This is a genomic window from Terrabacter tumescens (assembly GCF_014646815.1).
In the GTDB taxonomy this organism is placed as follows: Bacteria; Actinomycetota; Actinomycetes; order Actinomycetales; family Dermatophilaceae; genus Terrabacter; species Terrabacter tumescens.
This window is the reverse complement of record NZ_BMNZ01000006.1, coordinates 115,344-171,594: the sequence shown is the minus strand read 5'-3', so window position 1 is coordinate 171,594 and position 56,251 is coordinate 115,344. Positions and strand designations below refer to the sequence as shown.

Genomic DNA, 56,251 nt, shown 5'->3' with positions numbered 1-56,251 from the left:
CCCTCGACGTCGAGCTCGCCGGTCACGTAGGCCTGGGCGAGGCCGAGCTCGCCCGGGTGGCGCACGAGGCGGCGCAGGGCGGCGGGGTCGCGCAGGACGACGGTCGGTGCGTCGGCCGGACCCGCGACGGTGCCGTCCCAGGCCTTGAGGCGCACGGGCAGCTGCCCACCGAGCAGGGGAGTGACGACGGCCGCCAGCCGAGCGGCGATGCCGTTCGGACGGGAGGACGCCGCGGAGGGGGCGGGAGCGTCGGGGCGGTCGTCGGTCATGGTCATCGGGGTGGCCTCTCGTTGGGGGTCGACTCGAGATGATTCGGTGCCGTCCGGCGCGCGGATGGGACTGTTCTCGGCGTGTTCATGGAGATACCCCGACGGCCGCCTCGCGTCTCGCGTCCCCCGCGGCCACGAGCCCGTCGGGGCCGAGCACGGCCGCGCCGACCCCACCGAAGTACATGTGCGGTCCGGGATAGCGGTGCGACGGCAGGCCACTGGCCTCGACCGCGGCCGCGATGTCGTCGGACGGCTCGTGCTCGACGCGCGGCGACCCGTCGTCCATGAAGCGCACGTGCAGCCGCGGGGCGTCGATGGAGTGCTGGAGGTCGTCGCCGCGCAGCAAGCCACGGCCGAGCACCTGCATGAGCGCCGTCGTGATGCGGTCGGCGCCGGGGGAGCCGACCGCCAGCGCCGCCCCCGAGGCGCCGCGTCCGGTCGTCGGTGCCATGTTGGACGCGAGCCGCGTGCCGGGTGCGACGGCGTGCAGCCCGAGCCGGTTCAGCTCCGGCTCGCCGAGGGCGTTGTTGAGCAGGATGCCGGTGCCCGGGATGACCATGCCGGCGCCGTAGCCGGCGGACATCGTGATGGCACAAGCGTTCCCGTGCTCGTCGACGGCGGAGACGTGTGCCGTGGACGCCGAGGTCGGCAGGCCCGCGAGCCCATGGCGCTCAACCGCTTCGAGGAGGGCGTGGCCGTCGGCCTCGAGGTCGCGGGAGCGGTCGTGGACGGACAGCCGGTAGGCGAGGACTCGTCGTTGGATCTCGATGACCTCGGCCCACGTCCAGTGCTCGTGACGCGCGAGCTGGCCGAGCATGGCTGCGAGCATGGGGCCGCCGACCGACGGGGGTGGGTTGAGGGCGATGTCCCAGGACCCGACGGTCCGCATCGTCGGGCTGCGCACGACGGCTTCGTATGCCGTGAGGTCGGCGGTCGTGACGAGGCCACCGTTCGCGGCCATGTCCGTCACGAGCACTCGAGCCACCGCACCGGTGGTGAAGAGTGAGACCCCTTGTGCCGCAAGCAGGTCGAGGATGTCGGCGAGGTCGAGGTTGAGAGAGGTCTCGCCGGGCTCGAGCGGGCCGCCGTCGGCCCCCGTGACCAGCGCGTGGGCCTCGGGGTCCTCGCCGAAGAGCGTGTCGCGGACGAGACCGAGGTAGAGGGCCGCGGCGGCGCCCACGCGGTAGCCCTCACGGCAGGCGCGCGCCGAGGGCTCGACGAGACGCCGCCACGGCGCCGATCCGTAGCGGTCCCTGGCGAGTGAGAGTGCTTGCAGCGCACCGGAGTTCGCGACCGCGCCGTGCCCCGCGCCGATGGTCACCCCACCGCCGTAGTCGGTGGGCACCTGTCGCACGCCGCGCCCGAAGGCGGACGGATCTAGTCCGCGTCCTGGCATCTCGACGTTGCCGTCGACGACGACCGGATCGGCGTCCGCCATCCAGACGTTGACGAAGGCCCCGCCCATCAGGCTGACGACGCCGGGCTCCGTGCTCATGGCGGCGAGGGAGGCAGCGATCGCCGCATCGACGGCGTTGCCGCCCTCGTCGGCCACCTCGAGCCCGGCCTGCAGGGCGGCCGGGCCGGGGGCGGCCAGCGCGACCCGGGTCATGAGGTCGCTCGGCCGAGCGAGTGGTACTCCGGGTTGGGCACGAAGCCGAGCGCGGTCGACACGCGGTTGGTGAGGTTGAACATCCCGACCACCTGGACGAGCTCGACGATCTCGTGGTCGTCCAGGCCGACCGCGCGCAGCGGCTCGAGGTCGGACTCGGTGACCTCGGCGGGGCGCAGCGTCAGTTTCTCGGCGTAGGAGGCCATCGCGTACTCACTCTCGGAGAGCCCCGCCTGGCGCCAGTTGGAGGCCACGAGGTCGGACGTGACCTCGTCGCCGGAGTGCTCCCGGAGGGCTGCCCCGTGGCTCACCTCGCAGTACGTGCACCGGTTGACGCTGCTGACCACGACGGCCAGCAGCTCGCGGTCGGCGTTGCTCAGGTGCCCGTCCTTGTTGACGAGGAGGTTGAAGTAGCCCCACCAGGCGAGGAACTGCTCGCCGTTGACCGCCTGGGCGCGGAACACGTTGGGCACGAAGCCGAACGCCTCCTGCGCCTTGTCCCAGAGGCGACTCACGCCTTCCGGGACGTCGTCGCGCCCGGGCACGGGCAGGTAGGAGATGCGCTCGCGGTCACCCATGAGGCCACCGTATGCCGGGTGCGGGCTCCGCGCCCGTGGCGCGCCCTGCGACGGGCTTCGGTCAGCCCTTGGCGCCGACGAGCTGCGCGGGGGAGACCTTGGGGTCGGCGCCGGCGGCCTCGCACAGCGCGTCGAGCGCCGCGGCGACGGCGGGGACCCGCAGGAGGTCGGGCGTCGTCACGGCGAGGATCTGGCGGCGCGACGCGGGGGCGAGCGGCAGGGTGGCCACCTCGTCGTGCTTGGCGGCGTTGAGGATGAGGTCGGGCACGAGCGCGACGCCGAGGCCGGCGGTCACGAGCCCGAGCTGGGCGACGTAGTCCTCGGTCTCGAAGGCGACGTTGGGGCGGAAGCCCGCGGTGTCGGCGAGGGAGAGCAGGTGCCCGCGGCAGCGCGGACAGCCGGCGATCCACTCCTCGCCCGAGAAGTCGGAGAGCGTGGCGGCCTCATCGCCGGCGTGAGCGTGGGAACGGGGGACGACGAGTCGCACCTCGTCGTCCATGAGGCGACGCGTGACGAGCAGGGAGAGGTCCTCCTCGAGCTCGCCGAGGTCACCCCCCTCGTAGGCGAAGGCCACGGCGACGTCGCAGTCGCCCCTTCGCAGGGCGGCGAGCGACTCGGGCGGCTCGGCCTCGGTGAAGGTGACGGTGATGTCGGGGTGGCGGGCCTTGAGGATGGCGAGCGTGCGGGGCACGAGCGTGGCTGACGAGCTGGGGAAGGCCTGGAGGCGCACGCGTCCGGCGCGCAGCCCGGCGATGGCGGTGATCTCCTCCTCGGCCGCGTCCAGCGCGGCGAGGACGCCGACGGCGTGGCGCGCCAGCACCTGACCCGCCTCGGTGAGCCGGACCTGGCGGCCGTAGCGCTCGACGAGGACCGTCCCGGTGCGCTGCTCGAGGCGTCGGACCATCTGCGAGATGGCCGGCTGGGTGAAGCCCAGTGCGTTGGCGGCGCTCGTGAAGCTTCCCTCGTCGGCAATGGCCTTCATGACCCGCAGGCCGGCAGCATCGATCATGCCCCGATCATAACCGATGATTATGCAATCTGTGAGATTGCGTGCACGGCGTTCGCGTCCCCGACGGGGCGGCATCGCGCCCGCAGACCCTCGACGCGTGACCGGGAGGACGCGTGGGCCGACGTAGGCTGACCGGGTGCAGCAGGCGAACGGCATACCCCAGCAGGCGACGCCGGCGACGGCTCCCACGGTGACGGCCACGACCCGGCTGTCCACGTCACGTACCCTGCCGCTCGAGACGCACGACCTCGGCACGTTCGACGACCTCGTCGACCTCGTCAGCGCCGGCGGGGTCGTCGTGCTCTCCGGCGCGGGGCTCTCGACGGAGTCGGGCATCCCCGACTACCGGGGGCCGGACGGGACCCGCCGCGTCGAGCCCATGACCTACGGCGAGTTCGCCGGGTCCGGAGAGGCGCGTCGACGCTACTGGGCGCGCAGCTACATCGGGTGGCAGCGCTTCAACGCGGCCGAGCCCAACCAGGGACACCGCGTCGTCACCGACCTGCAGCGCGCGGGCTACGTCGGGCCGATCATCACGCAGAACGTCGACGGCCTCCACCAGGCCTCCGGGGCCACGGACGTCATCGAGCTGCACGGGTCGCTCGACCGCGCCGTCTGCCTCACGTGCGGCGAGTACACGACGCGAGTCGGCCTGCACGAGAGGATGACCGAGGCCAACCCCGGCTTCATGGAGCGCTTCGCCGAGGCCGCGCAGTCGGTGGGTTCGCAGTGGGGCAAGCAGGTGCGACCCGACGGCGACATCGTGCTCGCGGACTCGCTCGTCGCGTCCTTCCACGCTCCGCGCTGTCTCGTCTGCGGCAACGACACGGTCAAGCCCGACGTCGTCTTCTTCGGCGAGTCGGTGCCGAAAGCCGTGGTGGAGCAGTGCTTCTCGCTCGTCGAGGGCGCCGGGGCCGTGCTCGTGCTCGGGTCGTCGCTGTCGGTCATGAGTGGCTACCGCTTCGTCCGGCGCGCGCACCAGCGTGACGTGCCCGTCGCCATCGTCACGCAGTCGGCGACCCGGGGCGACGCCGAGGCGACGCTGCGCCTGCACGCGCCGCTCGGTCCGACGCTGGAGGACCTGCGCGTCGCTCTCGGCCACTGACCGGCGGCGGGGCTGCCTCGTCGCCGAGGACTACTCGGCCACGGACCGGGCCGACCGGGCCTCGGCGCCGTCGATGGCGCGCAGGTCCCACAGCTCCTTCGTCTGCACGCCCCAGTAGGTGCAGAACAGCACGATGATGATGACCTCGGAGATGAGCACGAGGTGGTCGAAGCCGTTCACCGTCAGGGCCGCGAGGACCGTCACGCCGAGGGCCACGGCGAGGGCCACCGCGATGGCGATGTAGATGCGCTTGTAGACGGCGGCCTCGTCGGCGCCGCGGTGCCGGTCCTCGGCGCGGGCGGCGCTCAGCACCATGACGGCGATGACTCCCGCCACCATCGTGCCCGCTGCGACGCCGTGGCTCAGGGCGATGAACCGGTCGCGCAGCACGAGGAAGAGGACGAGCTCGCCCAGCAGGACCGCGCCGCAGACGACCATGGCCACGACCGACCTCGCAGTCGGTCGTTCGGCCGGGTCACGCGTCATCGCGCCGCGCTTGAGCCAGGCGGTCACCCCGGCGGCGAGGACCGCCACGACGATGAGGGACCAGACGTTGTTGCGCACGGCCGCCGCGATCTCGGCCGGCGTCTGGCTGTAGGCGTTGGGCCCGCAGCGGCCGTCGGGCACGGTCGGGACGAGGGCGACGACGAAGGCCATGAGGCCGGAGAAGCCCAGCAGCACGTCCTCCTCGGGGGAGTGCCCCTTGTAGGCGATGAGGCTGGCGCCCAGGGCGCACAGCGACCCGACGAAGACGGCGCGCGCCGGCGTGTAGTAGTACGCACTGATCGACCCGAGCCAGCACGAGTGGCCCGTCTCCCACCACCACTGGTAGCCGACGGAGAGCAGCAGCATGAGCAGCAGCGCGATCATCGCCCCACGCAGGTAGCGGTAGGTGAGGACGACGTCCCGCGTGCGCGACGAGGTCACCGGCCCGGGCCTCAGATGCGGCGCAGGACCGCGGTGACCTTGCCGAGGATCGTGGCGTGGTCACCGTCGATGGGGGAGAAGTCGTCGTTGTGCGGCATGAGCCACACGTGGCCGTCCTTGCGCTTGAACGTCTTGACGGTCGCCTCGTTGTCGAGCATGGCCGCGACGACGTCGCCGTTGTCGGCGTGCTGCTGCTGGCGCACGACGACCCAGTCGCCGTCGCAGATCGCAGCGCCGACCATCGAGTCGCCGTTGACCTTGAGCAGGAAGAGGTCGCCCTCGCCGACGAGCTGCTTGGGCAGGGGGAAGACGTCCTCGACGACCTCCTCTGCCGTGATCGGCACGCCCGCCGCGATCTGTCCGAGGACGGGGACGTAGGAGGCCTGCGGACGCGCGTCGCCCGAGTCCGTCTCGGTGTCGTACTGGTCGCCCCTGGGTCCCGGCGGCGTGGCGTCGCCGGCGCGGTAGCCGAGCTCCTCCGCCTTGGCGTCGGGGGAGACGACCTCGAGGGCGCGCGGCCGGTTGGGGTCGCGTCGCAGGTAGCCCTTGGCGACGAGCGCGTTGAGCTGGTGGGAGACGCTCGAGGGGCTGGCCAGGCCGACCGCGTCACCGATCTCCCGCATGCTCGGCGGGTAACCGCGGCGGTCGACGGAGTTGCGGATGACCTCGAGCACCCGCCGCTGGCGGACGGTCAGGCCGTCGCCGGTCTCGCGATCGGGAAGCTCGGTCACGCCCATGGTGTCCCCTTCGTCGGCTCTTCGAGGCCCCGCCGGCCCGTGGAGTGACGCTGGTGAGGGGCCAGTGTCAGTGGTGGCTGGTGAGGTCTGTGGTGTGAGGAAAGACTACGGAGTTCGAACACAGTTGCCAAACACCTGTTCGATGCGTGTCTCGACTTCATCGAACATACGTGCTACAACTCGTACAGACGTTCTATCGAACATGTGTTCGCAAGTTCAGGAGCAAGGGGAGGTCACCATGAGCGCCATCGTCCTCGAGGCCGTTCGCCAGCAGCACACCGAGGGGCCCGACGGGTCTCTGTCGACCGGTCGACCTCGGCTCGTCCTCGTGCCCACCGGGGCCGAGGCGGTCCGGGAGGCGCGGGCGGTGCGGGCCACGCAGCCGCCCCTGAGGCTGACCCGGTTCGGCCGCCTCGTCGTGTCCCTGCTGGTCGCCGGAGTCGTCTCGGTCCTCGGTGTCGGCCTGGCGGGTCAGCTCGCGTCCGCCTCCGGTGAGCCGCGCACGGTGACGGTCCAGTCGGGCCAGACCCTCTCCGGGGTCGCCGCCCGTGAGCTGCCGGAGCTTCCCGTCGCCGACGGGGTCGTCGAGCTCCAGCTCGCCAACAGCCTGAGCACCGCGGCGATCCACGCCGGCCAGCAGCTCGTCATCCCCGCACGCTGACCTCACGTGCCCCTCGGGGCCGGATCGATCGCGTATGCCGTGTCCCGGCCGCGCGTCGACCGCCCCCACCCGATCTGCCGCGTTGGCTCCACCTTCAGCGGCTGGCGCGAGCGGCGCTTCGACCCCGTCGCTCCTGCCCGGACGCCGCACCCCTCATCGGGGGTGCGGCGTTCTGCTGTTCCCACCGCCCTTGCGGCGCAGCCGATCCCGTCCGGTCGACACCGCCGGCAGCCGTCTGCCGTGATCCGCACGACTGGGTGGCCGGCCCCTGTGGATGACGCGCACGACCTCGCCGCCCGCGACCTAGCGTTGCTGTCCTCGGGAAGGAGCACAGCATGCGTTACGACGTGGACACGACCGCACTGCGTGAGGACGTCCTCTCCATCGAGGAGGTCCTGGTGAAAGTGCGGGGCCTCGGGATCGCGGAGGGGCTGAGGCCGATCGCCTCGGCGCTGCCGGGTGGCCGTTGTGGTCCGGGGCTCAACGAGGTCGCTGCGGCCTGGGAGGCCCGCCTGGCTGCCACCCGCGGGGACCTGCAGGAGCTCGGGCGCGGGCTGGCCGTCGCGGCCGACACCTACGACGCCGTCGAGCAGTCGGCACGGCTGAGCGTCCACGCCTCCTTCGGGGCCTCCTCGTGAGCGTCGCAGGTGGTCCTCTGATGTCCGTCCGTGACATCCGCTCGAGTCGGCCCCAGTCCCTGGCAGCCGTCAGCAGAGGCCTCGAGGGCCGCCGTCAGCGGGTGCTCGCACTGGCCGAGCTGGTGCTGTGGCGCCGGTCGGCGACCTCCCGTTGGTCGGGCGCGGCGTCCTCGGCTGCGGCAGACCGCTACGGGACGGTGGTCGCCGGCCTCGGGCGGCTGGCCGCGAGCATCGCGGTCGCCGGCCACGCCGTCGGGCACGCCGCCGGTCGCATGGAGTCCGCGATCGACCTCGTCGGCCGGGCCGACAGGCGGGCGGCCGAGGAGGGAGCATGGGTCGACGACGACGGGCAGCTCTTCCTCCCCGTGCGTGCCTCGCTGGGTGACCCGGCTCTGGAGGCGCACCGCGCCCGGCTCGACGAGCTGCTGCGCGCCGAGGTCCACTCCTGCCTGCTGCAGGCGCGCCGGGCCGCGTCCCAGACCGACGACGACCTGTTCCGGGCCCTGCTCTCGTCGGCTCGCGGGGCGACCTCGTCGTCCGGGGCCGGTGCCCGGGCCCCGGGCCCGGCCATGCTGCCGGCGCCACCACCGACCGCCTCGGCCGCCGGTGGCGTCGGTGCCCAGGTGTTCGCGTCGGCGGCGTGGTGGCGATCGTTGACCGACGAGGAGCGACGCGCCGTCCTGCGCGACCGGCCCGAGTGGGTGGGCTCCCGCGACGGTGTCCCAGCAGCCGCGCGCCACGAGGCCAACCTCGTGCTGCTCGGGCGGGCCGAGGAGGCCGCGCGGGCGCGCCTCGACCGGTCGTTGGCGGGCGGATGGGTCGGCAGCCAGCCGGAGCGTGAGCTCGCAGAGCAGCAGGTGGCCGCCCTCCAGGCCATCCGCGAGGTCCTGGCTCGTCGCGACGGAGGGCAGCGGCGCCTCCTGCTCGTCGACACCACGAGTCTCCACGTCAGGGCCGCGGTCGCGGTCGGGGACGTCGACCGTGCCGAGCACGTCGTGACCTTCGTCGGCGGCCTGTCCACCATGGTCGGCACCGACCTGGCCCGCTACGACGACACCTTCGTGCGCATGCGCTCCGAGGCTCGGGCGGTGGCATCGGGGCAGGACGTCGCGATCGTGACGTGGATGGGCTACGACGCACCGCAGGTGCGCGAGATCGCCACGTCGATCGACCGCAACGTCCTGAACGGCAAGCTGGCGCGCGAGAACGCCGGTGCCCTCGCCGACTTCGCGACAGGCATCGAGGCGGCCCGCGACCGGCCGGCCCACCAGACGGTGTGGGCGCACTCCTACGGCGGCACGCTCGCGGGCTTCGCGTCCCTGCGCACGAGCGCCGTCGACGACGTCGCGGTGTTCGGCGCGCCCGGACTGCCGTTCTCCGACGTGTCACGCACGGCGCTCAAGCCGGGCTCCCTCAACGTGCTCGGGGCCATCGGTGACGACGTCTTCGACTACGGCTGGCGGGTGCACGGCACCTCGCCGGCGGAGGTCGCCGGCGCCACCCGGCTCTCGACGTTCGCGCTCAAGCAGGCCGGGACCGGCTGCAACCATTTCCTGCGGTCACGCACGGACTTCGTCGACGTGGGGCGCACCTCGAGCGGTCACTCCGACTATCTCCGTGCGGGCACGGACAGCGCGCACAACCTTGCCGTCATCGCCGCCGGCCGACCGGATCTTCGGGTGCTCCAGGGCGCCGACGAGCGGGCCTGCACGACGATCGGTCCGAGTCTCGGCCTGGACCCGTTGCGCGTGCCGGGACTGGTCCCGTGACAGCCACCCTCAGTCGTCGTGGCCGGTGTCTGGCGCGTCGAGCGTTGCAGGCGGTGGTGCCGGCGCCATCTGCCCCGGCGCGTGTGCCGGCAGCTCGAACCAGACGACGGTCCCCGGACCCTCCGGCGAGCTGATGCCGATCGTGCCGTCATGCGCCTCGATGATCCGCTTGACGGTCGCCAGGCCGATCCCGCTGCCGTCGACCGAGGTCTCGACGCGGTTGAAGAGCCCGAAGACCCGGTCCCGGTCCGCTGCCGAGATGCCGATCCCGTTGTCGTGCACCGAGAGGCGCCACTTCTCGCCTCGACGCTCGGCGGTGACCTCGACGACGGGCGCGACGTCGGGGCGGGCGTACTTCACCGCGTTGGACACGAGGTTGAGCATCACCGAGTAGAGCTGCTGCTCGTCGGCGGGCAGGGTCGGCAGCTCACCCACCGCGACGCTCGCCGCCCGTGCCTCGAGGGTGGGGGCGAGGTCCTCCAGCACCGAGGCCAGCACGAGCGCCAGGTCGGTGTCGGCCCGGTGGAGCTCGGCCCCGACCTGGGCGTGCGCGAGGATCTGCTCGATCATCCCGGCCATCCGGGTGGCGGACCGGTGGGCCGTGGCAACGAGACGTTCGGACCATACGTCGCCCGAGACGGCGGGCTGCTGGCCGAGCATCTCGGTGCTCGCCATGATCGCGGTGAGCGGGGTGCGCAGGTCGTGGCTCACCTGACCCGCGAAGACTGACAGCGCCTCGTTGGAGCGGTGCAGCTCGTCCCTCGTCTGCGTCAGGGTGGCGAGGGAGTCCTCGAGCTCACGGGTCCGCAGGCGCAGCTCGAGGACGTCGACGACGCGTTCGGCGATCGCGGCCAGGGCGTCCTCCTGCGCCTCGGCGAGCTCACGCGGCTGCGAGTCGAAGACGCACAGGCGGCCGATGATGACACCGTCCGGCGTGGTCAGGGGCGCTGAGGCGTAGAAGCGGACGTTGCCGAGGATGCCTGTCACGAAAGGGTTCTCGTTGAAGCGCGCGTCGAGACTGGCGTCCGGCACCACGACCCGGTCGGTGTGCTCCAGGACTGCGGCGCACATCGAGTCCTCGCGGGCGCAGATGGAGGCGGCGAAGCCGGTCGTGGCGATCTGCTGCTGCTGCGTCGAGGTGATGATGTTGATCGCGGCACGGGGGACGGCGCAGACCTGGGCCGCGATGTCGACGAGCGCCTGGAGCTCGCGTTGCGGCGCGTTGCCCAGGACGTCGTAGCCCGCGAGCGCCTCCTCACGCCGCTGTGCGGGGTCGAGAACGTCCTGCACTGCTGTCCGGAATGTCACGGTAGGAGCCTCCGTCATGAGCGCGCCGCGGGCAAGGACCGCCTCGCCCCGTCTCATCGCCGGAGAGGCGGAACAGAGTCATACAAGAGGTCTTGTGCAATCCGTTGGACCCGTCGGAGGCTGGTCGGCATGCCTCGCCGTACCGCTTCCGAGCGCCACGTCGCCACCACTCCCGCCACCGCCGACATCGGGGCCGAGACCGGCAGCGCCCTGCTCGACGTCCTCACCGCCTTCCACCACCCGACGCGACGCTGGCTGTGCGAGCTCCTGGCCGTCGAGGGCCCCGCCACGGTCGGCCGCCTGGCGAGCCGCACGGGGCTCGCGGTGGGGTCGGTGAGTCATCACCTGGGGACGTTGCACCGCTACGGGTTCGTCGAGCCGGCGCCGGACCTGGCCCGGGACACCCGGGAGAGCTGGTGGCGCAGCCGACCGCGCCAGGTGTCCTGGGACGCGACCGACTTCGGCGAGGGGACGGTGGCTCGCCGGATCGCCTCCAGCGCCGAGGCCGAGAACTTCCGTCACCACGTGCGCGCCGTCCAGCGCTGGCTCGCCGAGGGGGAGACGGCGCCGGCGGAGGTGCGTCACGCCGCGGTGGCGACCGACTCGCTCGTCGCCGCCACCGTGGAGCAGATGGCGGAGCTCAGCCGCCGGCTCACCGACCTCGTTGTCGAATGGGGCGAGGAGTGTCGCGCGGACGCGGAGGTGCGACCGGACGTGCGCAGACTTCCCGTGCGGGTGTCGGCGCGGGTCTTCCCGAGCGGTCCGGTGAAGCCGTGAGCGACGCGGGCGAGGTTACGACCACCACCACCGGCCTGGCCACGACAGCGGATCCGGCGGCTCGTTCTCCGCACGCCGAGCCGACGCTGCTCGGCGCCGAGCCTCCCGGTCTCACCCGTGACCGGATGGTCCACACCTGGGTGGCCGCGATGGCCCTGTCCTGGTTCGGCGACGCCGTGTGGACGGTCGCGCTGGCCTGGACGGCCGTGCACACCCTGTCGCCGGCGACGGCGGGCGTGGTGCTCGGCGCCGAGACGCTGCCGCAAGCGGTCTTCGTCCTCGTCGGTGGAGTCATCGCCGACCGGTGGGACACGCGTCGGATCCTCGTGACGGGCCGTCTCTTCCAGGGCGCGGTCCTGCTCGGCGGCGCCGCCGCCTGGGGCACCGGCGTGCGGGGCGCGCCGCTCCTGCTGACGATGGGGGTCCTGCTCGGCACCGCCACGGGCCTCACCCTCCCCGCCGGCTCGACCCTCGCGCGACAGCTCGTGCGTCCGGCCGACCTCGCTACAGTGAGCGGCTGGAACCAGATCGGCGGCCGCGTCGCGCGTCTGCTCGGCGCTCCCGCCGGGGGTCTGGCCGTCGCTGCAGTGGGCCCCGCCGGGGCCATGCTTGCCGATGCCGTCACGTTCGTCGCGATCGCCGGCGTCCTCGCGCTCGTGGTGCGGCCGCGCTATCGGATGCCGCGGGCACCCCACGCGTCGTGGGCGGCCAGCCTGAGGGACGGGGCGGCATACCTGCGTCGCGACGAGTCGGCCCGGCTGCTCGTGCTGGGACTGGCCGCCCTCAACGTCTTCGTCTCGCCGGTCATCGCCCTGGGCATCGCCCTGCGGGTCCGCGAATCGGGGTGGGGCCCGGCCTGGCTCGGTGCCGCCGAGGCGGCGTTCGCCCTCGGCGCGATCGCCGGTAGCGTCGTCAGCATCCGCCGGCGCGTCGGGAGGCCGGCGCAGGCGGGCTTCGCCGTCCTCGTGGCGCAGGGCCTCTGCATCGCCGCCACCGGGATCGGCTCGCGCATCATCCTCATGGCCGCCATGACTTTGGTGGGGGTCGCCGCAGGGGCAGCCTCGGTGTGGCTCTCCGGGACCTACCAGAGGACCATTGCGCCCAGCCACCTCGGGCGCGTGTCCTCGGTCTCGAGCCTCGGGGACATGGCCCTCGTGCCGCTCGCGATACCGGCGTTCGGTGCGCTGGCCACCGCCACCTCGGTCCTGACCGCCGCCGTCGTCTACGGGGCCGCCATGTCGGTGCTGTGCCTGTGGTTCGCGACGCGCCCCGGCATCGCCCGGCTGAGATGAGCGCCGGTGCAGGCGGCCGTAGATGAGGGGTCGGCGAGTCGCGCGCACCCCTAGATGTGGGGGCGGACGGTGACGACACGCCCGGTGCCTACGTGGCCTGAGTGACGTTTGCGCAGGTCAGCGACACGCCACGCCGGACCGCGGCGATTCGCTTGCGATGGGGGTCACAGCGTGCCTACAGTTACCCCTACATCTAGTAGTTACACAGATGTAAGACGTCCACATGTAGTCCCCAGGAAGACTGGGGTTACGCACAGGTCATCCCCACGTCGTCCCCAGGCTCGTCCCCAGCCCCGACCGGTCCCACGAACACCGGCCGTGTCGCTGGGACGGCCCGGCACGGCATACGGGAAGCCTGTCCATCGATGAACGACCGGATCTCGGGAAGGAAGGTGACCCGGACGTGCACTGTCCGTTCTGTCGCCACACCGACTCGCGGGTCATCGACTCACGCACCACCGACGACGGGGCCTGCATCCGGCGCCGCCGCCAGTGCCCCGAGTGCAACCGCCGCTTCACCACGCTCGAGACCTCGAGTCTCAACGTGATCAAGCGGTCGGGCGCGTCCGAGCCGTTCAGCCGGGCCAAGGTCCTCACCGGTGTGCGCAAGGCATGCCAGGGCAGGCCCGTCAGCGAGGACGACCTGGCCCTTCTCGCCCAAAAGGTCGAGGAGGCCATTCGGTCGCAGGGAAACGCCGAGATCGAGGCGCACGAGGTCGGCATGGCCGTCCTCGAACCGCTCCGCGAGCTCGACGAGGTCGCATACCTCAGGTTCGCCAGCGTCTACCAGGCGTGGGAGAGCCTCGAGGACTTCGAGGGAGCCATCGCGCTCCTTCGAGCCGAGCGCGACGCGCTGGGGGAGGAGCCCACCGCTCCCGCCCGGTTCGACGCCCAGCGGTAACCACCCTCCACGCACCACCGGAGCACCACCCACTGTCGGTGCTCCCCGCAAGACTCATCACCAGCAGCAGATTCGGTCAGGGAGGCCGCACGACATGACGGAGATCGGTAACCGCAGCTCACGCTCGAAGGCTGGCGCCAAGGGCGTCAAGATCGAGCGCATCTACACCACGCCCGGCGTGCACCCCTACGACGAGGTGACCTGGGAGAAGCGCGACGTCGTCCAGCAGAACTGGAAGACCGGCGAGACGATCTTCGAGCAGCGCGGCGTCGAGTTCCCCGACTTCTGGTCGGTCAACGCCAGCACGATCGTCACCACCAAGTACTTCCGCGGCGCGGTCGGCACCGCGGCCCGCGAGGTCTCGCTCAAGCAGCTCATCGACCGTGTCGTGCTGACCTACGTCGCCGCCGGCAAGAGCAACGGCTACTTCTCCTCGCCCGAGGACGCCGAGATCTTCGAGCACGAGCTGACGCACGCCCTGCTGCACCAGGTCTTCTCGTTCAACTCGCCGGTCTGGTTCAACGTCGGCACGAAGAGCCCGCAGCAGGTCTCGGCCTGCTTCATCCTCTCCGTCGACGACTCGATGGACTCGATCCTCAACTGGTACAAGGAGGAGGGCAAGATCTTCCAGGGCGGCTCCGGCGCCGGCCTCAACCTCTCCCGCATCCGCTCCTCCAAGGAGCTGCTCTCCTCCGGCGGCACGGCCTCGGGCCCCGTCTCCTTCATGCGCGGCGCCGACGCGTCCGCCGGCACCATCAAGTCGGGCGGCGCCACGCGTCGTGCGGCCAAGATGGTCGTGCTCGACGTCGACCACCCCGACATCGAGGAGTTCGTCGAGACGAAGGCGCGCGAGGAGGACAAGATCCGCGCCCTGCGCGACGCCGGCTTCGACATGGACCTCGGCGGCAAGGACATCGTCTCCGTCCAGTACCAGAACGCCAACAACTCGGTCCGCGTCAACGACGAGTTCATGAAGGCCGTCGAGGACGGCACCGAGTTCGGCCTGCGCTCGCGCTCGGACGGCTCGGTCATCGACACCGTCGACGCCCGTGAGCTCTTCGGCAAGATCGCCAAGGCCGCGTGGGAGTGCGCCGACCCGGGCATCCAGTACGACGACACGATCAACGCGTGGCACACCAACCCCGAGACGGGCCGCATCACGGCCTCCAACCCGTGCTCGGAGTACATGTCGCTCGACAACTCCTCGTGCAACCTCGCCTCGCTCAACCTGCTGAAGTTCCTCCGCGACGACGACACCTTCGACGCCGTCACCTTCCAGAAGGTCGTCGAGCTCGTCATCACGGCGATGGACATCTCGATCTGCTTCGCGGACTTCCCGACCGAGCCCATCGGTGAGACGACGCGCAACTACCGCCAGCTCGGCATCGGCTACGCCAACCTCGGCGCCCTCCTCATGGCGACCGGCCACGGCTACGACTCCGAGGGTGGCCGTGCGCTCGCTGCCTCGATCACCTCGCTGCTGACGGGCGCCGCCTACAAGCGCTCCGCCGAGATGGCCTCGGTCGTCGGCGCCTACGCCGGCTACGCCCGCAACGCGGACGCCCACAAGAAGGTCATGCGCAAGCACCAGGCCGCCAACGACAACATCAAGACCCTCGACGCGATGGACTCCGACGTCCACAAGCTCGCGACGAAGGCGTGGGACGACGTCGTCAAGCTCGGTGAGAAGCACGGGTACCGCAACGCCCAGGCGTCGGTGCTCGCGCCGACCGGCACCATCGGCTTCATGATGGACTGCGACACGACCGGCATCGAGCCGGACTTCTCGCTCGTCAAGTTCAAGAAGCTCGTCGGTGGCGGCTCGATGCAGATCGTCAACCTCACCATCCCGCGTGCGCTCAAGAAGCTCGGCTACCAGCAGGAGTCGATCGAGGCCATCGTCGAGTACATCGCCGACAAGGGCCACGTCATCGACGCGCCCGGCCTCAAGCCCGAGCACTACGAGGTCTTCGACACCGCAATGGGTGCGCGCTCGATCTCGGCCATGGGCCACGTGCGCATGATGGCCGCGACGCAGCCGTTCCTCTCCGGTGCCATCTCCAAGACGGTCAACCTGCCCGAGACCGCCACGGTCGAGGAGATCCAGGACGTCTACATGCAGGGCTGGAAGCTCGGCATCAAGGCGCTCGCCATCTACCGCGACAACTGCAAGGTCGGTCAGCCGTTGTCCGACGGCGGCTCGACGGCCAAGGACAACAAGGCCGCCGCCGACGCCGCTGCCGCCCACGTCAAGGTCGAGAAGGTCATCGAGTACCGCCCGGTCCGTCGCCGTCTGCCCAAGCGCCGCAGCTCGCAGACGACGTCGTTCGCCGTCGGTGGGGCCGAGGGCTACCTCACGGCCGGCACGTACGACGACCAGCAGCTCGGCGAGATCTTCCTCAAGTTCGGCAAGCAGGGCTCGACCCTCGCCGGCGTGATGGACGCCTTCTCGATCGCCGTGTCGATCGGTCTGCAGTACGGCGTGCCGCTCGAGACCTTCGTGGAGAAGTTCACCAACCTCCGCTTCGAGCCGGCCGGCCTGACGGACGACCCGGACGTGCGCATGGCGCAGTCGATCATGGACTACGTCTTCCGCCGTCTGGCGCTCGACTACCTCGACTTCGACACCCGCTCCTTCATGGGCATCCACACGGCCGCCGAGCGGGCCCGCCAGGTCGAGACCGGCTCCTACGAGGCCATCGAGTCCGATGAGTCCGACGAGGACCTCGAGGACGAGCTCGAGTCGCTCCAGCAGTCGGCTCCGGTCTCGAAGAAGGCCGAGGTCAAGGCGGACGAGGCGAGCAAGGCCGAGTCGCCGGCGGCTGCTGCCGAGGTCAAGTCGGGTGCGGGCGCTGCCTCTGCCCGTGAGATCTCGAACGACGTGCACAGCTCGGCCGAGCTGCTCGAGAAGTTCGGTGGCATCACGGCCGACGCGCCGATCTGCATGACCTGCGGCACGAAGATGCGTCCCGCCGGCTCCTGCTACGTCTGCGAGGGCTGCGGAAGCACCAGCGGCTGCAGCTGACGATCACGGTGTGACGAAGGGGCCCGGACGGCATTGCCGTCCGGGCCCCTTCGCGTCGGGCGCGACGTGGTCAGAGCTGCTGTCGGCGCAGCCGGAGGGCGTTGCTGATGACGCTGACGGAGGACAGAGCCATGGCGGCCGCTGCGATCATCGGCGAGAGCAGCAGCCCGAAGGCCGGGTAGAGGACCCCGGCGGCGAGCGGGATGCCGGCGGCGTTGTAGACGAAGGCGAACACGAGGTTCTGCCGGATGTTCGACATGGTGGCCTTGGACAGCGCCCGGGCGTGGACGATGCCGGTCAGGTCGCCCTTGAGGAGGGTGACGCCGGCGCTCTCGATGGCGACGTCGGTGCCGGTGCTCATGGCGATGCCGACGTCGGCGGCCGTGAGCGCGGGGGCGTCGTTGACGCCGTCACCGGCCATGGCGACGACGCGGCCTTCGGCGCGCAGTGCCTGAACGACGTCGCTCTTGTGGTCAGGCAGGACCTCGGCCTCGACGCGCTCGATGCCGAGGCCGCGGGCGACGGCCGCGGCGGTGACCTGGTTGTCGCCGGTGAGCATGACCACGGCGATGCCGTCCGCGCGGAGCGCGTGCAGCGCGGCTGCGGTGGTGTCCTTGACGGGGTCGGCGATGGCGAGCACCCCGGCGACGCGACCGTCGATCGCGACGTAGACGGCGCTGGCGCCGTCGGCGCGCAGCCGATCGGCCTCGGCGTCCATCCTGTGAGTGTCGACGTCGTGTCCGGCGAGGAAGCGCTGGCTGCCCACGAGGACCTGTCGTGCGTCGACCGTGCCGGTGACGCCCTTGCCCACGGGCGCGTCGAAGTCCGCGGCGGCAGGGACGTCCAGTCCGGCGTCGGTGGCGGCCCGCACGATGGCCGTGCCGAGGGGGTGCTCGCTGGCGCGTTCGACGCTCGCAGCAAGGCGCAGGACCTCGTCCTCATCCATGCCGTCGACGGCGATGACGTGGGTGACGGAGGGTCGGCCCTGGGTCAGGGTGCCGGTCTTGTCGACGACGAGCGTGTCGACCTTCTCCAGTCGCTCGAGTGCCTCGGCGTTCTTGATGAGGACGCCGAGGGAGGCGCCGCGGCCGACGCCGACCATGATCGAGACGGGCGTTGCGAGCCCCAGGGCGCAGGGGCAGGCGATGATGAGGACGCTGACGGCGACGACGAGCGCGTGCGCCAGGCGCGGGTCCGGGCCGACGGTCGCCCACACGATGAATGCGACCACCGCGGCGGCGATGACGACGGGCACGAACACGGCGGAGACCTGGTCGGCGAGCCGCTGGATGGGGGCTCGGGAGCGTTGTGCGTCGGCGACCATCTGCACGATGCGGGCGAGCATCGTGTCTCGCCCGACGTTGCCGGCGCGCATGACGATCGAGCCGGTCTGGTTCACGGTGCCGCCGATGACGGAGTCGCCGGCCTGCTTGGTGACCGGCATGGACTCGCCTGTCACCATGGACTCGTCGAGGGTGGAGTGCCCGTCCTGCACGGCGCCGTCGACGGGGACGGACTCGCCTGGCCGGACGCGCAGCAGGTCGCCGACCTGGACCTCGTCGAGGTTGACGTCGGCTTCGGTCCCGTCCGGCGCGACCCTGTGGGCGGTCTTCGGGGTGAGGTCGAGCAGTGCCCTGATGGCGCCGGAGGTGCTCTCCCGTGCGCGAAGCTCGAGGACCTGCCCGAGCAGGACGAGGGTCGTGATGACGGCGGCCGCCTCGAAGTAGACGGCGACCGTCCCGTCCATCCGGAAGGCCTCCGGGAAGAGCTGGGGTGCGACGGTTGCGACGACGCTGAACAGCCACGCGACACCGGTGCCCATCGCGATGAGGGTGAACATGTTCAGCTTCATCGTGCGGACGGAGGTCCACCCGCGCTCGAAGAACGGCCATCCGGCCCACAGCACGACCGGGGTCGCGAGGACGAGCTGCCCCCAGGTGGCCACGTCGCTGGGAATGGCGTCGTGCAGGGCGGGGACGAGGTCGCGCCCCATGGACAGGATGAGGACGGGGATGGTCAGCGCGACCGCCGTCTTGAACCGGCGGGTCATGTCGGCCAGCTCGGGGTTGGGGCCGCTGTCGGCGGTCACGGTCACCGGCTCGAGGGCCATGCCGCAGATGGGGCAGGTGCCGGGGCCCGGCTGTCGGATCTCCGGGTGCATGGGGCACGTCCACTCCGTGACGGCGTCGGCGGATGCTGCTGCGCCCGAGGGCTGGTCGTGGTGTGGGCGGCCGCCGTGCTGGTGCCTCTCGTGGTCGTGACCGGTGCCCGCACGTCCTGCCGGACCGAGTGCGTATGCGTCGGGCTGGGTCTCGAACTGCGCGCGGCACCCGGCGGAGCAGAAGTAGTGGTCGTGGCCCTCCCGCTCGAGGTGGTGCTCGGTGGTGGCGGGGTCGACGTCCATGCCGCAGACGGGGTCCTGCACCAACGAGCCCGTCGGAGAGATCGAGTGTTCGCTGTGCGTGTCCATGGCTTCAGGATACCCCCGTGGGGTATATATGCAAGGGGATGGACCCGGTTCTCGCGCTCTCGCACGCGTTCGTGGACACGCAAAGGACCGGACCCGTCGTCGACGGGTCCGGCCCTTTGCGGGGCGCTGGCGCCTGCGTGATCAGAGGGAGGTCTTGAGCAGCTCCGTCATCGTGGCGATCTCCTTCGTCTGTCCGTCGATGACGGCCTGGGCAAGCTCCTTGGCGTCGCCGCTCTGCCCCTGGGACAGCTGGGTCCTGGCCATCGTCACGGCCCCCTCGTGGTGCTTGATCATCAGCTGCAGCCACATCCGGTCGAAGCCCGACCCGGAGGCCTTCTCCAGGGCCGACATCTCCTCGGCGCTCATCATCCCGTCCATGCTCATCCCGTCCATGTCGTGGTCACCGCTGGGCATGGGCGCGGCGCCCCAGGACGTGAGCCATCCGGTCATGGTGGCGATCTCCGGGTCCTGGGCTGCCTTGATCTGAGTCGCCAGCTTCTTGACGTCGGCGCTGGTGGCCTGGCGCAGGGCCAGGTCGGCCATCTCGATGGCCTGCTGGTGGTGCGGGACCATGCTCGAGGCGAACGTGATGTCGGCCTGGTTGTGGGCGGAGGCGGCGGAGGCGGCTCCTGAGGGTGTCGCCGGCGCGGAGCCCATCGCCGTCATCGAGTCGCCCGGCATCTGGTGGCCGGACGTCGTGTCGTTGGAGCTGCAGGCGCCGACAGCGAGAGAGGTGGCCAGGGCGGCCGTGGCGGCAAGGGTCTTCAGGGTGCGGGTCACGGGAGTTCCTTCGTCGTCGGGTGCAGGTTGCAGGCCCTCGCCGGCGGTCCGTGCGGTCTCTGGGTGCCGACCGGTCTCCCGGGAGGTTGGCCAGGGAGACCGGGCAGCAAAACGTTTGGGCCGGCGGGTCCTGCGTCCGAGGCTGCCCGGGCGACGTTCAGACCCGACTGCGATTTCCTGAAGGTTCGGTCAAGATCGCCGTCGGCCCCTTCCCGCGCGGCGCGTATCCGTGGCGGCGACGCCACACTGGGGCCATGGTGCGCGCCTTCCGTCCTGATGTCCCTGGTTCCCGGTGGGCGGCCCGATCACTTGGCACGCGGCTGATGGTGGCCCAGGGTGCCGTCGTGGTCGCCGGCATCGTCACGGCCAGCGCTGTCGCCGCCCTGATCGGGCCGCCGCTCTTCCACGACCACTTGCTGCGGGCAGGCATGTCCGCGAGCGCGTCCGAGCTCGCACACGTCGAGCAGGCATACAACGAGGCCAGCTTCGTCTCCCTCGCCGTGGCGCTGGTCATCGCGGTGCTCTGCGCGCTGGGAGTGACCTGGTATGTGGCGGGCCGTCTGACGCGTCCGCTGGCGGTGCTGACCGCGGCGGCCCACGAGATGGGGGAGGGGAACTACGCCGCACGGGCCACGGTCTCCGACGCGGGGCCGGAGCTCGCGAGCCTCGCGGAGGCGTTCAACGCCATGGCCGGACGGCTCGGCGACGCCGAGCAGACGCGACGCCGACTCGTGGGCGACGTCGCGCACGAGATGCGCACGCCGGTCGCGACCCTGGCCGCCTACCTGGACGGCCTCGACGACCGGGTCGTCGCGTGGGACGAACCGACCTCCTCGTTGTTCCGGTCCAACGTCGAACGGCTGGCCCGCCTGTGCGACGACATGTCGGCCGTCTCCCGCGCGGAGGAGGGGCGCCTGGAGCTGAGGCGGAGCAACGTGGAGGTCCGCGAGCTCCTCGAGACCGCGAAACGGGAGGTCCGGTCGGGGTTCTCGACGAAAGGGGTGCGTCTAGAGCTGGGACAGTGCGCCGACGCGCGGGTGGTGGCTGACCCGGAGCGCGTCGGCCAGGTCCTGGCCAACCTCCTCGCCAACGCCCTGCGCCACACCCCCGCGGGGGGAGAGGTCATCCTGTCCGCGACGCAGTCCGGCGGCGAGGTGCGTCTCGTCGTCCAGGACAGCGGCGAGGGGCTCGAGCCCGACCAGCTCACCCACGTGTTCGAACGGTTCTACCGCGGCGACGCCGCGCGGACCCGGGATGCCCGCGGCAGCGGCGTCGGTCTCACGATCGCCAAGGCCATCGCGCAGGCCCACGGAGGCAGACTCACGGTGACCAGCCCCGGGCGCGGGCACGGTGCAACCTTCACCCTCTCCCTCCCGGTCGGTTCCTGACCAGCCCTCCAACGGCCAGCCCTCCCATGACCGGCCGGCGACGACGCGGCCGGCCCGACACTGGGAGCCTCAGTCACCTCGGGGCCGCGTCGGTGCGGTCTCGACCCAGCATCGGGTCACTCTCTATGAGCGCCGTGCGGGTGCGGGTGTACTCGTCGACGTCGATCTCGCCTCGCGCCAGCCGGTCCTGCAGCACCTCGAGCGGACCCGGGGTCCGGCTCGGACCCTCCGCGGGTAGCGGAGTCCGGGCGGACTCCACCACGCGACCTTCGCGTCCGCTGGCGAGCCTGCCGCTCTGGCCGCCGAATGCCCATCGGACCGCGAGCACGACGGCCGCCCAGAAGGCGACGGTGCCGCCGCCCATGACCAGCCACATCCACGGGCCCCATGCCATGCCGGTGTTCCACATCATGTGCACCACGATCCACCGCCCGCCTGTCGGCCTGGCATTGCCTTCATGAAGATCTGACGAAGATGCGCATCTGGGCGAGGTCGGCGGCGACCCTTCGCAGCTGCGGCCAGCAGACTGAAGCCATGAGCCACAGCAGTGAGCCCGGTCCGTCGCGCGTGTTGGTCGTCGAGGACGAGACGGACCTCGCCCGGATGGTTGCGGCCTACCTCGAGCGTGCCGGCTACGACGTGTACGTCGCCCACGACGGGCGAGAGGCGGTCGCGCAGGCCCGTTTCATCGAGCCCGAGGTCATCGTCCTGGACCTGGGCCTGCCGGGGCTGGACGGCATCGAGGTCTGCCGGCAGGTGCGGACCTTCTCCGACTGCTATGTGCTCATGCTCACCGCCCGGGCCGACGAGGTCGACCTGCTGGTCGGCCTGTCCGTGGGCGCTGACGACTACCTCACCAAGCCCTTCAGCCCCCGCGAGCTCGTCGCCCGGGTGCAGGTCGTGCTCCGCCGTCCGAGAGGCGCGGTGGCGCGGGACGAGAGCCCCGAGCTGAGGGTCTTCGGTGACCTCTCCGTCGACACGGAGGCCCGCCGGGTGGCGCTCGCCGGCGAGCCGGTGGAGCTGACCCGGACCGAGTTCGACCTGCTCGCGGCGCTCAGTGCCCGTCCGCGTCTGGCGTTCACGCGACGACAGATCATCGATGCCGTGTGGGACCCGTCCTGGGTGGGCGACGAGCACATCGTCGACGTGCACGTCGCCCACCTCCGGCGCAAGCTCGGCGATGATCCCGCCCGACCGCGCTACGTCGACACCGTCCGCGGCGTCGGCTACCGCATGGGCAGCGGCTGAGCACGGTTCTGGCACAGCACGATTCGCGTGCCGTCAGCGGTGGCCTGGTGGCGCTCTCGATCCCTCGGGCCTACGCGACGGGAGTCACTGAGGCGTCGTGGTGGGCCGGGTAGGCGTGCACCACGACGGCCCGGAGCCTGGGCGTCGTCCGCATCACGTCCGACTCGGCTCGATGCGCCAACGCGTGCGCCTCGAGGAGGCTTGCGCTGGTGTCGACGTCGAGCTCGGCCTCGGCGTGGAGCTCGTGGCCGATCCAGCGCATCCGCACGCTGCGCACGGCTGTGACGCCGGGGACCGCCGCGAGGGTGGACTCGGCGGCTTCGACGAGCTCGGGCTCGACGCCGTCCATGAGACGGCGGAACACGTCACGGGCTGCAGTTCGAAGCACCAGCACGATCGCGACCGTGATGGCGAGGCCGACGACAGGGTCTGCCCAGGTCCACCCGACGGCCACGCCGGCGGCGCCCACGAGCACTGCGAGGGACGTGAGCCCGTCGGTGCGCGCGTGGTGCCCGTCGGCGACGAGGGCCGCCGAGCCGATCGCCCGGCCCTCACGGATGCGGAAGAGAGCCACCGCCTCGTTGCCGAGGAAGCCGACGAAGCCGGCCAGGGCGACCCAACCGAGGTTGCCCACCGGGGCGGGGTGGAGCAGCCGGTTGACGGCCTCCCACCCGGCGACCACGGCGGACAAGGCGATCATCGCGATGACGAATAGGCCTGCGAGGTCCTCGGCCCGTCCGTATCCGTAGGTGTAACGCCGGGTGGCGGGCCGCCGACCCAGGGCGAACGCGATCCAGAGCGGCACAGCGGTCAGAGCGTCGGAGAAGTTGTGGATCGTGTCGGCGAGCAACGCCACGGACCCGGAGGTGTAGACGACGGCGAGCTGCGCCACGGCCGTGACACCGAGCACGACGAGGCTGATCTTGACCGCGCGGATGCCGCGGGCGCTCGACTCCAGTGCCGAGTCGATCGAGTCCGCGGCGTCGTGCGAGTGCGGAGTCACCGCGTGCCTGAGCCGGGCCCACAGCCCGCTGTCGTGGTCGTGGTCGTGTGCGTGGCTGTGGTCGTCGGTGTGGTTCTGGCCGTGACCGTGATCCTCGTGGCCGCGGGCTTCAGGATCCACGGCGTGGCTGCGGCGATGCTCAGAAGAACTCAACGACGCTGCCCACTTCCGGTGATCGGGATGATCGGGGTGATCGTCGACTCGGCAGCACGGTGGTGCGCCGGGATGCCGTCCGAGGCGTGCTCGGCGTTGTGGATCGCGTCGCGCACCAGACCGGCGATGTGCTCGTTCTCGACCCGGTAGAACACCTGGTTGCCCTCGCGACGGGTGCGGACCATGCGTGCCATCCGGAGCTTCGCCAAGTGCTGGGAGACGGCTGGACCCGGCTTTCCGACGGCGTCGGCGAGCTGGCTCACCGACCGCTCCGAGTCCTGCAGCTCCCAGAGGAGTCGGATGCGGGTGCCGTCCGCGAGCATCCGGAAGATCTCGACCGCCAGCTCGACCTGCTCGTCGGGCAGGGCCGGTCCTTGCGTACTTGCATCCATGCGCAGATTCTAGCGTTGCGGTCGGAGTGCCTGTGACGACGTCCGATGTCACCATTGGGCCGCGCCTGGCAGCGTCCGTGCCTCTCGCGAGACAGTGCTGCACTACGCCACGACGCTGGCTGCCGCGAAGTGGTCAGCCGGCATCGGCGTGTGCAGCTGCCACGTGATCGCGATCGGCCGCTCACCGCGGTGCTCGACGTAGCGGGCCTCGCCGAGGAACAGGTATGGCGCACCGCCACCGAAGTCGGTGACCTTCGACTCGCGGACGAAGAGCAGGACGTGGCTGCCGAGCCGCTCGTGGTGCAGGTAGCGCTGGCCGGTCCTCGACGCGACCGTGGTGCTCGACTGCGACTCCCAGTGGAAGAGCGTCGGGCTGATGGCATAGTCGCGGTACATCGTGGTGGGTGAGTAGTCGGCCTCCGACTTGTTGAGGGTGACGAAGAAGGCATCCGCGTCAGCCTCGGCCGAGAACAGCACGCCCTCGCGGAAGCTGTTCGGCTTGCGGCCGTCGACGGCTACGTAGTCGAGCGCCGCCACGGCCTCCTCCCGCGTGTAGCGGGCGTGGACGCGCAGCGGACGCGAAGCGAGGTCGCCGGCGAGAGGGTGGGTCACGTGAGCCGCACGCTGGAGCCCGAGCTCGACCACGGCGCGCAGGTCCTGACGGACGGCGCCCTCCTGTCGGACGGCGCGCAGTCCCTCGTCGTAGGACTGGAACCCTCCGCCGTCGGGAAAGAGCGAGAAGAAGAGCATTCGGCCGTATGCCTGAAGCTGGGCGTCCGCGTTGTCGTATGCCGGTGCATCGTCTGAGAGCAACGCGAGGTAGGCCCCGGCGCGGCTGGGGTCATCGACGTGGGTCAGGCTGCGGACGCGTTTGAGCAGTCTGGGCTCGAGGGAGCCGGGCGCCGCAACGGAGATCCCGGCGTCGCGCCGCAGCCGGCTCCAGGACCGGTCGGACCTCACGACGTCGGCGAGCTCGACGCCGGAGTCACGCAGGAAGACCGCGAGGTCGTCGGTGGGATGGGCGCGCAGTTCCGAGACGATGGTGGCCCAACGGTCGGTCACACCTTCGCGGATGTTGCGCAGGACGAGCTCCTCGCTCAGTCGGTCGAGGACGAGCTGGGTGCCGGTGGGCAGGAACGGGAAGCCCTCCCGGATCTCGTGCGCGAGCTGGGCTCGGGTGGCTCCGGTGATGGCTCGGAAGCGCTGGTCGAAGCGGAACTCCTTGCGGTGGTGGCCGACGAAGTCCAGGGCCGTCAGGACGGCCTTTCCGGGTGCCCGTCGGAGACCACGACCGAGCTGCTGGAGGAACACGGTCGAGCTCTCGGTCGGCCGGAGGAACAGCACGGTGTTGATCGAGGGCACGTCGACACCCTCGTTGAAGACGTCGACCGTGAAGAGCGCCTGGACGCGGCCGGCCCGAAGGTCCGCGACGTGGCGTTCGCGCTCGGGTGCTGGAGTGTCGCCGAGGACCGTGGCCGATGCGATCCCGGCCCGACCGAAGACCTCGGCCATGTAGCGCGCGTGGTCGCGGCTGACGCAGAAGCACAGGGCCCGCATCGAGTCGAGGTCCAGGACCTTGTCGCGAAGAGCCTTGAGGATCAGGCGAGCCCGCGCGTCGTTGCCGGTGAAGAGCTGCGAGAGGGACTGCACGGCATACGCGCCGTTGGTCCAGTCGACCGAGCGCAAGTCGGTGCCGTCGGCGACGGCGAAGTAGTGGAAGGGAGTAAGCAGCTCTGCCTTCAGCGCGTCCCAGAGACGCAGCTCGGCAGCGACCCGGCCGTCGAAGAAGGCGCGGACGTCGGTGCCGTCACCACGCTCGGGCGTCGCGGTGAGGCCGAGCAGCTCGTCGGGATGCAGGCGGTCGAGGATGGCGCGGTAGGTCCGGGCCTCCGCGTGGTGGAACTCGTCGATGACGACGACCGCGTAGGCATCGTCCGGCAGGTTGGCGATGCCGTAGGCGGTGAGTGACTGCACCGAGGCGAAGACGTGGCCCCAACGTTCGGGTCGGGTGCCGCCGACGTACAGCTCACCGAAGTCGGCGTCGCCCAGCACCTCGCGGTACGTGCGCAGCGACTGCTCGAGGATCTCGCGTCGATGTGCGACGAACAGCAGTGTGGGACGGTCTCCGGTCCGTTCGCACAGGCGCCGGTAGTCGAGGGCAGCGACGACCGTCTTGCCGGTGCCCGTGGCCGCGACGACGAGGTTCCGGTGACGGCCGTGCACGATCCGCTCGACGTCGAGCTGCTCGAGCATCTCCGTCTGGTGGGGGTAGGCGCGCACCTCGAGGCCGGAGAGCGAGAGCGTGACGCGGTCGTGCGTGCGGCGGCCGGACGCCTCGGCCAGTGCGTCGTCGAGGCGGTCGCGGTCCCGTTCGGGGTCGTACGGCTCGAACGTGGCGTCGTGCCAGTAGCTGTCGAACGTGGCCTGGAACTTCTCGATCAGCGCGGGCGTGGCCACCGCCGAGAGACGCACGTTCCACTCCACCCCATCGAGCAGCGCGGCTCGGGACAGGTTGCTCGAGCCGACGTATGCCGTGTCGAAGCCGGTGTTGCGTCGGAACAGCCAGGCCTTGGCGTGGAGCCGGGTGCGCAGCGCGTCGTACTGGACTCGCACCTGAGCGCCGAACTCCGTGACGAGTCGGTCCAGAGCGGCCCTCTCGGTCGCGCCCATGTACGTCGTGGTGATGATCCGCAGCGGCACACCGCGAGCTCGGAGCTCACGCAGCTGGCTCTCGATGACCCGGATACCGTGCCACTTGACGAAGGCCATGATCACGTCGACGCGGTCTGCGGTCGGGATCTCGGCACGCAGCTCGTGTCCGATGCCTGGCTCCCCGGAGGCATTGGTCAGGAGGGCTGCGTCCGACAACGGCGTCGCGGGCCTGAGGGTCGACAGGTGCCGCCCGTGGTCGCCCGAGTAGGAGACGGCGAGCAGCTGGCGGGAGGCGTCGACGACCGCGTCCTCGTCGGATCCCAACACGGTGAGCAGGCGGTTGACGAGACCCACCCGGGCCTCAGGGTTGCGTTCCCTGCGCAGGACGCGGGCCACCGCCTGGGCCACGTGCCGGCTCAGGACCTCGGGTTCATCCGCGTCCGCCACCGGCGCGCGAGGTGCGTCGACTGCGCCCGCCTCATCGAGGCGTCGCTGCAGGTGAGCGGTGATGAGACTTTCGTATACGCCCTCGAGCAGGCTTCCCCCGTCAGTGGTCACAGCCGGCAGCTTGCCATCGCTCGGCGATCGTGAGGGGTTGCCAGGCCGTGAACCTGGTCGACCGTTCCCGCCCGGTGGTCACCAGCGGTGCACTACGGCGCTGGTCCGATCACCGCCGAGAGCGTCACGAACGAGTACCCGCGCGCACGCAGCTCACGGATCATCCGTGGCAGCGCGTCGGCGTCGAGGGTGGAGTGGTCGGTGGGATGTGCGCCCACGTGCATGAGCACGATCTCGCCCGGCCGTGCGGCCGAGACGACCCGGGAGACGACGGAGGCCACGGACTGCCCGCCCGAGGTGCCCTTCCAACCGAGCGTGTCGACGGTCCACCGGAAGGGCACGTAGCACTCGGCGTTGACGACCGAGATGGTGCGCGCATCCACGGCGCCGAAGGGGAAGCGGAACCACGGCCTCGGGTCCTGCCCGGTCACGGCCGTGATACGCGCAGCCGCCTTCCTGATCTCGGCGCGCACCGACGAGGACGTCAGCGTGGTCAGGTCCGGGTGGGTGTAGGTGTGGTTGCCGACGGGGTAGCGGCCCGCGATCGCTCGGGCGCTCGCTGGGAAGTCGTCCACGAACTGCCCGGTGAGGAAGAAGGAGCCCGGCACGCCCTCGGCTGCCAGGGTGCGCAGGATCGAGGCGACGGCCTCGTTGCCGCTGCCCGCGTCGAAGGTCAGGGCCACGACCTTGCGCTCGGTGCCGAGCGCCGTCAGGTCCCTGCCCAGCAACCGCGACGGTATGGAGCAGGTCGACGGTGGGCTTGTCGTCCTGGTGGGCGTGACCGTCGGTCGTGGGGTCGGGGCGCTCGTCGTGGGCCGTGGCGTCGTCGGCCGCGGTGTGGTGGCACCGGTCGTGGGTCGGGGAGCGGCGCTCGAGGTGGGTCGGGTCGTGGGAACGGTGCTGGACCGGGAGCTCGTGGCCGCGGTGGAGGGCGACGGGGAGGTGGACGTGCTGAGCGTGGGGGAGGGTGCCGGCGTGGCGGGCGTGGGGCCACTCGCACCCTGGCACGCGCCGAGTGCCACGGTGAGCGTCGCGGCAGCGGTCAAGAGCCGCAGCCGCATGATGCGGCCGGTCATGGTTCCTCCCACTCCATTTCACGCCCGACGGCCCGGTCTGGGTCGCCGATGTGCTCGACGAGACAGTCGCGACCTCCTGACCCGATCGCGGCCACGGGTGGAGGATGGTGCGGTCGGGGACGTTGCTCCGCGCGAGAGGACTGACATGGCCATCCCGAGTCCTGGCTACTCGATCACCGTGCGGGTCGAGCTGCCTGCCGCCGCCAACGCGACCGCCGCCCTGACGACCGCCGTCTCCTCGACCGGCGGTGCCCTCACCGCCCTCGACGTCGCCGAGAGCCGGACCGACCGCCTCGTCGTCGACGTCACCTGCGACACCCGCGACGAGGCGCACGGGCACCTCATCACCGAGGCGATCGCGGCGATCCCCGGCGCCGTCGTGCACAAGGTCAGCGACCAGACCTTCCTGCTCCACCTGGGCGGCAAGATCGAGGTCAACCCCAAGGTGCCGCTCAAGCACCGCGACGACCTCTCGCGCGCCTACACGCCCGGCGTCGCGCGCATCTGTCGGGCCATCGCCGAGCACCCCGAGGACGCCCGTCGCCTGACCATCAAGCGCAACACCGTTGCCGTCGTCACCGACGGGTCGGCGGTGCTGGGCCTCGGCAACATCGGCCCGCTCGCGGCGCTGCCGGTCATGGAGGGCAAAGCCGCCCTCTTCAAGCAGTTCGGCGGCGTCGACGCGTGGCCGGTCTGCCTCGACACGCAGGACTCCGACGCGATCGTCGCGACCGTCCAGGCGATCGCCCCGGTCTACGGCGGCATCAACCTCGAGGACATCTCTGCCCCAAGGTGTTTCGAGATCGAGGCGCGCTTGCGTGAGCTGCTGGACATCCCCGTCTTCCACGACGACCAGCACGGCACGGCCATCGTCGTCCTCGCTGCGCTGAAGAACGCCCTCCGCGTCGTCAACAAGTCCATCGACGACGTCCGCATCGTCGTCTCCGGCGTCGGTGCGGCCGGCCACGCCATCATCCGCCTGCTGCTCACCCAGGGGGCGCGGGACATCGTGGCGTGCGGCCGCACGGGAGCGGTCCACAACGGCAACGAGGGGATGGAGCCCTTCCGCCAGTGGATCGCCGACCACACCAACGCGCGACACGAGAGCGGCTCCCTCAAGGAGGTGCTCGTCGGCGCCGACGTCTTCATCGGTGTCTCCGCTCCCGACCTGCTCACAGGCGACGACATCGCCACGATGGCACCCGACGCGATCGTCTTCGCCCTCGCCAACCCCGTCCCGGAGGTGGACCCGATCGCCGCCAGCGAGCACGCCGCCGTCGTCGCCACCGGCCGTTCGGACGCCCCGAACCAGATCAACAACGTCCTCGTCTTCCCCGGCTTCTTTCGCGGGCTGCTCGACGCCCACGTGTCCGACATCAGCGACGCGATGATGGTCGCGGCGGCCACGGCCATCGCCGACTCGGTCCATCCCGAGGAGCTCAACGCGAGCTTCATCATCCCGAGCGTCTTCGACGCCTCCGTGGCACCAGCGGTGGCCGCTGCCGTATGCCGTGTCGCGGGTCCGTCGAAGCCGTGACCGTGCAGACGCGTCAGCTCCGTCGCACGGGTCGTCAGGTCTCCGTCGTCAGGAGGCCCGCAACAGGTCGATGAGCGACTGGGCCTCCTCGTCGCAGGCGGAGCACCCGCGCAGGTGCGCGGTCATGGCCTCGTCGAGGTGTTGCGGGTCATGGACGGCCGCCTCGGCGTAGGTGTCCATCCGCTCGAAGCACTCCTCGCACGACAGCCAGGGCGTCGTGTCCTGCAGGAGTGACTCGACCGCGGGGTCGGTGAGGACGTCGGGACGTGGTCCGGGTGTCTGGCTCATCGCGTGCCTGCCGAAGAAGTGGGGGAGACCTCGTGGTCTGTCGGGGAGATCGGGGACGCCTGCGGCAGTCGGGCTGGGCCCGCTTGTGACACAGGGAGATAGCCGGTTGCGACGAGCTCGGCCCGCAGGCGTGTGCGCACCTCGTGGAGCGTCTTGTAGAGGGCCCCTCGACTGCTGCCGAGGCGTTCGGCGAGGACGTCGATCGGGACGCCGTCGACGAGGAGGGCGACGGCGATGCGTCGTTGGTAGGGAGTGAGGACGCGGCTCATGGCCCGGGCCACGGCTCCCGCGAGGTCGATGCCCTCGGCCGACAGCTCCGGCCCCTCGTGCGCCGGCGACGGTCGCAGCTCCACGTCGCGAAGCTCGACCTCGCGGTGCTGCCACTGCAGGCGTCGCACTTCCGTCGCAGCCTGGAGGATGGCGAACTTGAACGCCCACGTCGTGAAGCGGCTCCGCCCCTGGAAGGTGTGCAGCTTGCCGAGGAGGGCGGTCATCGCCTCGTCGGCGGCCTGGTTGACGATGACGTCGACGGCGCCGGGCGACGGGTCGGGCAGCGCCGCCCGCATCCGCCACACCTGGTGACCTGCCGCGCGGATCATCAGCGCGTGGAGCTCGCGCAGCGCCGTCGACTGCTCCGGGCCGGTGCCGCCGAGCGCCGACACCCAGTCCCGCGGTTCGGGGTCCCCGACGGGAGCACGCGAGTCGGCCTGCGACGCCGGCGGAGCCTCGGCGTCCCGCGAGGAGTCCCTCCGCACCGCCGTCATCAGAGCGCCCGGGGCTCGTCGACGTCGACGTCGACCGGCGCGAGGATCCGGGCGGCGAGCTCGGGCGGGCAGCCGGCGTCGACGAGCTCGAGCAGGGCGTGCAGGTCCACACGCTGGCGGGACAACGACCTGGCGAGGGCCGCAGGGAAACCGGCTTCGCGCAGCCGGCACCGCCGCCACTCGACGACGTCGAGCGGCGGTCCGGGCGAACGGCAGGGCGCAGGAGAGACGTGCGGGCGGGACTGGTCGGTGAACATGCCTTGTTTGCCGCCGCGAGGGGCTCTTGTCTTACCGACGACGGGCGCTCGACCGTCGGTAAGACCTGCGACCGCTGATGGCGCTAACACTCCGTCAGCGTCCCACCCCCGAGCCCCGGTGTCTCCGGAGCGACGGGTTCGGACACCGCACCACCCGTTCAGGAGGACCCATGGTCACCACCGGAAGCCACCGCTCGATCCTCGAGAGCCACGAACCCACCCGACCGCAGGGGAGCGACCCGGCGTACCAGGCGTATGCCGTGCTGCGCACCGCCTTCGTGGTCGCGCCGATCGTCTTCGGCCTCGACAAGTTCAGCAACGTCCTCGTCCAGTGGGACCAGTACCTCGCCCCGGTGCTCTCCCGGCCGCTGCCGGTCACACCGCACCAGGCCATGTATGCCGTGGGCGTCGTCGAGGTCGTCGCCGGCCTCGTCGTCGCCTTCCACCCGCGCCTCGGCGCCCTCGTCGTGGCCGCCTGGCTCGGCGGGATCATCCTGAACCTGCTCCTCCTCCCGGGCTTCTATGACGTGGCGCTGCGTGACTTCGGGCTGCTGCTCGCTGCCGTGGCACTGCAGCGCCTGGCCACCCGGTTCGACCCCCGCCCGCTGCTGTGGCCCCTGGGCCGGGGCTGAGCCGTGACCACGGCGTTCGTGCTGACGGGCGGTGGCAGTCTCGGCGCCGTGCAGGTCGGCATGCTGGCTGCTCTTCACGCGTGCGGGGTCGAGCCCGACCTGCTCGTCGGCACGTCCGTCGGGGCGGTCAACGCCGCCCACCTCGCAGGTCCGGCCGGACCTGCAGGCGCCGCAGGGCGCGGCAGCGGCTCGAGCACGGCCTGGCGGCTCGAGGAGCTCACCCGGCTGTGGCTGAACATGCGGCGCCATGACGTGTTCCCGCTCGACCCGCGGCGCTGGCTGGCCGCGGCGCGTGGTGGGCAGCCGTCGATGTTCCCGGGGACGGGACTCGAACGGCTGCTGCAGCGCCACCTCGGCTACGACACCCTCGAACGGGGGCACATCCCCGTGGAAGTGACCGCCACCGACCTCGTGACGGGCAAGGGGCTGGTCCTCAGCACCGGGTCCCCGGTCAGCGCCGTCCGTGCCAGCGCGGCCGTGCCCGGCGTGCTGCCACCGGTGGTCCGGGACGGCAGGACCCTGGTCGACGGGGCGATCGGCGACCTCGACGTCCTGGCCCACACGGCAGCGCACGGCGTCACGGACATCTACCTCCTGCCCGCGGGCTACCCCTGCGCGGGGACTCCGCCGAGGACGGCCCTCGGCATCGCGTTGAGCTCTCTGAGCCTGTTGCTGCACCGCCAGCTCATCGCCCAGGTCCGGGGCTACACCGGCACCTCCCGGCTGCACGTCGTCCCGCCGCTCTGCCCGCTCTCCGTGTCGCCGGCCGACTTCACGCAGACCTCGCTCCTCGTGCGTCGAGCGCGCCAGAGCACCAGGGAATGGCTCGAGGCCCGGCACGGCGAGAGCGCTCAGGACGACGCGAGCGTCCTCGCCCTGCACACCCATTCCGAGGCGACATCCAGCCGAGCCGACCACCTCGATCGACCGCACCAGCATCGACGATCCGATGCGCCACAGGAAGGGCTCAAACTGTGAATCCGTCACTGTCCCGGCCGGACCCATCCCACAGGCCCCACCAACGCGCTCGCCCGTCGTGGTCGGGCACCGGCGCCGTCGCTGCGCCGGACCTCGAACGCGCAGCCGTCGGTGCGCGCCTCCTGCTCGAGGCCCTGGGGGTCGACCTCGACAACGAGTCGCTCGCCCGCACACCCGAACGCATGGCCGGGTCCCTGGCCGAGCTGATGACCCCCCGCCCCTTCCACCTCACGACGTTCCCCAACGACGGCGGCTACGACGAGATGGTCGTCGCGAGGAGCCTCCCGCTGCGCTCGCTGTGCGAGCACCACATGCTGCCGTTCGTCGGGACCGCCCACATCGGCTACCTGCCGGGCGCCCGCATCCTCGGCCTGTCGAAGCTGGCCCGGGTGCTCGAGCACTTCGCCTCGCGGCCCCAGGTGCAGGAGCGGCTGACGGTCCAGGTGGCCGACTGGCTGGCAGCCCAGCTCTCACCCGTCGGCGTCGGCGTCGTCATCGAGGCGGAGCACCTGTGCATGACCTTGCGCGGTGTGCAGGCACCCGGGACCACGACCATCACGTCGAGCCTGCTCGGGGTGCTGCGGGAGGACTCCCGCTCCCGGGCCGAGTTCCTCGCCCTGACCCGGTCACCCGGCTGAGCGGCATACGTCCTCGGCTGCCGCGCAACCGCCGCGACGCACCGATGTGACGAGCGGGTCAGGAGGAGTCGCACCAGTCGTCAGGACGCGGTGAGAGCCTGAGAGGGACGCGAGAACCATCCCGCGCCACGAGCCCGTAGCTGGGCAGTCCCCCGGAAGGACAGTGGCCATGATCGCGGTCATCGGCGGCACCGGCCGCCTCGGTCGTCTCGTCACCGCACACCTCGTCGAGGCGGGTGAGCAGGTCAGAGTGGTCGCTCGCTCGGCTCCTGCGACACGAGTGCCGGGAGCGCACTTCGTCGCCGCGGACCTGCGCCGGCCGTCGACCCTGGCACCTGCTCTCGACGGAGCCGACCTCGTCGTGGCGGCGGCCCACGGCATGGACCCGGTGGCGGGGGAGTCGCCGGGCGAGGTCGACCGGGACGGGAACATCGCGCTCATCGACGCGGCCCGAGTGCGGGGTGCGGACGTGGTCCTCGTCTCGGTGGTCGGTGCGTCCGCCGACCACCCGATCGAGCTGCACCGGATGAAGTGGGCGGCGGAGGAGCACCTGAGGGCGAGCGGCGTCGACTGGACGATCGTGCGGGCCTCGGCCTTCGCCGAGATGTGGGTCGAGACGCTCGAGCAGTCGGCGCACGACGGCAAGGGGCCTCAGGTGTTCGGCCACGGCGAGAACCCGCTCAACTTCGTCAGCGTGCAGGACGTGGCCGCCGCGGTGGCGCGTGCTGCGACCGACCGGACGTTGAGGGGCAAGGTCGTCGAGGTCGGAGGTGAAGACCTGACCTTCAACGAGCTGGCTCGTCTCGTGTGCCCCGGCCGGGCGCCGCGCCACGTGCCCCGCCTCGCCCTACGGGTCATGGGTCAGGTGGCCCGACCGGTCCGTCCGTCGTTGGCCCGACTGGCACGGACCGGCCTGGGGATGGACCGGGCCGACCTGCGGTTCGACGCGTCGGCCGGCCACGCGGCATACCCGTGGCTGCCCCGGACATCGGTGCGCGAGGTCGCGCACCATGCCGCGTCCTGAGTGGGGACGCGTCCGTCAGGCCGCGTGACGCCGATGGGTGCCGGTACGCACGACAGCACCCCGTGGGATGACCTCGTCGGTGTCGACGCGGGCGCCGTCCCAGACGTGGGTCTCGGTGCCGACCTTGGCGCGGGGGCCGATCCTGGCATCGCGTCCGATGACGGCACCGGCCGCGACGTGGGCGCCGGTCCCGACGGTCGCCCCGGCGTGCACCGTGGCCCCGCGCTCGATCCAGGCGCCGCTCGCGACGCGGACGTCGGGGCCGACCACGGCGCCGCGGTCGACATAGGCGGACTCACCGACGTAGGCGGTCCGGTCGACGTGGGCGTGCGACTCGACGAAACCACCACCGTTGTCGTGGCGGGCGTAGCGCAGCACGGTTCCGTTGTCCTCTTCGAACTCCTCGTACTTCCTTCGCCTCATGGTGCACCCCCTTCGGGTTCGTCGTGGGCACGGTGCCCACGGGTTCCACGTGCCGTTCAACGTTCACGTGTACTTGAAGATTCCGATCGCCCGGCGAGCCGGACCGTCGGTCACTGAGGAACGTCGTACCCGCGACGACAGTTCCATCGGCACCCGTCTCATGCCTCGACCGGGCGCCTCTGGCGCGATCGGCGGGCGGCATACGGTGGAAGGATGAACTTCCGATACCTCGGCAACAGCGGACTCAAGATCTCCGAGATCACCTACGGCAACTGGCTCACCCACGGCTCGCAGGTCGAGAACGACGTCGCGACCAAGTGCGTGCAGGCCGCGCTCGACGCCGGCATCAGCACCTTCGACACGGCCGACGTCTACGCCAACACCAAGGCCGAGACCGTCCTCGGTGAGGCCCTCAAGGGCGAGCGGCGCGAGAGCCTCGAGATCTTCACGAAGGTCTACTGGCCCACCGGGCCTGGCGGCAAGAACGACACCGGCCTCTCCCGCAAGCACATCATGGAGTCCATCAACGGCTCGCTCGAGCGGCTCCAGACCGACTACGTCGACCTCTACCAGGCCCACCGCTACGACACCGAGACGCCGCTCGAGGAGACGATGCAGGCGTTTGCCGACGTCGTCCGTCAGGGCAAGGCGCTCTACATCGGCGTCAGCGAGTGGACGGCCGACCAGATCCGCGAGGGCGTCACTCTCGCAAAGGAGCTCGGCTTCCAGCTCATCTCGAGCCAGCCGCAGTACTCGATGCTGTGGCGCGTCATCGAGGGTGAGGTCGTGCCGACGTGCGAGGAGCTCGGCGTCAGCCAGATCGTGTGGAGCCCCATCGCCCAGGGTGTGCTCACAGGCAAGTACCAGCCCGGCCAGCAGCCGCCCGAGGGCTCGCGTGCGGCCGACGAGAAGGGCGGCGCCGACATGATCAAGCGCTTCATGAACGACGACGTCCTGACCCGCGTGCAGAACCTCAAGCCCATCGCCGACGAGGCGGGCCTGACCATGGCCCAGCTCGCCGTGGCCTGGGTGCTCCAGAACCCCAACGTCGCTGCCGCCCTCGTCGGCGCCTCGCGTCCCGAGCAGGTCGCCGAGAACGTCAAGGCCGCCGGTGTGAAGCTCGAGCCCGAGCTCATGACGAAGATCGACGACGTCCTCGGCGACATCGTCGAGAAGGACCCGGGCAAGACGAAGGAGACCGCGCCCCAGCAGCGCGTCGCCTGACCCCCTCCCGTAGGGGTCGTCACCACCGAGGGCGTATGCCGTCCGCCGCGTGGACGGCATACGCCCCCCTTGTCGTCCCCCGTCCACGACGGTCCCGCCACGGTCACCTGGTGGTCCGGGCCCACCCGGGCTGGGGACAACGTCGGCACGGGTGCCTTCGTCCGGACGACCATGACGGCATGACGTTCGAAGACCTGCCCCCTCGGGCGAGCCAGATACCCCTGACCAACCGGCGAGTCGCCGCTGATGTCATCGACCTGATCATCGGCGACGCCGACCGCGAGGTCGGGTGCGTCGCCGTCATGGTCTGCGACTCCGAGGATCGCGGGATCCAGCCGATCCTGCTCCACGACGTGCCGGTGGGCGCCGCGATCGGGGACCTCGAGCGGCTGCTCGAGATGCTGCTCCCGCTCGTCGCCGCCAGGGACGGCTCGGTCCTCATCGGTCGTGGTCGACCTCAGGGGACCGCTCCCGACGACACCGAGCGGGCGTGGCACCAGATGGCGATCGACAGCTGTGCGGCGCACGGCGTGGGTCTGCTCGGCTACCTCCTCGCGACGGCCGACGGCGTCGTCCGTCTGCCCGACCCGCTCTCGGCTGCATCCTGACGGCAGGTCCCGCCCGAGGCGCGTGAGGGCCCGGCCGCGGGCCGGCACGAGTCCGGCAGAGAAGCCGGCTCAGGACGGGACGGGTTCGTCTGCTCGTCGTGTGGCGGGTCAGATCGAGGGTGTGGTTCAGAACGGCGGTGGGTCGGAGACCGGTGGTGGCGTGATCACCGCGGCATCACGAACGGCCTCGAGCCAGTCCTTCGGATGGGTGTCGTAGCGGCGAGCAGCTTTGGTGCGCCAGCGAACCCGATCGCCCTCACGACTCACCAGCCAGTGACCGTGGGTGTGCAGGTTGTGGTGGGCGCGGTGCTTGCTCGAGAGGTTCGCGACCTCGGTCCGGCCCTCCGGCCACGGTGTGTCGTGGTCGAGGTCGCAGCGGGCGGCGGGCACGGTGCAGCCGGGAGCGCGGCAGGTGCCGTCTACGGCTTCGACATGGGCCCGCATGGCCGGCGTCGGCTGGTAGGCCCTCGTCTCAAGGTGCAGAGCGGCGCCGGTGTCCGCGTCGACGGCGAGGCGTCGCCAGGTCGAGCCGTCGTTGAGCATGATCTGGCGCGCGTGCTCGGCCGTCACCCAACCATGGCCGCGCACCTCGCACGGTGCGTCGGTCAGGCCCAAGGCTGTCGTGAACGGCACCACGAGGGTGATGGCCGCGGCGGGCCGACGTCCGAGTCGGGAGTACCACTTCTCACACGAGCCCTCATCGCGCGTCGCGCCGGCCGCAGGTGAACCAGCCGTCGGAGACGTCGGGGAGGGGTCTGTCGGCCAGCCGAACATGAGGGTGTCGGTGATGACGTCGGCGCGCAGGGTGTCGAGGTCGCGGGGGTCGCCATCTGCACGCGCAGCCCGGGCCACCGCGTCGGCCCGCTCCATGGCGGCGACGATCTTGTCGGCGTCGTTGATGACCGTGAGCATGCCGAGGCCGTCACCGGTGATCTGAGCGTGCGCTCCGCGTCGGCGCCTGGCCGTCCGCCGGCGCTCGGCTGCGTCGCGATCTGCCGCGAGGCAGGCTCGGGTCAGCCGCTGCCGGAAGAGCGTGGGAGAGGGAGGGGCGCCATCCTTGAGTCGCAGCGACGCCTCGACGATGCCCGGTCCGCACTCGACCGGCAGCGACGCCAGCTCGCCCTGGATGGTGCACGCGCGGTAGAGCGACACCTCGCCCCGCTGAAGCCGTCCTCGCAGGGCGGCGGCGCCCGGAGTGCGGGCGGTCGCCAGATCGAGGCGGGCGCGGACCTCGTGGTGGCCCAGGCCGGTGCACGTGCTCACCTCCATGGCCGTCAGCTCGTCTGCATCGACCCAGCCGGGCGGCTTGGGGCGGCCGAGGCCCGCGAAGCGGGTCAGCTCGCTGGACTCGACGGTGGAACGCAGCCGCGCGAGTGCCTCGAGTCCGACGGCGTCGAGCACGGCCTTGCAGCGCTCGACGGACTCGAAGACCCGGAGGTCGGAATCCGCCTCCGACTCCAGCTCCGTGAGCGCATCGCCGGCCTCGATCGGGGAGAGGTCGTCGGCGACGGCGTCGATGAGCTGGGTCACCAGGGCGGGCAGGACGTGCGCGAGGACCGACCCGGCAACCTCGCGGCGAAGGGTCCGCTCGAGGAGAGGAAGGTCGCATTGGCGCCGTCGTCCACCACCGGCAGCGCGTGCGCGATAGAGGTCGGCCAAGCGGTCGAGGTCGACCACGGCGTCGCCAGCGTGGGCAGCACCGACCACCGAGTGGGTGCTCACCGCCATCGCGCCGTCCATGGTCCATTCGAACATGTGTTCGACTCACGGTCAAGGGTTGGGAAGGGCCCCGACCGAACGACACGGATCCACCCTTGCGTTCCTCGCCTGCCGGAGAGGAGCGTGCGGGGGATGGACGTCGACATCGAGCAGCTCCTCGCCCTCGCAGCAGCCGAAAGCGCTCGTCATCGCGGGACCGTCGCCGACCGACCGGTCCACCCCGGGGTGGACCGGGAAGCCATGGACGCAGCCTTCACGACGCCGCTCGCGGTCCGGCCCGCGGACGCCCGTCGCGTCGTCGAGGAGCTCGTCGCAGCCGCGAGCCCCGGCCTGGTCGGGACCGTGGGTCCACGCTTCTTCGGCTTCGTGATCGGGGGCGCCTCGCCCGCCGCGACGGCCGCTGACATGCTCGCCGCCGGCTGGGACCAGTGCGCCTACAACGAGGTGCTCTCGCCGGCCGCCGCGGCGGCCGAGCGCGCTGCCGGCGGGTGGGCCAAGCAGCTGCTGGGGCTCCCGGCGACGGCCTCCGTCGGCTTCGTCACCGGCGCGCAGGCGGCGAACACCGTGGGCCTCGCCGTGGGGCGGCAACGCGTGCTAGCCGATCGCGGATGGGACGTGGCCCGGGACGGCCTCTTCGGCGCGCCGCGGGTCGCGGTCGTCGCGAGCGAGGAGCGCCACGCCACCGTCGACCGGGCCGCCCGTCTGCTCGGGTTCGGCACCAGCAGCATCGAGCCCGTCGCCTCGACGTCGCAAGGGGCGATTGACGTCGACCGTCTGCGCACGACGCTCGACGCGCTTCGGGACCGGCCGCTCATCGTGTGCCTGCAGGCCGGCAACGTGAACACCGGAGCCTGCGACGAACTCCGCGCGGCGACGACGCTGGCCCACGATCGCGGGGCGTGGGTCCACGTCGACGGCGCCTTCGGGCTCTGGGCCGCCGCGAGCCCCCGGACTGCGCACCTCGTCGACGGCGTCGAGCTGGCCGACTCGTGGGGCACCGACGCCCACAAGTGGCTCAACGTGCCCTACGACTGCGGACTCGCCTTCTGCGCCGACGCGACGCTTCATGCCGCCACGATGTCGTATGCCGCGTCGTACCTCACCGGGTCCGGCGCCCTCTCAGACCCCGTCCTGGGTGACCTGACGCCTGAGTCCTCCAGGCGTGCACGGGGCTTCGCCGTCTGGGCTGCGATCCGAGAGCTGGGTTCCGATGGCGTTGCAGAGCTCGTCGACCGGTGCTGCGCCCTGGCCCGGCGCATGGCGTCGCGCCTCGAAGCGGGTGGCGCCACCATCCACAACGACGTCGTGCTCAACCAGGTCCTGGTCAGCATCGGCGACCCGGCCGGCACCGACGTCGTGGTCGACGCCGTGCAGCGTGAGGGCACGTGCTGGGTGGGTGCGACGACCTGGCACGGCCAGCGGCTCATCCGCGTGTCGGTGTCCAACGCGACGACGACGGAGGCCGACATCGATGTCTCGGCGGACGCCATCCTCAGAGCCGCGCGTGACGCCTGAGGCGCGCACACGCGACGTAGACCGTCCGCAGCGCGTTTCGGCCCCGCCCGTCGTAAAGCGCCGCTCAGTCCGAGGCGCCCATCCGGTCGGAAAGGGCCTCATGGAGGTAGCCGGCGAGGCGTGCCTGATCAGGCACCACGTCGGGATCGGCCACGACGGTGACTCCGAGCGTGCCGGCATACGAGAGCACGTCGAAGGTGACGGCGACGTTGCCCGGCGTCACGGCGACGGGGACGACGCTGCTGACGACGCGGTCGCAGAACCGCCACGGCTGCGCCGGTCCGCGCACGTTCGTGACGAAGGTGTTGACGAGCCGCTGGCGGTCGACGAACCAGCGAAACACCCCGAGCCTCGCGAGCAGGCGGAACGCGACACCCAGCGGGGCAGCCGAGGCGGCACGAGGGCGACGGCGCTGGTCACGCGTCAGGCGCGCGATGGTCTGCAGTCGTGTGTCGGAGTCGACGTTCAGGGGGATCCGGAAGGGGACGACGCCGGTGTCGTTGCCGAGACGGCCGGCCTCGGTCCCCGCGCGACCGGAGTAGGGCACGGACACGACGAGCGAGTCGACGGACTCGCCTCGGTCGCGAAGGAGTCCTGACAGCGAGTCGGCCACGGCCGCCAGCACGAGGTCGTTCACGGTGACGCCCAGCCGGTGGCCGGTGGCGACCAGGTCCGTCAGCGGGACGGTGACGACATGCAGACGACGACGGGCACCCGTCGGCCGGTTGAGCGAGGTGCGGGGAGAGAGGCGGGGGCGCGTGCGTGCGAGCCCCAGGTCCTGCAGGCCCGAGCGAGCCAGGCGGGCGCGGGCCGCCAGCGACGTCACACCCGCGGCTCTCGACCGCCACGCCTCAGCAGCGAGGTCCGGCGCGGAGGGCACCTGACGGGGAGCGTGCCCGCCAGACCCGGCCTCGACGGACGAGGAGCCCGCGAGCGCTCCCAGCATCGCCAGGCCGCCGAGCCCGTCTGCCAGGACGTGGTGGACGACGACCACGAGAGCCGCGCGACCATCGTCCAGCCCCGTGACCCAGATGCAGCGCCACAACGGTCGATCGCGCGGCAGCCTGCGGCACGTGGCGTCAGCTGCGACGTCCAAGAGGTCCTCGTCCTCCGCGACGTGGTGCCAGCCGACGTGCCGGTCGACGGTGAAGTGCGGGTCGTCGGCCCAGTACGGTCGCCCGCACCCGGGAGGGGCGCGTCGCAGTCGCTGTCGCAGCCTCGGAACGGCGTCCGTCCAGGCCGCGAGCACCCTTGTCACGCGGGCCGGTTCGAGCTCGGCACCGTGGTCGACGACCAGCACCGCGGCGATGTTCATCGCTGCCGCCCCGCGGTCGCTCACCAGGGTCGTCAGGTCTCCGGCGCTGATCCGGTCGACGTCGCTCGTCGCCGGGCGTGCCCGCCCGGGATGGCCCATGTGCATGCTTCGACGCTAGGCCGGGCGCCCGTCGGCGACCACCGTTTGCGAGCGGTGCCACGTGTCTGTCTGGTCACCCGCACACGCGGACGCGTCGAGCCGGCCGTCCCTGCCGACCCTGGAAGTCAGACCTGCATCCAGCGCTCTCCCAGCGTGCACCCAGCACTTGCTGACCACCTGTTGACCTTCCGGCACGTAGCCCCCCGCCCGGGTGAGTCGTTGCACAGGTCGAGCGAGGACGCCGGTCGTCGCTCGACGGCCTCGGCCGGACATCTCGGGGGTGTCCCCTTCCTTGGATCCAGGAGCTGCTCGCATGTTGCCCACGCTGTCCCCTAGAACCCCATCCCGTTCCCTCCCGGTCGTCGCCGCAGCCGGCCTCGTCTTGGCCCTGGGCGTGGCGGCCCCGGCGCTCGCCGCGACGCCCGACTCTGGGACGGTGTCCGACACCAGCCCGAGCGTGCAGTGGACCGCCGGGCCCTTCGCCGCGCCGAACGTCACCGGCACGGCCGGTGACGTCACGTGCGGGCCTGGTCTCTGTGACGACTTCGCCCTGCACGTGTCGACTCCGAGCACCTACGGCGACACCCACCAGCTGACGGTCAAGGTCGGCTGGGCGAACGCGGCCGCCGACTTCGACATCTACCTGCTCGACCGGACGGGCGCGGTCGTGGCCTCCTCTGCCTCGAGCGCGGACCCCGAGACCATCGTGACGCCGCCGACGGCCGGCGACTACACGGTGCGCGTGGTGCCCTACGCGCCCCTGGGTGAGTCCGTGACGGGGACCGCGACCCTGACCGAGGTCCCGGCCAACCCCGCCCCGAGCACGGCCACGCCACCGACCTACAGCCAGTACGGCGCCCCCGAGTCCTTCGGTCGGGCGCACGACGCGGGGGAGCCCTCGATCGGCAGTAGCCACCCGACAGGCGCGACCTTCTACCAGGCGCTCTACGACACCTACAGGGCCACATGGGACGACAGCGTCACCCCCTCGAAGGTCACCTGGACCAACGTGTCGGCGACACCTGCCAACGGGTGCGCCACCGGCGGTTCGACCTCGCTCGACCCGATCGGGTTCACCGACCCGAAGACCGGCCGCGTCTTCGAGAGCCAGCTCGCGGGCAAGACCTCGCTCATGTGCTACTCGGACGACGAGGGGAGGACGTGGTCACCCAGCCAGGGCGGCGGCCTCAACTCTGGAGTCGACCACCAGACGGTGGGCGGCGGTCCCTACTCGGCCGCCGGAGTCGGGGCGCTGCCGACCTCGACCTACCCGAACGCCGTCTACTACTGCAGCCAGGACATCGCCGATGCGAACTGCGCGTCGAGCCACGACGGGGGCGTGACCTTCGGGCCGGCCGTCCCCATGTACTCGCTCCTCGACTGCGGTGGCCTGCACGGGCACGTCAAGGTCGCTCCGGACGACGGCACCGTCTACGTCCCCAACAAGTCCTGCGGGGGCAACCAGGCCGTCGCGGTCTCCGAGGACGGCGGCACCACGTGGTCGGTCCGCAAGAACCCCGCGAGCACGGCCGGTGACTCGGACCCGAGCGTCGGCATCGGCGCCAAGGGCACGGTCTACATGGGCTACCAGGCCGCCGACGGCACGCCCCGCGTCGCGGTGAGTCGCGACAAGGGCAAGACGTGGACCGACGACCAGAACGTCGGTGCGAGCCTCGGCGTGCACAACACCGTCTTCCCGGTCGTCGTGGCCGGTGACGACGACCGGGCCTCGTTCGCCTTCATCGGGACGACGACGCCCGGCAACTACCAGGACGCGACGAACTTCACGGGCGACTGGCACCTCTACGTCTCGACCACCTACGACGGCGGCAAGAGCTGGGTCACCGTCGACACGACGCCGAGCGACCCGGTCCAGCGGGGCTCCATCTGCACGGGTGGCACCACCTGCGGCAACGACCGCAACCTGCTGGACTTCATGGACGCCACGGTGGACCGCACCGGACGCGTCGAGGTCGGCTACGCCGACGGCTGCACGGGCGCGTGCGCCCAGCCCGGCGGTGCCCAGAACTTCGACGCGTACGCCACCATCGCGCGCCAGCAGACGGGCACCACGTTGTATGCGGCATACGACGCCCTGCCCAACCTCACGCCGACGGCCCTGTCCGTGACGAAGAGCGGCGGACTGTACGTCGCTTCGACGACCGTCGCGAACCCCGGCAGGGCCACCGCGGCCGGTGTCACGACGCGGCTGCTCGTCGACGGGGTCAACGTCGCCACGTCGACCCCGGTGGATCTCGCGGCAGGCCGCTCGGCCTCGGTCGCCTTCCCCGGCGTGCGTCTCGGCAAGGGCACCCACGCGGTCGTCGTCGTGGCCGACCCGGACGGCCGCATCCGCGAGTCCGACGAGGCCGACAACCGCCGAGCGACGCAGGTCATCCGGTGAAGGGGCTCGCACGGGTGAGGCCGATGGCCGCGGCAGTACTCTGCGCCCTCGCCGCCGTGACGGTGCTCGGGGGGTGCGGGGAGGACGAGCTGGAGTCGGCGATGGCAGAGCCGGGGAGCACCGCGACGCCGGCCGCCCTGGTCTGCGCCAAGGACGCGAAGCCCGTGGACCTGCCGGCCTCGTTCCCCGTGCAGGCGAGGCTCCCGGAGGGCTACGTGGTGACGGGAGTCCAGTCCCGGAGCGGGGGCCGCACGGTCGTCACGGCGGTCGCGCCCAAACCGTTCGAGCAGACTCTGGCGGACATGCAGGGCGCGTACTCCACCCGCGGGTGGACGGGCTCCGAAGGTGAGGTGGAGGAGCGCGACGCCGAGTCCAACTTCGGGGGCAACGGCGTGCGCGGCAGGTGGGCCATCCGCGAGATCCCGGACTGCACCGAAAACACGTCGGTGAGCTTGCTGCTCGGCACGTGAGGTGAGACGGCGGCAGGGTGCGACGAGCGTCCTGCCGCCGTCCGACTCGTGGTGGTCCTCCCTGCGTTGTCGGGGCTGTCACAAGTCGCCCCCACACCCGCCACGACGCGGGACGATGGGAGTGGCCGGAGCATGCGGCCCCGACCTCATGGGAAGGGGAGAGCGATGGACGCCGCAGTCAGCAAGGCGAATGAGACCACGAGCCACGGCATCGTCGTGGGCTACGACGGGTCGCCGGGTGCTCGACTGGCGCTGGACTGGGCCGTCGAGACCGCAAAGCGGGACGAGCGTCCCCTGACCCTGCTGCACTGCGTCGGGCTCACCATGACGCCGACCTTCCGTGCCTACGACCCCGGCGTGCAGGCCCAGGCGTACGACGAGATGTCCCGCGGAGTGCTCGCCGAGGCGATCGAGATTGCGGCAGAGACGTTGGACCGCAAGGAGATCCACCCCCTCAGCGTCATCGGGAGCGCCGCAGCAGAGCTCGTCGGCGTCTCGTCGCAGGCCGACCTCGTCGTGACGGGCTCCCGTGGGCACGGCGCCATCTCGGGTGGTCTGCTCGGCTCGACGTCGTATGCCGTCACCGCGCACGCGCACTGCCCCGCGGTCGTCGTGCGCGGGCAGTTTGTCGTGCACGCCGGTCCCTCGCACCCGGTCGTGGCGGCCTTCGACGACTCCAAGAACGCGCAGAAGGCGTTGGAGACCGCGATCCAGGTCGCGGTCGCCGCCGAGGCTCCGTTGCACGTCGTGGCCGTCGACAACGTGGGCGGCCTGGAGGCCTGGCCCGAGACCGACACCATGCTCGGGCGCGAGGAGATGATGGAGCAGATGCACCGCCGCGTCGGAGAGACGCTGAAGCACGTCGCGGACGACGCGGAGCGCGCCCACCCCGGTCTCGAGGTGCAGACCAACCTCCTCGGAGGAGGCGCGGGAGCCGCCATCGCGGCCTACGCCGTGGACGTCAAGGCCGGCCTCGTCGTCCTGGGATCGCGCGGCCACGGCGGCTTCACCGGGATGCTCCTCGGGTCCGTCAGCCACCGGGTGGTCCACGACGCACCGTGCCCCGTCATGGTCATCCACTGACGCGGACGTCGACCCGGTTCGACAGTCCTGCAAAGAGCTCCGGATGTACCCATCCAGGTCTGCCGATGGCCTCGTCGTCGTGGGCTACGACGGCTCGGCCGCGTCGCAGCGTGCGCTCGTGTGGGCCGCGGCGGTGTCACGTGACCTCGGTGACGAGCTGCGGATCATCCACGCCGTCGAGCTCGACCTGCTGCCGGGACGCCGCAGCCATGCCCTGCGGCCGTTGAGTCCCTCGCTCGAGATGGTCGCCGAGACGATGGTCGGGGGACCGTCGACGTGGCCCGGCAAACCGCTGGCGCGTTCGCGCGTGCGAGCCGTGCACGCCTTCGGCGGGCCTGCGGGGGAGCTCGTCGACGCCTCGATGACGGCCGACCTCGTGGTGCTGGGCACGCGTGGTCGCGGGCGGGCCCGCAGCGCGCTCATCGGCTCGGTCTCGAGCGCCGTGGCGGCCCGCGCCTACTGCCCGGTCGTCGTCCTGCACGACCTCGCGCACCCGGCCCGGGGGGCCCGTCGCGACGTCGCGGTGCCCGGTCCGGGCTGCGAGGTCGTCTGCGCCGTGACCCCAGCCGCCGACATCGCGCACGAGGGTCGGGTCGAGCGACTGGTCTCTGCTGCAGCCGGGGTCGCGGTGGGGTGCGCGGCGCCGCTGCGCCTCGTCACCGTGCTCCCGTCGACGGCGTCCGGTCCCTCCGGACGTCCCGGACGTCCCGGACGTGCCGGACCACGCCCGGTTCCCTACGACACCGACGGACTGGTGCGCTGCCACTCGGGTCTCGAGGTGAGGTCCCAGACCCTGCTCGGTGACCCGGTTGAGGCTCTCACGCGCACGAGCCGGGACGCAGGTCTCCTCGTCATCGGTGCGCCGCACACCGGTGGCGTGGCAGCGGTGCTCGCCGGCACCCCGGCGTACCGCATCATCCACGACGCCACCTGTCCGGTGATGCTCGTCCACTGAGCCGGCCGCGCCGCCGGCAGCTGCTCAACTGCGCCCGCGGCGGGCGAGCGCGATGGCCAGCTCCTCCGCCAGACGGCTCACCTTCTTCTCCGCGGCAGCCTCGGCGGCGAGAGCGGTCTTCTGGTTCGCCCCCTCCGGATACCGGAACCTGAGGGTGATGAGGAAGGGTTGCGACGTCCGAGCCTTGGACGCCCAACCCGCCAGCGCCGTGTTCTCGGGCAGCCACGCGGAGACCTCGCCGGGCAGCATGTCGACCCGCGACCCCGTGGTGCCGCTCGCTGCGAAGCGACGCCGTGCGGCCGCTCCGGTCTGCACCCACACGTCTGGCGTCTGGGTCGCGAAGCGAGGCTTCATCAGCCACCACGTGCACGTGTCGACGTCGGGCTGTGGCTTCTCCAGAACCGTCCTGGATCCGCTCACCCGGACGATGGTCGCTCTCGACAGCGCATGACACTGCTTCGCGTCCGTCACCGGTGGGGTCGAGCTTGAACCCGGTGTCGACGACAGGGAAGGGCCGGGGGCCAGGCCCAGCAGGTGCGGGACGATCCCCGGCCCGAGCTGACTGGCGGCCATCAGGACAACGAGGCCGAAGAGCGCCGAGGCCATCGAACCGCGGCGAGGCCGTTGACGGCGGCGGGGTGTCCCGTTCGGCGTTCGATCGACACCGCGCCCACTCGATCGTCCTGCGGGCGCACGTCGCACCGGGTCGGCGCCGAGGACGTCGGCCACGGTCAAGGGGCTCGAGTCCGCTCTGTTGGTCTCGTCGAGCGATGCTGGGGGGTGGGCATGGGCCACGCGTCGTGCGAGGAGCTCTACCCCGTCGTCGCTCGAGGCTGCCGGTTGCGCCACGAGCCAGCCGACGAGCTCGTCCCGAGGGATGATCTCGACGCCGCGCACCCGCTGGCGGGGAAAGGACGATGCCCTGCTGCCGGCGAGCGCGATCACCGGGACGACCGGCAGGCCCAGACCCCGCTCCATCTCTGCCGCGAACCGGCTGACGTTGTCGAGCTCGCGTCCCTTGGGCGAGCTGCTCTGCGTGTGCTGCCACAGGTTGCCGTCGTGGACGCTGGTCCCACCCGCCCAGTTCTTCGTGTCCACGAGATAGACGCCGGATGGCCCGACGACCACGTGGTCGAGGTTCGTCTGAGCACGCCCGGGCCTCAGCAGCCGGTCATGGTGCACGTGCCAACCCGGAGGCAGCTGTGCCAAGGAGTCTGCGACGCGGCGCTCGCCGTCGGCGCCGGCCGTCCAGGCGCCGGCTTCCGTCTCCAAGGCGTCCGCCGCAGCGCGTGCCTGCGCTGCCTGAGCCATGAGCTCCTCGGCGCGTGCCTGCGCCGAACCACCTGCCGCCATCCACAGCCCCCTGTGATCCCTGTAGGCGGAGACTCTAGGCAGGGAGGCGTGGGTCCCGGGCCCGAATCGGTGCAACTCGCAAGGGATTCGGGTCCCGGGACCGGGCCACACGGCATACGGCCGCAGGGCAGGAGGGGAGACGTCAGGACGTGGGCGGGTGCTGGAAGCCCGGCCGCCCGGCGGTGCCGGCGGCGCGTTCGACCGACCGACCCAGCCGACCGGCGGCGGCGCTGAAGGCGCTCACCCCACGGCCGCCGAGCGCCGGCGGCACGACGACGACGGGGCAGTGCGAGGCCCGCACGAGCCTGCTGCCCAGCCAGCGCGCACCGACCTCGGTGGACTGGCCGGCGTCGATGACGACGAGGTCGGCGTTGCGGCTCTCCTCGACGAGGACCGCGCGCCGCTTGCCCGCCACGACCCTCGTCTCCACGACGTGGTCGTGTCCGAGGACGCGCGCGACGTCCTCGGCCAGGCGCGCTGCCTCGACGGCGCGGGCGCCGTCGTCGGAGACGACCGACGGCACGCGGCCGCCGGTCGCCGTCTCCGGTGCGTGCGGGCGCCAGGCCCGCACGGCCACGACCCGGCCGCCGCGCAGCGAGGCCTCCTCGACCGCCCACCGCAACGCGCCGGGGGAGCCGCTGGTGGGGCTCACCCCGACGACGATGGTGTGGACGCGCCCGAGGTCAGCGACGTTCATGCGGTGGCCCCCGACTCCTCCGAGACCTTGCTCAGCGGGTCGGCGACGTCCTCGAGCGACTTCTGCTCCGCGTCGATGCCGATCACGAGGGCGACGATGCCGCCGAAGATCATGATCACGGCACCGGCGACGTAGCCCCACGTGAGCGGCATGCGGTCCTTGCCCTCACCAATGAGCGCGCCGTAGAGCACGGGCGCGACGGCGCCCGCGCACTGAGCCACGACGAAGAAGTAGCTGATCGCCTGGCCACGCACCTCGAGCGGGAAGATCTCGCTCACGGTGAGGTAGGCGGCCGATGCGCCGGCGGACGCGAAGAAGAACGCCACGCACCAGAAGATCGTGTGCGTCGTCGCGTTGAGCAGCTCGGCGTGGAAGGCCCACGCCGACGCCAGCAGCACGATGCCCGCGACCGTGTAGGTCCCGAAGATCATCTTGCGGCGGCCGACGGTGTCGAAGAAGTGGCCGAGCAGCAGCGGGCCGAGCAGGTTGCCGGCGGCGAACGGCAGGAAGTACAGCGAGGTGTCGGCCTTGCTGATGCCGTAGAAGTTCGTGAGCACGAGTGCGTAGGTGAAGAAGATCGCGTTGTAGAGGAACGACTGCGTCACCATCATCGTCAGGCCCAGCATCGTGCGGCGCCCGTAGCGATGGATGAAGACGTCCCACAGCACCTTGAAGCCCATGCGGTCCTCGGCCTTGACGAGGATCGCCTTGCTCTCGTCGACCTCGGGGATCTCCCCGCCCTCGCGACGCACGCGCTCCTCGATCTCGTCGACGGTGCGCTCCGCCTCCTCGGCGCGCCCGTGGGTGAGCAGCCACCGCGGGCTCTCCGGGATGTGCCGGCGCAGCCAGATGATCGACAGGCCGAGGATCGGGCCGATGAAGAAGGCCAGGCGCCAGCCGATGTTCTCGGCGACGTTGTCCGGGTTGAGCAGGTAGAGGTTGGCGAGGGCGCCGAAGAAGGCGCCGAACCAGTACGTCCCGTTGATCGCGATGTCGACGCGGCCGCGGAAGCGCGAGGGGATGAGCTCGTCGATCGCCGAGTTGATCGCGGTGTACTCGCCGCCGATGCCCATGCCGGCGATGAACCGGCAGACCCAGAGGAACCACATGTTCGGCGACAGGCCGGCGAGGCCCGAGCCGACGAGGTATATGACGAGCGTCATGATGAAGAGCTTGCGGCGCCCGAGCCGGTCGGTCATCCGACCGAACGTCAGCGCTCCGACGACCTGGCCGACGAGGTAGACCGTGCCGGTCAGACCGACCTGGGCGGCCGACATGCCGAGCGTCTTCTGGAAGCCCGACTCGGACACGATCTGGATCTCGAGGCCGTCGAGGATCCACGAGATCCCGAGCCCGAAGACGACCGACCAGTGGAACTTCGTCCACGGAAGTCGGTCCATGCGGGCGGGCACCAGACTCCTGACGGCCCCGTCCATGCGTTGTGCGACAGCTTCGCTCATCCCATCTCCTTCGATCCGAATCGCTGTGAACCGTCGGGTCAGGGCGCGCGGCGCCGCGTCCTCACCGCGGGGACTCGTACCCCCTCGGGTACGCGCCGCAACACATTCCGGACAACCGGAGTCTTTCGCCCGCCAGTGCCGCGGGGACGCTCAGTCGCGGCGCTCGTCCTCGTCGTCGTCCTCCGGGACGTCGACCTGCTGCTCGACGAGGTCGCCCTCGTCCGCGGCGGGGAGTGCGCCCTCCGTGGCGCTCGGACGGAGGGTGTCCGGGAAGAGCACGTCGGGGCCGTCCGTGTCGGGACGGCCCGTCGCGAGCTCTTCCGCGTCGGTGCTCTCGGGCTGGCCGCCGTCGAACTCGCTGGGGTCCGGGGTGCTCGAGTCGGCCGCGCGTGAGGTGTCCATGCGCCACCCGTACCCGACCGCGGGCGAGCCGAACGGCGATGGCGTATGCCGTCACGGACTCGCGCGTGCGACTGCCCACGCGTCGTGGGTACGTTCCGGGTGAACACCGATCAAGGAGGTCCGGACATGCCTGCGAAGAAGCGCTCGACCACAAGGTCGGACACCGACCTGCCGTCCACGCTCGAGCGGTCGCCGAAGAAGGCGCAGGAGACGTGGCTGGCGACGCACGACGCCGCGGTCGAGGAGTACGGCGAGGGCGAGCGCGCCCACCGGACCGCGTTCGCCTCGCTCAAGCACTCCTTCGAGAAGGTGGGCGACCACTGGGAGCCCAAGGACGAGAAGGGCCCGAGCGACGTCCAGGCAGAGCGCCGGGGAGCCGAGGCCCGGACCCACCGCAACGACGGCGACTCGGCAGGCGGCGTCAACGCCAACGCGACGAAGAGCCACCTGCTCGACGTCGCGAAACGGCTGGACGTGCGTGGCCGGACCCGCATGAACAAGGACGAGCTCGTCGAGGCGATCCAGAGGGCCAACGACCGTGCCACCGCTGCGGCGCGCAAGAAGTCGAGCTGACGAATCCCTCTGCCGTCCTGACGTTCTCATCCCCAAAGGGTCGAAGGGGATGAACCGCACCGGACCTCGGGCACACGGGCACTCAGGTTCGTCGGAGTCGGTTCTACGGACGGGCTCGACGTCCTAACGTGGTGAGCTGGGCCGCCACAGGAGTCGGCCCAGCGGCGGGACGCTCATGCCGCCGCCGCGAAGGAGACAACCATGTCCGTGTCACGAAGTCGGGGTGGGTCTCGGGGAACTGCAGTGCTCGGAGCGGTCGCGGTCGTCGCGGCTGCCGCGTTGGCGACGGCGGTGGCGTCCAGCGACGCCTCGGCGGCCGGTGCCACGTCCACCTATCTGGTGGTCTACAAGGACAAGACGTCGACGAGCGGTGCCGGCAAGGCGGTGTCGGCGGCCGGTGGGCAGCTCGTCGCGACGTATGCGCCCATCAGTGTCGTCGTCGCCCGCTCGGCGAGCGCCGACTTCGCGGTCAGGATGCGTGCGGTCAAGGGCGTCGAGGGCGCCGTCGCCACGACGAGGTTCGCCAGCGCCGTCGACGGCGGAGCCGTCGGGGCGGATGCGTCGGCGACGGGGGACACGACGACGGACGCGCCGTCCGTGCCGGCCAACGGCGTTGCAGGACTGAATGACTCGCTGTCGGGCCTGCAGTGGGACATGACGCAGATCAAGGTGGGCGAGGCGCACGCCGTCAGCACCGGCTCACCGACGGTCCTCGTCGGTGACATCGACACCGGCCTCGACTACACCCACCCCGATCTCGCGCCGAACGTCGATGCGGCCGCGAGCGTCAACTGCGTCAGCGGTGTCCCGGTGGCCGGGGTGGTGGCCGCCATGGACGACAACGGCCACGGCACCCACACGGCCGGCACGATCGCGGCCGCGGCGAACGGCATCGGCATGGTCGGGGTGGCGCCGAGCGTCAAGATCGCCGGCATCAAGGCGGGCAACGCTGCCGGCTTCTTCTTCCCCGAGGCCGTCGTCTGCTCGTTCATGTGGGCGGCCGACCACGGCGTCGACGTGACCAACAACAGCTACTTCGCCGACCCGTGGCTCTTCAACTGCCGCAACGACGCCGAGCAGCGGGCGATCTGGACCGCCGAGCGGCGCGCCATCAAGTACGCCCAGTCCAAGGGCGTCCTCGTCGTCGCGGCCGAGGGCAACCAGGCCGACGACCTGTCGCACCCGACCGTCGACGCCACGAGCCCGGACGACACCACGCCCGTGACGCGGGACATCTCCAACGCGTGCGCCGTCGTCCCGACCGAGGTGCCGGGCGTCGTCGGCGTCAGCGCGACGGGCAACAAGCAGATGAAGTCGTTCTACTCCTCCTACGGCATCTCCGAGGTCGACGTCGCAGCTCCTGGAGGCGACTCGATCCTCCAGCAGACCGCGGCCGCACCCAACGGCCGGGTCCTGTCGACCTGGCCCGCCTCCCTGCTGACCTCGACGTGCCTCCCGGCGCGCCGCGTCATCGATGCGAGCGGAGCCGCGTACTGCTACCAGCAAGGGACGTCGATGGCCTCGCCGCACGCAGCGGGTGTCGCGGCTCTCATCGCCAGCGTCACCGGCAAGACCGGCGGCGCGCTGTCCGCCGCCCTGCAGGACGCGGTCAACCCGATCCCGTGCCCGACCGACGTCTCGGCCTACGCGTTCTTCCCGGCCCTCGACGGCGGAGCGGCGCAGACCTGCGAGGGCACCCTCACCCAGAACAGCTGGTTCGGGGCGGGGGAGATCGACGCCCTCAAGGCGGTCGGCTGAGCACACCACGTGTGCCGCCGGGCCGGGGCACCCGACCCGGCCCGGCGGCATACCCCGTCGTCCCCGTCTCGCCTGTCTGAGTGGTCACAAAGGCCCCGGCCACGTGGTCCTCCGCGGGAGGATGGAGGTGGCCGGAGCGAGTGGCCCGGTCCCGGGACCCAGGGAAGGGGTGCACGATGAACGGCCAGGTACGGACCACGTACGGCATCGTCGTCGGCTACGACGGTTCGGCAGCATCACAGCTCGCGCTCGAGTGGGCCGCAGAGACGGCTCGCCAGCAGGGCAAGCACCTGACCCTGGTGCACAGCGTCAACCTGGCCAGCGTGCCCGCCTTCCCGGCCATGGACCTCTCGCAGATGGAGCCCACGCTCGAGCACGCCGCCAAGGCACTCGTCGACGAGGGCGCCGAGCGGGCCGGCGCGACCCTGGACGCGTCGCAGATCGAGACGCAGTACTGGCTGGGGAGCCCGGCCGCGCAGCTCATCGACGCCTCCCGTGACGCCGAGCTGATCGTCGTCGGCAGCCGTGGGCGCGGGCGCCTGCTGGCCGGTCTGCTCGGATCGACGTCGTATGCCGTCACCGCCCATTCGCAGTGCCCCGTGGTCGTCGTGCGCGGCCCTGAGGGCAAGACGCCCGACGACGTGCCGATGCCGGCGCGGCCGGGCCGTGGCCACGACGTCGTCGTCGGGATTGACGACTCGGACGCCGCGGTGCGGGCCGTCAACGCCGCCGTCGAGGTCGCCGAGCGCGAGGACGCAGTGCTGCACATCGTCCGCGTCGCACACTCGCCGTCGATGGAGGCCTGGACCTACGCCGAGACCGCCAAGGGAGGCACGGAGGAGACCCACGCGATCCGCGACCACGCCGAGGAGTCCGTGACGCGGGCGGCCAACCGGGTCAGGGCGCTGCACCCGAAGGTCATCGTCACGACCGAGGTGCTCTACGGCGATCCCGGCCAGTCGCTCGCCGACCTCGGCGCGACGGCAGGGCTGATCGTCGTCGGGTCGCGTGGGCACGGCGGCTTCACCGGCATGCTCCTCGGGTCGGTCAGCCACCGCGTCATCCATGACGCGACCTGCCCGGTCATGGTCGTGCGCTGACGAGATCCGTTCGGGCAGAGGCGCTTTCAGACAACGCCCCGGGGCCCGCGTGTCGCCGGCGGGCGCTCAGCCGAGCGCCTCCGCGAAGCGACCCAACGCGGCGTCCCAGTGGGACTTGTCGCCCGCGCCGTCCTCGGCGATGCCCTCACCCTCGTGGTAGAGGTCGACGCGCGTGCCCTCGCCGTCCGGCTTCAGCTGGAGGTCGACGATGCTGAGCGGGCCGTCCTCGTCGCGGTGCCACGACACGCGCACCTGCTCCATCGGGTGGTAGCTGCGCACGACCCCGTGCGGCCCGTCCGTGCTGTGCCATGACTCGCCCTTGCTGCCCAGGGTGACGCCGGGGCCGAGCAGGGCCTCCGTGCCGCGGGCACTGATGAGGTGCTGCCACACCTGCTCGACCGGGGCACCCACGGTCAGGCTCGAGTGCACGCCGGCGGTAGACCCCTCGAGTTCGGCGTCCGCCTCCGCGGAGTTCTCGGGGATCGACTGCGTTGAACTGCTCATGGGCACCTCCGGGTCGCTCGGACCGGCCCCTGATGGGCCGGACCCACCACAGACAGTCGACCAAAGACTGGGCCGGATGACAATGGCTCGGCTGGACCACTTCGGCCCTAGTCTCAGGGAGATGATCGACCACTTCGGCATCAACTGCTCGGACTTCGACGCGAGCGCGCGCTTCTACGACGCGGTGCTCGGCGTCCTCGGCTACAGCCGCCAGATGGACGTCGGTGTTGCCATCGGCTACGGGACCGAAGGACACCCCGACTTCTGGATCACGCGGTGGCAGGGGCACGAGCCCAACCGGGAGATGCACTGCGCCTTCCAGGCCGACGGCGTCGAGTCGGTGCGCGCCTTCCACGCCACGGCCGTCGAGCTCGGCGGGGAGTCGCTGCACGAGCCCCGCCTGTGGCCGGAGTACCACCCCGGCTACTTCGGCGCGTTCGTGCGCGACCCCGACGGCAACAACGTCGAGGCCGTCTTCCACCGCGCCCCGCCGGAGGCCTGAGAGCCCGCCGGAGACCCGATGGGCTGCCGGCGGGTGAGGTCGCGGCCTCCGGCCCGGACCTCAGCCGGTGAAGCCCGCCCGGCGCAGCGCGTCAGCCATGGCGCTGTTGGCCGGTGCCTCGTCCCGACGGGGCCGGTTGCCCTGCCCCGACGAGCCCTGGTTGCCACGCTGCTGACCGCCCCGCGACTGACCGCCACGTGACTGACCCTCACGGCCGCCACGCGCCTGCCCGGCTGCGCCCTGGCCGCGCTCCTTGGAGCCGCCGGGCGTCACCTCGTCGTCGAGGCGGAGGGTGAGCGAGATGCGCTTGCGCGGGACGTCGACGTCGAGGACCTTCACCATGACGACGTCACCGGGCTTCACGACCTCGCGCGGGTCGCGGACGAAGTTCTTCGACAGGGCGGAGACGTGGGCGAGGCCGTCCTGGTGCACACCGATGTCGATGAAGGCCCCGAAAGCTGCGACGTTGGTGACGACTCCCTCGAGCGTCATCCCCGGCTTGAGGTGCTTGATCTCCTCGACACCCTCCTTGAAGGTCGCCGTCTTGAACGTCGGTCGCGGGTCGCGACCCGGCTTGTCGAGCTCGCTGATGATGTCGGTGACGGTCGGCAGTCCGAACGTCTCGTCGACGTAGTCGGCGGGCCGGATCGACTGCAGCGCAGTGGTGTTGCCGATGAGGGTCGTCAGCTTCTGTCCGGTCGACTCGAGCATGCGGCGCACGACCGGGTAGGCCTCCGGGTGCACGGCGGACGCGTCGAGCGGGTCGTCACCTCCGGGGATGCGGAGGAAGCCGGCGGCCTGCTCGAAGGCCTTGGGCCCGAGCCGCGGCACGTCCTTGAGGGCCTTGCGCGTGCGGAACGGGCCGGCGGCGTCACGGTGGGCGACGATGCTGTCGGCGAGCCCGGGGGTGATGCCCGAGACACGCGTCAGCAGGGGAGCCGAGGCCGTGTTGACGTCGACGCCGACAGCGTTGACGCAGTCCTCGACGACGGCGTCGAGGGAGCGGGAGAGCGCGGTCTGGCTGATGTCGTGCTGGTACTGCCCGACGCCGATCGACTTCGGGTCGATCTTGACGAGCTCGGCGAGCGGGTCCTGCAGGCGGCGGGCGATCGAGACGGCCCCGCGCAGCGACACGTCCATGCCCGGCAGCTCCTGCGACGCGAACGCCGACGCGGAGTAGACCGAGGCGCCGGCCTCGGACACGACGGCCGACGTCAGCTTCAGCTCCGGGTGCGCCTTGATGAGGTCGGCCACCAGGCGGTCCGTCTCACGTGACGCCGTGCCGTTGCCGATGGCGATGAGGTCGACGGAGTGCTCCTTGGCGAGCCGCGCGAGGGTCGCGAGCGAGCGGTCCCACTGGTTCTGGGGGACGTGCGGGTAGATCACCTCGGTGGCGACGACGCGGCCGGTGCCGTCGACGACGGCGACCTTGACGCCGGTGCGGAAGCCCGGGTCGAGGCCCATCGTGGCGCGCGCCCCCGCCGGGGCCGCGAGCAGCAGGTCGCGCAGGTTGGCGGCGAAGACGCGTACGGCCTCCTCCTCGGCCGCCCGGCGCAGCTGCATCCGGGCGTCGATCCCGAGGTGGACGAGGATCTTCGTGCGCCACGCCCAGCGCACGGTCCCGGCGAGCCACTCGTCGGCCGG

Annotated in this window: 52 protein-coding genes (2 of these 52 only partly in view); 26 read left to right on the top strand and 26 right to left on the bottom strand. The window is 71.3% G+C overall.

Annotation, left to right across the window (positions count from 1 at the left end):
- The 4 genes from IEY30_RS16055 to IEY30_RS16040 form a co-directional block, all read right to left on the bottom strand.
- On the bottom strand, positions 1–275 hold the 5' end (the start) of the coding sequence (locus IEY30_RS16055) for a class I SAM-dependent methyltransferase (RefSeq protein ID WP_030200192.1). It extends 1,051 nt beyond the left edge of the window; the window shows 275 of its 1,326 coding nt (coding positions 1–275); the start codon lies at positions 273–275; its stop codon lies off the left edge, out of view.
- 79 nt (positions 276–354) lie between these two features.
- Positions 355–1,878 (bottom strand): gamma-glutamyltransferase, encoded by a 1,524-nt coding sequence (locus IEY30_RS16050; RefSeq protein ID WP_030200187.1) that lies wholly within the window; start codon positions 1,876–1,878, stop codon positions 355–357.
- Positions 1,875–2,456 (bottom strand): peroxidase-related enzyme, encoded by a 582-nt coding sequence (locus IEY30_RS16045; RefSeq protein WP_030200185.1) that lies wholly within the window; start codon positions 2,454–2,456, stop codon positions 1,875–1,877. Before IEY30_RS16045 ends, IEY30_RS16050 begins: the two co-directional genes overlap by 4 nt.
- Before the next feature lie 61 nt (positions 2,457–2,517).
- Positions 2,518–3,465, bottom strand: coding sequence for a LysR family transcriptional regulator (locus IEY30_RS16040; protein WP_030200183.1), 948 nt, complete (start codon positions 3,463–3,465; stop codon positions 2,518–2,520).
- A gap of 136 nt (positions 3,466–3,601) precedes the next feature.
- Here IEY30_RS16040 and IEY30_RS16035 point away from each other — a divergent pair, with 136 nt between their 5' ends.
- Positions 3,602–4,570 carry a Sir2 family NAD-dependent protein deacetylase gene (locus IEY30_RS16035; RefSeq protein ID WP_229675038.1) on the top strand — a complete coding sequence of 323 codons (969 nt, stop codon included), beginning with the start codon at positions 3,602–3,604 and terminating at the stop codon, positions 4,568–4,570.
- 30 nt (positions 4,571–4,600) lie between these two features.
- Here the strand turns inward: IEY30_RS16035 and IEY30_RS16030 are convergent, their stop codons facing one another.
- A complete protein-coding gene (locus IEY30_RS16030) occupies positions 4,601–5,497 on the bottom strand; it encodes a hypothetical protein (RefSeq protein ID WP_030200179.1) in 897 nt (298 codons plus the stop codon).
- 11 nt (positions 5,498–5,508) lie between these two features.
- A complete protein-coding gene (gene lexA / locus IEY30_RS16025; RefSeq protein ID WP_030200177.1) occupies positions 5,509–6,234 on the bottom strand; it encodes a transcriptional repressor LexA in 726 nt (241 codons plus the stop codon).
- A 238-nt stretch (positions 6,235–6,472) separates the two neighbouring features.
- Here lexA and IEY30_RS16020 point away from each other — a divergent pair, with 238 nt between their 5' ends.
- From IEY30_RS16020 to IEY30_RS16010, 3 genes are all read left to right on the top strand, one after another.
- Entirely contained in the window at positions 6,473–6,895 is a 423-nt protein-coding gene (locus IEY30_RS16020; RefSeq protein WP_030200172.1) for a LysM peptidoglycan-binding domain-containing protein, read from the top strand.
- Positions 6,896–7,230: 335 nt separating this feature from the next.
- Positions 7,231–7,533 carry a hypothetical protein gene (locus tag IEY30_RS16015; RefSeq protein WP_030200170.1) on the top strand — a complete coding sequence of 101 codons (303 nt, stop codon included), beginning with the start codon at positions 7,231–7,233 and terminating at the stop codon, positions 7,531–7,533.
- A 20-nt stretch (positions 7,534–7,553) separates the two neighbouring features.
- Positions 7,554–9,302 (top strand): alpha/beta hydrolase, encoded by a 1,749-nt coding sequence (locus IEY30_RS16010; RefSeq protein ID WP_030200168.1) that lies wholly within the window; start codon positions 7,554–7,556, stop codon positions 9,300–9,302.
- A 9-nt stretch (positions 9,303–9,311) separates the two neighbouring features.
- Here IEY30_RS16010 and IEY30_RS16005 read toward each other — a convergent pair whose 3' ends face one another.
- Positions 9,312–10,610, bottom strand: coding sequence for a sensor histidine kinase (locus tag IEY30_RS16005; protein ID WP_162181017.1), 1,299 nt, complete (start codon positions 10,608–10,610; stop codon positions 9,312–9,314).
- Between the two features lie 129 nt (positions 10,611–10,739).
- On the opposite strand from IEY30_RS16005, the gene IEY30_RS16000 reads away from it, so the two are divergent.
- From IEY30_RS16000 to IEY30_RS15985, 4 genes are all read left to right on the top strand, one after another.
- Positions 10,740–11,387 (top strand): ArsR/SmtB family transcription factor, encoded by a 648-nt coding sequence (locus tag IEY30_RS16000; protein WP_052358667.1) that lies wholly within the window; start codon positions 10,740–10,742, stop codon positions 11,385–11,387.
- On the top strand, positions 11,384–12,679 hold the full coding sequence (locus tag IEY30_RS15995; RefSeq protein WP_052358666.1) for an MFS transporter: 1,296 nt from the start codon (positions 11,384–11,386) through the stop codon (positions 12,677–12,679). The genes IEY30_RS16000 and IEY30_RS15995 overlap by 4 nt, the downstream gene beginning before the upstream one ends.
- A 403-nt stretch (positions 12,680–13,082) precedes the next feature.
- Positions 13,083–13,580, top strand: coding sequence for a transcriptional regulator NrdR (nrdR, locus tag IEY30_RS15990; RefSeq protein WP_030200160.1), 498 nt, complete (start codon positions 13,083–13,085; stop codon positions 13,578–13,580).
- A 94-nt stretch (positions 13,581–13,674) separates the two neighbouring features.
- Positions 13,675–16,605 (top strand): vitamin B12-dependent ribonucleotide reductase, encoded by a 2,931-nt coding sequence (locus tag IEY30_RS15985; protein ID WP_030200158.1) that lies wholly within the window; start codon positions 13,675–13,677, stop codon positions 16,603–16,605.
- Between the two features lie 70 nt (positions 16,606–16,675).
- Here IEY30_RS15985 and IEY30_RS15980 read toward each other — a convergent pair whose 3' ends face one another.
- Together IEY30_RS15980 and IEY30_RS15975 are read right to left on the bottom strand one after the other, a co-directional pair.
- Entirely contained in the window at positions 16,676–19,075 is a 2,400-nt protein-coding gene (locus tag IEY30_RS15980; RefSeq protein ID WP_043416989.1) for a heavy metal translocating P-type ATPase, read from the bottom strand.
- Positions 19,076–19,216: 141 nt separating this feature from the next.
- Positions 19,217–19,855, bottom strand: coding sequence for a DUF305 domain-containing protein (locus tag IEY30_RS15975; protein ID WP_030200154.1), 639 nt, complete (start codon positions 19,853–19,855; stop codon positions 19,217–19,219).
- A gap of 344 nt (positions 19,856–20,199) precedes the next feature.
- Here IEY30_RS15975 and IEY30_RS15970 point away from each other — a divergent pair, with 344 nt between their 5' ends.
- The gene (locus IEY30_RS15970; protein WP_308423764.1) at positions 20,200–21,243 is read left to right on the top strand and encodes a HAMP domain-containing sensor histidine kinase; all 1,044 of its coding nucleotides are present in this window, start codon (positions 20,200–20,202) and stop codon (positions 21,241–21,243) included.
- Between the two features lie 73 nt (positions 21,244–21,316).
- Here IEY30_RS15970 and IEY30_RS15965 read toward each other — a convergent pair whose 3' ends face one another.
- Positions 21,317–21,655, bottom strand: a complete 339-nt coding sequence (locus tag IEY30_RS15965; protein WP_052358663.1) for an SHOCT domain-containing protein — start codon at positions 21,653–21,655, stop codon at positions 21,317–21,319.
- Between the two features lie 122 nt (positions 21,656–21,777).
- Between IEY30_RS15965 and IEY30_RS15960 the strand changes: the two genes are divergently transcribed.
- A complete protein-coding gene (locus IEY30_RS15960) occupies positions 21,778–22,491 on the top strand; it encodes a response regulator transcription factor (RefSeq protein WP_030200148.1) in 714 nt (237 codons plus the stop codon).
- A gap of 70 nt (positions 22,492–22,561) precedes the next feature.
- Here IEY30_RS15960 and IEY30_RS15955 read toward each other — a convergent pair whose 3' ends face one another.
- From IEY30_RS15955 to IEY30_RS15940, 4 genes are all read right to left on the bottom strand, one after another.
- Entirely contained in the window at positions 22,562–23,614 is a 1,053-nt protein-coding gene (locus IEY30_RS15955; protein ID WP_030200146.1) for a cation diffusion facilitator family transporter, read from the bottom strand.
- Positions 23,615–23,643: 29 nt separating this feature from the next.
- Positions 23,644–24,039, bottom strand: coding sequence for an ArsR/SmtB family transcription factor (locus IEY30_RS15950; RefSeq protein WP_043416987.1), 396 nt, complete (start codon positions 24,037–24,039; stop codon positions 23,644–23,646).
- 102 nt (positions 24,040–24,141) lie between these two features.
- Positions 24,142–27,228 carry a DEAD/DEAH box helicase gene (locus IEY30_RS15945; protein WP_030200141.1) on the bottom strand — a complete coding sequence of 1,029 codons (3,087 nt, stop codon included), beginning with the start codon at positions 27,226–27,228 and terminating at the stop codon, positions 24,142–24,144.
- Between the two features lie 113 nt (positions 27,229–27,341).
- Positions 27,342–27,977 carry a polysaccharide deacetylase family protein gene (locus tag IEY30_RS15940; RefSeq protein ID WP_229675037.1) on the bottom strand — a complete coding sequence of 212 codons (636 nt, stop codon included), beginning with the start codon at positions 27,975–27,977 and terminating at the stop codon, positions 27,342–27,344.
- A gap of 493 nt (positions 27,978–28,470) precedes the next feature.
- Here IEY30_RS15940 and IEY30_RS15935 point away from each other — a divergent pair, with 493 nt between their 5' ends.
- Positions 28,471–29,862 carry an NAD-dependent malic enzyme gene (locus tag IEY30_RS15935; RefSeq protein ID WP_030200137.1) on the top strand — a complete coding sequence of 464 codons (1,392 nt, stop codon included), beginning with the start codon at positions 28,471–28,473 and terminating at the stop codon, positions 29,860–29,862.
- A gap of 48 nt (positions 29,863–29,910) precedes the next feature.
- On the opposite strand, the gene IEY30_RS15930 is transcribed toward IEY30_RS15935, so the two are convergent.
- From IEY30_RS15930 to IEY30_RS15920, 3 genes are read right to left on the bottom strand one after another with little or no spacing between them, the layout of a single operon-like run.
- Complete coding sequence (locus IEY30_RS15930; RefSeq protein WP_030200136.1) at positions 29,911–30,150, bottom strand: hypothetical protein; 240 nt, start codon at positions 30,148–30,150, stop codon at positions 29,911–29,913.
- Positions 30,147–30,914: an RNA polymerase sigma factor gene (locus IEY30_RS15925; RefSeq protein WP_030200135.1), complete on the bottom strand. Its 768-nt coding sequence runs from the start codon at positions 30,912–30,914 to the stop codon at positions 30,147–30,149. The genes IEY30_RS15930 and IEY30_RS15925 overlap by 4 nt, the downstream gene beginning before the upstream one ends.
- Positions 30,914–31,171, bottom strand: coding sequence for a hypothetical protein (locus IEY30_RS15920; RefSeq protein WP_052358661.1), 258 nt, complete (start codon positions 31,169–31,171; stop codon positions 30,914–30,916). The genes IEY30_RS15925 and IEY30_RS15920 overlap by 1 nt, the downstream gene beginning before the upstream one ends.
- A gap of 170 nt (positions 31,172–31,341) precedes the next feature.
- Here IEY30_RS15920 and IEY30_RS15915 point away from each other — a divergent pair, with 170 nt between their 5' ends.
- The 4 genes from IEY30_RS15915 to IEY30_RS15900 all read left to right on the top strand — a co-directional run bounded on the left by IEY30_RS15915 (position 31,342) and on the right by IEY30_RS15900 (position 34,443).
- Positions 31,342–31,803: a hypothetical protein gene (locus IEY30_RS15915; protein ID WP_030200131.1), complete on the top strand. Its 462-nt coding sequence runs from the start codon at positions 31,342–31,344 to the stop codon at positions 31,801–31,803.
- A gap of 3 nt (positions 31,804–31,806) precedes the next feature.
- Positions 31,807–32,781 (top strand): patatin-like phospholipase family protein, encoded by a 975-nt coding sequence (locus tag IEY30_RS15910; protein ID WP_052358660.1) that lies wholly within the window; start codon positions 31,807–31,809, stop codon positions 32,779–32,781.
- The gene (folE, locus tag IEY30_RS15905; protein WP_229675036.1) at positions 32,778–33,419 is read left to right on the top strand and encodes a GTP cyclohydrolase I; all 642 of its coding nucleotides are present in this window, start codon (positions 32,778–32,780) and stop codon (positions 33,417–33,419) included. The genes IEY30_RS15910 and folE overlap by 4 nt, the downstream gene beginning before the upstream one ends.
- A 169-nt stretch (positions 33,420–33,588) precedes the next feature.
- Positions 33,589–34,443, top strand: coding sequence for an SDR family oxidoreductase (locus tag IEY30_RS15900; RefSeq protein WP_030200127.1), 855 nt, complete (start codon positions 33,589–33,591; stop codon positions 34,441–34,443).
- 15 nt (positions 34,444–34,458) lie between these two features.
- Here the strand turns inward: IEY30_RS15900 and IEY30_RS15895 are convergent, their stop codons facing one another.
- Complete coding sequence (locus IEY30_RS15895) at positions 34,459–34,866, bottom strand: hypothetical protein (RefSeq protein WP_030200125.1); 408 nt, start codon at positions 34,864–34,866, stop codon at positions 34,459–34,461.
- Positions 34,867–35,079: 213 nt separating this feature from the next.
- Here IEY30_RS15895 and IEY30_RS15890 point away from each other — a divergent pair, with 213 nt between their 5' ends.
- Entirely contained in the window at positions 35,080–36,090 is a 1,011-nt protein-coding gene (locus IEY30_RS15890) for an aldo/keto reductase family protein (RefSeq protein WP_030200124.1), read from the top strand.
- Positions 36,091–36,269: 179 nt separating this feature from the next.
- Positions 36,270–36,698: a hypothetical protein gene (locus IEY30_RS15885; RefSeq protein WP_030200121.1), complete on the top strand. Its 429-nt coding sequence runs from the start codon at positions 36,270–36,272 to the stop codon at positions 36,696–36,698.
- A gap of 126 nt (positions 36,699–36,824) precedes the next feature.
- Here IEY30_RS15885 and IEY30_RS15880 read toward each other — a convergent pair whose 3' ends face one another.
- On the bottom strand, positions 36,825–38,453 hold the full coding sequence (locus tag IEY30_RS15880; protein WP_030200119.1) for an HNH endonuclease signature motif containing protein: 1,629 nt from the start codon (positions 38,451–38,453) through the stop codon (positions 36,825–36,827).
- Positions 38,454–38,549: 96 nt separating this feature from the next.
- On the opposite strand from IEY30_RS15880, the gene IEY30_RS15875 reads away from it, so the two are divergent.
- On the top strand, positions 38,550–39,932 hold the full coding sequence (locus IEY30_RS15875) for a pyridoxal phosphate-dependent decarboxylase family protein (protein ID WP_030200117.1): 1,383 nt from the start codon (positions 38,550–38,552) through the stop codon (positions 39,930–39,932).
- A 64-nt stretch (positions 39,933–39,996) separates the two neighbouring features.
- Here the strand turns inward: IEY30_RS15875 and IEY30_RS15870 are convergent, their stop codons facing one another.
- On the bottom strand, positions 39,997–41,352 hold the full coding sequence (locus IEY30_RS15870; RefSeq protein ID WP_081920554.1) for a wax ester/triacylglycerol synthase domain-containing protein: 1,356 nt from the start codon (positions 41,350–41,352) through the stop codon (positions 39,997–39,999).
- Positions 41,353–41,782: 430 nt separating this feature from the next.
- Between IEY30_RS15870 and IEY30_RS15865 the strand changes: the two genes are divergently transcribed.
- From IEY30_RS15865 to IEY30_RS15850, 4 genes are all read left to right on the top strand, one after another.
- Positions 41,783–43,750: a CARDB domain-containing protein gene (locus tag IEY30_RS15865; protein ID WP_162181016.1), complete on the top strand. Its 1,968-nt coding sequence runs from the start codon at positions 41,783–41,785 to the stop codon at positions 43,748–43,750.
- 23 nt (positions 43,751–43,773) lie between these two features.
- Positions 43,774–44,220: a hypothetical protein gene (locus tag IEY30_RS15860; protein WP_156035374.1), complete on the top strand. Its 447-nt coding sequence runs from the start codon at positions 43,774–43,776 to the stop codon at positions 44,218–44,220.
- Positions 44,221–44,385: 165 nt separating this feature from the next.
- Entirely contained in the window at positions 44,386–45,303 is a 918-nt protein-coding gene (locus tag IEY30_RS15855; protein WP_030200109.1) for a universal stress protein, read from the top strand.
- Positions 45,304–45,346: 43 nt separating this feature from the next.
- Entirely contained in the window at positions 45,347–46,258 is a 912-nt protein-coding gene (locus IEY30_RS15850) for a universal stress protein (protein ID WP_081920552.1), read from the top strand.
- Positions 46,259–46,282: 24 nt separating this feature from the next.
- Here IEY30_RS15850 and IEY30_RS15845 read toward each other — a convergent pair whose 3' ends face one another.
- The 4 genes from IEY30_RS15845 to IEY30_RS15830 form a co-directional block, all read right to left on the bottom strand.
- Positions 46,283–47,722: a nuclease-related domain-containing protein gene (locus IEY30_RS15845; RefSeq protein WP_229675035.1), complete on the bottom strand. Its 1,440-nt coding sequence runs from the start codon at positions 47,720–47,722 to the stop codon at positions 46,283–46,285.
- Between the two features lie 31 nt (positions 47,723–47,753).
- Complete coding sequence (locus IEY30_RS15840; RefSeq protein ID WP_030200105.1) at positions 47,754–48,308, bottom strand: universal stress protein; 555 nt, start codon at positions 48,306–48,308, stop codon at positions 47,754–47,756.
- Positions 48,305–49,768 (bottom strand): MFS transporter, encoded by a 1,464-nt coding sequence (locus IEY30_RS15835; RefSeq protein ID WP_030200104.1) that lies wholly within the window; start codon positions 49,766–49,768, stop codon positions 48,305–48,307. The genes IEY30_RS15840 and IEY30_RS15835 overlap by 4 nt, the downstream gene beginning before the upstream one ends.
- 150 nt (positions 49,769–49,918) lie before the next feature.
- The gene (locus IEY30_RS15830) at positions 49,919–50,170 is read right to left on the bottom strand and encodes a hypothetical protein (protein WP_030200103.1); all 252 of its coding nucleotides are present in this window, start codon (positions 50,168–50,170) and stop codon (positions 49,919–49,921) included.
- A 126-nt stretch (positions 50,171–50,296) separates the two neighbouring features.
- Between IEY30_RS15830 and IEY30_RS15825 the strand changes: the two genes are divergently transcribed.
- From IEY30_RS15825 to IEY30_RS15815, 3 genes are all read left to right on the top strand, one after another.
- Positions 50,297–50,743 carry a ChaB family protein gene (locus tag IEY30_RS15825; RefSeq protein ID WP_030200102.1) on the top strand — a complete coding sequence of 149 codons (447 nt, stop codon included), beginning with the start codon at positions 50,297–50,299 and terminating at the stop codon, positions 50,741–50,743.
- Between the two features lie 291 nt (positions 50,744–51,034).
- Entirely contained in the window at positions 51,035–52,501 is a 1,467-nt protein-coding gene (locus tag IEY30_RS15820; protein WP_229675034.1) for a S8 family serine peptidase, read from the top strand.
- A 176-nt stretch (positions 52,502–52,677) separates the two neighbouring features.
- On the top strand, positions 52,678–53,601 hold the full coding sequence (locus IEY30_RS15815; protein ID WP_030200100.1) for a universal stress protein: 924 nt from the start codon (positions 52,678–52,680) through the stop codon (positions 53,599–53,601).
- A gap of 66 nt (positions 53,602–53,667) precedes the next feature.
- Here the strand turns inward: IEY30_RS15815 and IEY30_RS15810 are convergent, their stop codons facing one another.
- Positions 53,668–54,105: an SRPBCC family protein gene (locus IEY30_RS15810; RefSeq protein ID WP_030200098.1), complete on the bottom strand. Its 438-nt coding sequence runs from the start codon at positions 54,103–54,105 to the stop codon at positions 53,668–53,670.
- A 121-nt stretch (positions 54,106–54,226) separates the two neighbouring features.
- Between IEY30_RS15810 and IEY30_RS15805 the strand changes: the two genes are divergently transcribed.
- Positions 54,227–54,607, top strand: coding sequence for a VOC family protein (locus tag IEY30_RS15805; protein ID WP_030200096.1), 381 nt, complete (start codon positions 54,227–54,229; stop codon positions 54,605–54,607).
- A 60-nt stretch (positions 54,608–54,667) separates the two neighbouring features.
- Here the strand turns inward: IEY30_RS15805 and IEY30_RS15800 are convergent, their stop codons facing one another.
- Positions 54,668–56,251, bottom strand: the 3' portion of a protein-coding gene (locus IEY30_RS15800; protein ID WP_030200094.1) for a Tex family protein. It continues 822 nt past the right edge of the window; the window shows 1,584 of its 2,406 coding nt (coding positions 823–2,406); the start codon falls outside the window, past its right edge — the gene reads right to left on this strand; its stop codon occupies positions 54,668–54,670.

What these genes read in the sequence shown, in the direction of transcription:
- IEY30_RS15810 (WP_030200098.1), bottom strand. Translation starts at nt 54,105, where the DNA reads ATGAGCAGTTCAACGCAGTCGATCCCCGAGAACTCCGCGGAGGCGGAC.
- IEY30_RS15860 (WP_156035374.1), top strand. Translation starts at nt 43,774, where the DNA reads ATGGCCGCGGCAGTACTCTGCGCCCTCGCCGCCGTGACGGTGCTCGGG.
- IEY30_RS15895 (WP_030200125.1), bottom strand. Translation starts at nt 34,866, where the DNA reads ATGAGGCGAAGGAAGTACGAGGAGTTCGAAGAGGACAACGGAACCGTG.
- IEY30_RS16010 (WP_030200168.1), top strand. Translation starts at nt 7,554, where the DNA reads ATGTCCGTCCGTGACATCCGCTCGAGTCGGCCCCAGTCCCTGGCAGCC.
- IEY30_RS15925 (WP_030200135.1), bottom strand. Translation starts at nt 30,914, where the DNA reads ATGACGGCGGTGCGGAGGGACTCCTCGCGGGACGCCGAGGCTCCGCCG.
- IEY30_RS15960 (WP_030200148.1), top strand. Translation starts at nt 21,778, where the DNA reads ATGAGCCACAGCAGTGAGCCCGGTCCGTCGCGCGTGTTGGTCGTCGAG.
- IEY30_RS15805 (WP_030200096.1), top strand. Translation starts at nt 54,227, where the DNA reads ATGATCGACCACTTCGGCATCAACTGCTCGGACTTCGACGCGAGCGCG.
- IEY30_RS15985 (WP_030200158.1), top strand. Translation starts at nt 13,675, where the DNA reads ATGACGGAGATCGGTAACCGCAGCTCACGCTCGAAGGCTGGCGCCAAG.
- IEY30_RS15965 (WP_052358663.1), bottom strand. Translation starts at nt 21,655, where the DNA reads ATGATGTGGAACACCGGCATGGCATGGGGCCCGTGGATGTGGCTGGTC.
- IEY30_RS15825 (WP_030200102.1), top strand. Translation starts at nt 50,297, where the DNA reads ATGCCTGCGAAGAAGCGCTCGACCACAAGGTCGGACACCGACCTGCCG.
- IEY30_RS15835 (WP_030200104.1), bottom strand. Translation starts at nt 49,768, where the DNA reads ATGAGCGAAGCTGTCGCACAACGCATGGACGGGGCCGTCAGGAGTCTG.
- IEY30_RS16020 (WP_030200172.1), top strand. Translation starts at nt 6,473, where the DNA reads ATGAGCGCCATCGTCCTCGAGGCCGTTCGCCAGCAGCACACCGAGGGG.
- IEY30_RS15830 (WP_030200103.1), bottom strand. Translation starts at nt 50,170, where the DNA reads ATGGACACCTCACGCGCGGCCGACTCGAGCACCCCGGACCCCAGCGAG.
- IEY30_RS16015 (WP_030200170.1), top strand. Translation starts at nt 7,231, where the DNA reads ATGCGTTACGACGTGGACACGACCGCACTGCGTGAGGACGTCCTCTCC.
- IEY30_RS15900 (WP_030200127.1), top strand. Translation starts at nt 33,589, where the DNA reads ATGATCGCGGTCATCGGCGGCACCGGCCGCCTCGGTCGTCTCGTCACC.
- IEY30_RS15850 (WP_081920552.1), top strand. Translation starts at nt 45,347, where the DNA reads ATGTACCCATCCAGGTCTGCCGATGGCCTCGTCGTCGTGGGCTACGAC.
- IEY30_RS16050 (WP_030200187.1), bottom strand. Translation starts at nt 1,878, where the DNA reads ATGACCCGGGTCGCGCTGGCCGCCCCCGGCCCGGCCGCCCTGCAGGCC.
- lexA (WP_030200177.1), bottom strand. Translation starts at nt 6,234, where the DNA reads ATGGGCGTGACCGAGCTTCCCGATCGCGAGACCGGCGACGGCCTGACC.
- IEY30_RS15815 (WP_030200100.1), top strand. Translation starts at nt 52,678, where the DNA reads ATGAACGGCCAGGTACGGACCACGTACGGCATCGTCGTCGGCTACGAC.
- IEY30_RS15935 (WP_030200137.1), top strand. Translation starts at nt 28,471, where the DNA reads ATGGCCATCCCGAGTCCTGGCTACTCGATCACCGTGCGGGTCGAGCTG.
- IEY30_RS16045 (WP_030200185.1), bottom strand. Translation starts at nt 2,456, where the DNA reads ATGGGTGACCGCGAGCGCATCTCCTACCTGCCCGTGCCCGGGCGCGAC.
- IEY30_RS15840 (WP_030200105.1), bottom strand. Translation starts at nt 48,308, where the DNA reads ATGAACGTCGCTGACCTCGGGCGCGTCCACACCATCGTCGTCGGGGTG.
- IEY30_RS15915 (WP_030200131.1), top strand. Translation starts at nt 31,342, where the DNA reads ATGGTCACCACCGGAAGCCACCGCTCGATCCTCGAGAGCCACGAACCC.
- IEY30_RS15950 (WP_043416987.1), bottom strand. Translation starts at nt 24,039, where the DNA reads ATGGATGCAAGTACGCAAGGACCGGCCCTGCCCGACGAGCAGGTCGAG.
- IEY30_RS15885 (WP_030200121.1), top strand. Translation starts at nt 36,270, where the DNA reads ATGACGTTCGAAGACCTGCCCCCTCGGGCGAGCCAGATACCCCTGACC.
- IEY30_RS15855 (WP_030200109.1), top strand. Translation starts at nt 44,386, where the DNA reads ATGGACGCCGCAGTCAGCAAGGCGAATGAGACCACGAGCCACGGCATC.
- IEY30_RS15875 (WP_030200117.1), top strand. Translation starts at nt 38,550, where the DNA reads ATGGACGTCGACATCGAGCAGCTCCTCGCCCTCGCAGCAGCCGAAAGC.
- IEY30_RS15880 (WP_030200119.1), bottom strand. Translation starts at nt 38,453, where the DNA reads ATGTTCGAATGGACCATGGACGGCGCGATGGCGGTGAGCACCCACTCG.
- IEY30_RS15870 (WP_081920554.1), bottom strand. Translation starts at nt 41,352, where the DNA reads ATGCACATGGGCCATCCCGGGCGGGCACGCCCGGCGACGAGCGACGTC.
- IEY30_RS15930 (WP_030200136.1), bottom strand. Translation starts at nt 30,150, where the DNA reads ATGAGCCAGACACCCGGACCACGTCCCGACGTCCTCACCGACCCCGCG.
- IEY30_RS16040 (WP_030200183.1), bottom strand. Translation starts at nt 3,465, where the DNA reads ATGATCGATGCTGCCGGCCTGCGGGTCATGAAGGCCATTGCCGACGAG.
- IEY30_RS16000 (WP_052358667.1), top strand. Translation starts at nt 10,740, where the DNA reads ATGCCTCGCCGTACCGCTTCCGAGCGCCACGTCGCCACCACTCCCGCC.
- IEY30_RS15980 (WP_043416989.1), bottom strand. Translation starts at nt 19,075, where the DNA reads ATGGACACGCACAGCGAACACTCGATCTCTCCGACGGGCTCGTTGGTG.
- IEY30_RS15920 (WP_052358661.1), bottom strand. Translation starts at nt 31,171, where the DNA reads ATGTTCACCGACCAGTCCCGCCCGCACGTCTCTCCTGCGCCCTGCCGT.
- IEY30_RS15890 (WP_030200124.1), top strand. Translation starts at nt 35,080, where the DNA reads ATGAACTTCCGATACCTCGGCAACAGCGGACTCAAGATCTCCGAGATC.